Origin of the sequence: Nostocoides sp. F2B08 (assembly GCF_009184895.1) — a bacterium.
Lineage (GTDB): Bacteria > Actinomycetota > Actinomycetes > Actinomycetales > Dermatophilaceae > F2B08.
Window position 1 is genome coordinate 458276 of sequence record NZ_WESE01000001.1, and the last position, 55410, is coordinate 513685.

General features: G+C 69.4%; 61 protein-coding genes and 1 tRNA gene (1 of these 62 running past the window's edge). 12 read left to right on the forward strand and 50 right to left on the reverse strand.

What is annotated here, in order from left to right; genetic code table 11:
* From rplO to rpsJ, 21 genes are all read right to left on the reverse strand, one after another.
* On the reverse strand, positions 1-470 hold the 5' portion of the coding sequence (rplO, locus tag GA707_RS02075) for a 50S ribosomal protein L15 (RefSeq protein ID WP_152176741.1). The gene continues 28 nt to the left of window position 1, outside the view; only the first 470 of its 498 coding nucleotides appear in the window; the start codon lies at positions 468-470; its stop codon lies beyond the left edge, outside the window.
* Between the two features lie 2 nt (positions 471-472).
* Positions 473-655 (reverse strand): 50S ribosomal protein L30, encoded by a 183-nt coding sequence (gene rpmD / locus GA707_RS02080; protein WP_152176742.1) that lies wholly within the window; start codon positions 653-655, stop codon positions 473-475.
* A 1-nt stretch (position 656) separates the two neighbouring features.
* On the reverse strand, positions 657-1319 hold the full coding sequence (gene rpsE, locus GA707_RS02085) for a 30S ribosomal protein S5 (protein WP_152176743.1): 663 nt from the start codon (positions 1317-1319) through the stop codon (positions 657-659).
* 47 nt (positions 1320-1366) lie between these two features.
* A complete protein-coding gene (rplR, locus tag GA707_RS02090; RefSeq protein WP_304650367.1) occupies positions 1367-1741 on the reverse strand; it encodes a 50S ribosomal protein L18 in 375 nt (124 codons plus the stop codon).
* 3 nt (positions 1742-1744) lie between these two features.
* Complete coding sequence (gene rplF, locus GA707_RS02095) at positions 1745-2281, reverse strand: 50S ribosomal protein L6 (RefSeq protein ID WP_152176744.1); 537 nt, start codon at positions 2279-2281, stop codon at positions 1745-1747.
* Positions 2282-2293: 12 nt separating this feature from the next.
* Positions 2294-2692 (reverse strand): 30S ribosomal protein S8, encoded by a 399-nt coding sequence (gene rpsH / locus GA707_RS02100; protein ID WP_152176745.1) that lies wholly within the window; start codon positions 2690-2692, stop codon positions 2294-2296.
* A gap of 129 nt (positions 2693-2821) precedes the next feature.
* A complete protein-coding gene (locus tag GA707_RS02105) occupies positions 2822-3007 on the reverse strand; it encodes a type Z 30S ribosomal protein S14 (RefSeq protein WP_152176746.1) in 186 nt (61 codons plus the stop codon).
* Positions 3008-3011: 4 nt separating this feature from the next.
* A complete protein-coding gene (gene rplE, locus GA707_RS02110) occupies positions 3012-3602 on the reverse strand; it encodes a 50S ribosomal protein L5 (RefSeq protein WP_152176747.1) in 591 nt (196 codons plus the stop codon).
* Positions 3602-3970 carry a 50S ribosomal protein L24 gene (gene rplX / locus GA707_RS02115; protein ID WP_226963469.1) on the reverse strand — a complete coding sequence of 123 codons (369 nt, stop codon included), beginning with the start codon at positions 3968-3970 and terminating at the stop codon, positions 3602-3604. The genes rplE and rplX overlap by 1 nt, the downstream gene beginning before the upstream one ends.
* Before the next feature lie 3 nt (positions 3971-3973).
* Entirely contained in the window at positions 3974-4342 is a 369-nt protein-coding gene (rplN, locus tag GA707_RS02120; RefSeq protein WP_152176748.1) for a 50S ribosomal protein L14, read from the reverse strand.
* Positions 4343-4483: 141 nt separating this feature from the next.
* Positions 4484-4768 (reverse strand): 30S ribosomal protein S17, encoded by a 285-nt coding sequence (gene rpsQ / locus GA707_RS02125; protein WP_152176749.1) that lies wholly within the window; start codon positions 4766-4768, stop codon positions 4484-4486.
* Positions 4769-4788: 20 nt separating this feature from the next.
* Complete coding sequence (gene rpmC / locus GA707_RS21600) at positions 4789-5139, reverse strand: 50S ribosomal protein L29 (RefSeq protein ID WP_152176750.1); 351 nt, start codon at positions 5137-5139, stop codon at positions 4789-4791.
* A complete protein-coding gene (gene rplP, locus GA707_RS02135; protein ID WP_152176751.1) occupies positions 5139-5558 on the reverse strand; it encodes a 50S ribosomal protein L16 in 420 nt (139 codons plus the stop codon). Before rplP ends, rpmC begins: the two co-directional genes overlap by 1 nt.
* Positions 5558-6394: a 30S ribosomal protein S3 gene (rpsC, locus tag GA707_RS02140; protein ID WP_152176752.1), complete on the reverse strand. Its 837-nt coding sequence runs from the start codon at positions 6392-6394 to the stop codon at positions 5558-5560. Before rpsC ends, rplP begins: the two co-directional genes overlap by 1 nt.
* Complete coding sequence (rplV, locus tag GA707_RS02145; RefSeq protein WP_152177047.1) at positions 6394-6780, reverse strand: 50S ribosomal protein L22; 387 nt, start codon at positions 6778-6780, stop codon at positions 6394-6396. The genes rpsC and rplV overlap by 1 nt, the downstream gene beginning before the upstream one ends.
* Before the next feature lie 35 nt (positions 6781-6815).
* Positions 6816-7097, reverse strand: a complete 282-nt coding sequence (gene rpsS, locus GA707_RS02150) for a 30S ribosomal protein S19 (protein WP_026864141.1) — start codon at positions 7095-7097, stop codon at positions 6816-6818.
* A 15-nt stretch (positions 7098-7112) separates the two neighbouring features.
* Entirely contained in the window at positions 7113-7949 is an 837-nt protein-coding gene (gene rplB / locus GA707_RS02155) for a 50S ribosomal protein L2 (protein WP_152176753.1), read from the reverse strand.
* A 27-nt stretch (positions 7950-7976) separates the two neighbouring features.
* Positions 7977-8285: a 50S ribosomal protein L23 gene (gene rplW / locus GA707_RS02160; protein WP_152176754.1), complete on the reverse strand. Its 309-nt coding sequence runs from the start codon at positions 8283-8285 to the stop codon at positions 7977-7979.
* Positions 8282-8965: a 50S ribosomal protein L4 gene (gene rplD / locus GA707_RS02165; RefSeq protein WP_152176755.1), complete on the reverse strand. Its 684-nt coding sequence runs from the start codon at positions 8963-8965 to the stop codon at positions 8282-8284. Before rplD ends, rplW begins: the two co-directional genes overlap by 4 nt.
* Before the next feature lie 6 nt (positions 8966-8971).
* Positions 8972-9631 carry a 50S ribosomal protein L3 gene (gene rplC / locus GA707_RS02170; protein WP_193315121.1) on the reverse strand — a complete coding sequence of 220 codons (660 nt, stop codon included), beginning with the start codon at positions 9629-9631 and terminating at the stop codon, positions 8972-8974.
* Between the two features lie 19 nt (positions 9632-9650).
* A complete protein-coding gene (gene rpsJ, locus GA707_RS02175; RefSeq protein ID WP_012867945.1) occupies positions 9651-9959 on the reverse strand; it encodes a 30S ribosomal protein S10 in 309 nt (102 codons plus the stop codon).
* A gap of 817 nt (positions 9960-10776) precedes the next feature.
* Here rpsJ and GA707_RS02180 point away from each other — a divergent pair.
* From GA707_RS02180 to GA707_RS02210, 7 genes are read left to right on the forward strand one after another with little or no spacing between them, the layout of a single operon-like run.
* Positions 10777-12513: a nitrite/sulfite reductase gene (locus GA707_RS02180; protein WP_152176756.1), complete on the forward strand. Its 1737-nt coding sequence runs from the start codon at positions 10777-10779 to the stop codon at positions 12511-12513.
* The gene (locus GA707_RS02185; protein WP_152176757.1) at positions 12510-13262 is read left to right on the forward strand and encodes a phosphoadenylyl-sulfate reductase; all 753 of its coding nucleotides are present in this window, start codon (positions 12510-12512) and stop codon (positions 13260-13262) included. The genes GA707_RS02180 and GA707_RS02185 overlap by 4 nt, the downstream gene beginning before the upstream one ends.
* Positions 13259-14212, forward strand: coding sequence for a sulfate adenylyltransferase subunit CysD (gene cysD / locus GA707_RS02190; protein ID WP_152176758.1), 954 nt, complete (start codon positions 13259-13261; stop codon positions 14210-14212). Before GA707_RS02185 ends, cysD begins: the two co-directional genes overlap by 4 nt.
* A complete protein-coding gene (locus GA707_RS02195; RefSeq protein ID WP_152176759.1) occupies positions 14212-15561 on the forward strand; it encodes a sulfate adenylyltransferase subunit 1 in 1350 nt (449 codons plus the stop codon). Before cysD ends, GA707_RS02195 begins: the two co-directional genes overlap by 1 nt.
* Entirely contained in the window at positions 15558-16820 is a 1263-nt protein-coding gene (cobA, locus tag GA707_RS02200; RefSeq protein WP_152176760.1) for a uroporphyrinogen-III C-methyltransferase, read from the forward strand. The genes GA707_RS02195 and cobA overlap by 4 nt, the downstream gene beginning before the upstream one ends.
* Positions 16817-17740, forward strand: a complete 924-nt coding sequence (locus GA707_RS02205; RefSeq protein ID WP_152176761.1) for a sulfite exporter TauE/SafE family protein — start codon at positions 16817-16819, stop codon at positions 17738-17740. The genes cobA and GA707_RS02205 overlap by 4 nt, the downstream gene beginning before the upstream one ends.
* The gene (locus GA707_RS02210; protein ID WP_193315122.1) at positions 17737-18450 is read left to right on the forward strand and encodes a sirohydrochlorin chelatase; all 714 of its coding nucleotides are present in this window, start codon (positions 17737-17739) and stop codon (positions 18448-18450) included. The genes GA707_RS02205 and GA707_RS02210 overlap by 4 nt, the downstream gene beginning before the upstream one ends.
* A gap of 21 nt (positions 18451-18471) precedes the next feature.
* Here the strand turns inward: GA707_RS02210 and GA707_RS02215 are convergent, their stop codons facing one another.
* A complete protein-coding gene (locus GA707_RS02215) occupies positions 18472-19362 on the reverse strand; it encodes a phytanoyl-CoA dioxygenase family protein (protein ID WP_152176763.1) in 891 nt (296 codons plus the stop codon).
* A gap of 154 nt (positions 19363-19516) precedes the next feature.
* Between GA707_RS02215 and GA707_RS02220 the strand changes: the two genes are divergently transcribed.
* Both GA707_RS02220 and GA707_RS02225 read left to right on the forward strand, forming a co-directional pair.
* Positions 19517-20002 carry a hypothetical protein gene (locus GA707_RS02220; protein ID WP_226963470.1) on the forward strand — a complete coding sequence of 162 codons (486 nt, stop codon included), beginning with the start codon at positions 19517-19519 and terminating at the stop codon, positions 20000-20002.
* A gap of 10 nt (positions 20003-20012) precedes the next feature.
* Positions 20013-20759: a TIGR03089 family protein gene (locus tag GA707_RS02225; protein WP_152176764.1), complete on the forward strand. Its 747-nt coding sequence runs from the start codon at positions 20013-20015 to the stop codon at positions 20757-20759.
* A 251-nt stretch (positions 20760-21010) separates the two neighbouring features.
* On the opposite strand, the gene tuf is transcribed toward GA707_RS02225, so the two are convergent.
* From tuf to GA707_RS02305, 17 genes are all read right to left on the reverse strand, one after another.
* On the reverse strand, positions 21011-22207 hold the full coding sequence (gene tuf, locus GA707_RS02230; protein WP_152176765.1) for an elongation factor Tu: 1197 nt from the start codon (positions 22205-22207) through the stop codon (positions 21011-21013).
* A 146-nt stretch (positions 22208-22353) separates the two neighbouring features.
* On the reverse strand, positions 22354-24468 hold the full coding sequence (gene fusA / locus GA707_RS02235; protein WP_152176766.1) for an elongation factor G: 2115 nt from the start codon (positions 24466-24468) through the stop codon (positions 22354-22356).
* Positions 24469-24570: 102 nt separating this feature from the next.
* Positions 24571-25041, reverse strand: a complete 471-nt coding sequence (gene rpsG / locus GA707_RS02240) for a 30S ribosomal protein S7 (protein ID WP_152176767.1) — start codon at positions 25039-25041, stop codon at positions 24571-24573.
* Positions 25041-25415, reverse strand: a complete 375-nt coding sequence (gene rpsL, locus GA707_RS02245) for a 30S ribosomal protein S12 (protein ID WP_152177050.1) — start codon at positions 25413-25415, stop codon at positions 25041-25043. The genes rpsG and rpsL overlap by 1 nt, the downstream gene beginning before the upstream one ends.
* A 346-nt stretch (positions 25416-25761) precedes the next feature.
* Positions 25762-26433: a spermidine synthase gene (locus GA707_RS02250; RefSeq protein ID WP_152176768.1), complete on the reverse strand. Its 672-nt coding sequence runs from the start codon at positions 26431-26433 to the stop codon at positions 25762-25764.
* Positions 26418-27032, reverse strand: a complete 615-nt coding sequence (locus GA707_RS02255; protein ID WP_152176769.1) for a hypothetical protein — start codon at positions 27030-27032, stop codon at positions 26418-26420. Before GA707_RS02255 ends, GA707_RS02250 begins: the two co-directional genes overlap by 16 nt.
* 240 nt (positions 27033-27272) lie before the next feature.
* Positions 27273-31163 carry a DNA-directed RNA polymerase subunit beta' gene (locus GA707_RS02260; RefSeq protein WP_152176770.1) on the reverse strand — a complete coding sequence of 1297 codons (3891 nt, stop codon included), beginning with the start codon at positions 31161-31163 and terminating at the stop codon, positions 27273-27275.
* A 67-nt stretch (positions 31164-31230) separates the two neighbouring features.
* A complete protein-coding gene (gene rpoB / locus GA707_RS02265) occupies positions 31231-34758 on the reverse strand; it encodes a DNA-directed RNA polymerase subunit beta (RefSeq protein WP_370459973.1) in 3528 nt (1175 codons plus the stop codon).
* A 407-nt stretch (positions 34759-35165) separates the two neighbouring features.
* A complete protein-coding gene (locus GA707_RS21060) occupies positions 35166-35780 on the reverse strand; it encodes a cytochrome P450 (protein WP_226963471.1) in 615 nt (204 codons plus the stop codon).
* The gene (locus tag GA707_RS21065) at positions 35777-36238 is read right to left on the reverse strand and encodes a cytochrome P450 (RefSeq protein ID WP_226963472.1); all 462 of its coding nucleotides are present in this window, start codon (positions 36236-36238) and stop codon (positions 35777-35779) included. The genes GA707_RS21060 and GA707_RS21065 overlap by 4 nt, the downstream gene beginning before the upstream one ends.
* 287 nt (positions 36239-36525) lie before the next feature.
* Positions 36526-36918 carry a 50S ribosomal protein L7/L12 gene (rplL, locus tag GA707_RS02275; protein ID WP_152176773.1) on the reverse strand — a complete coding sequence of 131 codons (393 nt, stop codon included), beginning with the start codon at positions 36916-36918 and terminating at the stop codon, positions 36526-36528.
* 81 nt (positions 36919-36999) lie between these two features.
* Positions 37000-37641 carry a 50S ribosomal protein L10 gene (gene rplJ / locus GA707_RS02280; protein ID WP_152176774.1) on the reverse strand — a complete coding sequence of 214 codons (642 nt, stop codon included), beginning with the start codon at positions 37639-37641 and terminating at the stop codon, positions 37000-37002.
* Positions 37642-38079: 438 nt separating this feature from the next.
* Positions 38080-38796 carry a 50S ribosomal protein L1 gene (gene rplA / locus GA707_RS02285; protein WP_152176775.1) on the reverse strand — a complete coding sequence of 239 codons (717 nt, stop codon included), beginning with the start codon at positions 38794-38796 and terminating at the stop codon, positions 38080-38082.
* 167 nt (positions 38797-38963) lie between these two features.
* Positions 38964-39395 (reverse strand): 50S ribosomal protein L11, encoded by a 432-nt coding sequence (gene rplK / locus GA707_RS02290; protein ID WP_152176776.1) that lies wholly within the window; start codon positions 39393-39395, stop codon positions 38964-38966.
* A 134-nt stretch (positions 39396-39529) separates the two neighbouring features.
* The gene (gene nusG / locus GA707_RS02295; protein ID WP_152176777.1) at positions 39530-40567 is read right to left on the reverse strand and encodes a transcription termination/antitermination protein NusG; all 1038 of its coding nucleotides are present in this window, start codon (positions 40565-40567) and stop codon (positions 39530-39532) included.
* 78 nt (positions 40568-40645) lie between these two features.
* Positions 40646-40894, reverse strand: coding sequence for a preprotein translocase subunit SecE (secE, locus tag GA707_RS02300; RefSeq protein WP_226963473.1), 249 nt, complete (start codon positions 40892-40894; stop codon positions 40646-40648).
* Positions 40895-40976: 82 nt separating this feature from the next.
* Positions 40977-41049, reverse strand: a tRNA-Trp gene (locus tag GA707_RS02305).
* Positions 41050-41268: 219 nt separating this feature from the next.
* Between GA707_RS02305 and GA707_RS02310 the strand changes: the two genes are divergently transcribed.
* Genes GA707_RS02310 through GA707_RS02320 form a run of 3 tightly spaced genes read left to right on the forward strand, consistent with a single transcriptional unit; the run spans position 41269 to position 44132 of the window.
* Positions 41269-42579: an aminotransferase class I/II-fold pyridoxal phosphate-dependent enzyme gene (locus tag GA707_RS02310; protein ID WP_193315123.1), complete on the forward strand. Its 1311-nt coding sequence runs from the start codon at positions 41269-41271 to the stop codon at positions 42577-42579.
* 9 nt (positions 42580-42588) lie between these two features.
* The gene (locus tag GA707_RS02315) at positions 42589-43071 is read left to right on the forward strand and encodes a hypothetical protein (RefSeq protein ID WP_152176780.1); all 483 of its coding nucleotides are present in this window, start codon (positions 42589-42591) and stop codon (positions 43069-43071) included.
* The gene (locus tag GA707_RS02320) at positions 43068-44132 is read left to right on the forward strand and encodes an adenosine deaminase (protein WP_226963474.1); all 1065 of its coding nucleotides are present in this window, start codon (positions 43068-43070) and stop codon (positions 44130-44132) included. The genes GA707_RS02315 and GA707_RS02320 overlap by 4 nt, the downstream gene beginning before the upstream one ends.
* A gap of 103 nt (positions 44133-44235) precedes the next feature.
* On the opposite strand, the gene GA707_RS02325 is transcribed toward GA707_RS02320, so the two are convergent.
* The 11 genes from GA707_RS02325 to GA707_RS02375 all read right to left on the reverse strand — a co-directional run bounded on the left by GA707_RS02325 (position 44236) and on the right by GA707_RS02375 (position 55250).
* Positions 44236-45369, reverse strand: coding sequence for a UDP-N-acetylmuramate dehydrogenase (locus GA707_RS02325; RefSeq protein ID WP_152176781.1), 1134 nt, complete (start codon positions 45367-45369; stop codon positions 44236-44238).
* Entirely contained in the window at positions 45366-45785 is a 420-nt protein-coding gene (locus tag GA707_RS02330; protein ID WP_152176782.1) for a MaoC/PaaZ C-terminal domain-containing protein, read from the reverse strand. The genes GA707_RS02325 and GA707_RS02330 overlap by 4 nt, the downstream gene beginning before the upstream one ends.
* A gap of 2 nt (positions 45786-45787) precedes the next feature.
* Positions 45788-46234 carry a MaoC family dehydratase N-terminal domain-containing protein gene (locus GA707_RS02335; RefSeq protein WP_152176783.1) on the reverse strand — a complete coding sequence of 149 codons (447 nt, stop codon included), beginning with the start codon at positions 46232-46234 and terminating at the stop codon, positions 45788-45790.
* 118 nt (positions 46235-46352) lie between these two features.
* Positions 46353-49016 (reverse strand): DUF4153 domain-containing protein, encoded by a 2664-nt coding sequence (locus tag GA707_RS02340; protein ID WP_152176784.1) that lies wholly within the window; start codon positions 49014-49016, stop codon positions 46353-46355.
* Positions 49013-49753 carry a response regulator transcription factor gene (locus GA707_RS02345; protein ID WP_152176785.1) on the reverse strand — a complete coding sequence of 247 codons (741 nt, stop codon included), beginning with the start codon at positions 49751-49753 and terminating at the stop codon, positions 49013-49015. The genes GA707_RS02340 and GA707_RS02345 overlap by 4 nt, the downstream gene beginning before the upstream one ends.
* 68 nt (positions 49754-49821) lie before the next feature.
* The gene (locus GA707_RS20680; RefSeq protein WP_193315124.1) at positions 49822-50148 is read right to left on the reverse strand and encodes a DUF202 domain-containing protein; all 327 of its coding nucleotides are present in this window, start codon (positions 50146-50148) and stop codon (positions 49822-49824) included.
* 12 nt (positions 50149-50160) lie between these two features.
* Positions 50161-50595, reverse strand: coding sequence for a YidH family protein (locus GA707_RS02355; RefSeq protein ID WP_370459974.1), 435 nt, complete (start codon positions 50593-50595; stop codon positions 50161-50163).
* A gap of 53 nt (positions 50596-50648) precedes the next feature.
* A complete protein-coding gene (locus GA707_RS02360) occupies positions 50649-51398 on the reverse strand; it encodes an SRPBCC family protein (protein ID WP_152176786.1) in 750 nt (249 codons plus the stop codon).
* A gap of 3 nt (positions 51399-51401) precedes the next feature.
* Positions 51402-52250, reverse strand: coding sequence for a xanthine dehydrogenase family protein subunit M (locus tag GA707_RS02365; RefSeq protein ID WP_152176787.1), 849 nt, complete (start codon positions 52248-52250; stop codon positions 51402-51404).
* A complete protein-coding gene (locus GA707_RS02370; protein WP_152177053.1) occupies positions 52247-54751 on the reverse strand; it encodes a xanthine dehydrogenase family protein molybdopterin-binding subunit in 2505 nt (834 codons plus the stop codon). Before GA707_RS02370 ends, GA707_RS02365 begins: the two co-directional genes overlap by 4 nt.
* Position 54752: 1 nt before the next feature.
* Positions 54753-55250, reverse strand: coding sequence for a (2Fe-2S)-binding protein (locus GA707_RS02375; protein WP_152176788.1), 498 nt, complete (start codon positions 55248-55250; stop codon positions 54753-54755).
* Between the last annotated feature and the right edge of the window lie 160 nt (positions 55251-55410).

Sequence of the window (55410 nt, forward strand, 5' to 3'; positions counted from 1 at the left end):
GCTTCGATCTTGTCCTTCGCGGACGCGGAGACCGCGTCGGCGGTGACGTCGACCTTGACGGTGATCTCACCGGTTCCGAGAACCTTGACCGGGGCGCCCTTGCGGACCGCACCCTTGGCCACGAGATCCTCGACCGTGACCTCGCCACCCTCGGGGTAGAGAGAACCGAGCTTGTCGAGGTTGACGACCTGGTACTCGGTCTTGAACGGGTTCTTGAAGCCCCGCAGCTTCGGCAGCCTCATGTGGATCGGCGTCGAGCCGCCCTCGAAGCTCGGTCGCACCTGGTAGCGGGCCTTCGTGCCCTTGGTGCCGCGACCGGCGGTCTTGCCGCGCTTGCCGCCCTCGCCTCGACCCACCCGGGTCTTGGCGGTCTTGGCGCCGGGAGCCGGCCGGAGGTGGTGCACCTTGAGGGCCGGACCCTCGACGTGCTCCGCCTGCTCGGCCTTCGTGCTCTTTGTGGACTCAGCCATGTTCACTCGACCTCCTCGACCGTGACGAGGTGGGTCACGGTCTTGACCATCCCGCGGATCTCGGGACGGTCCTCCTTGACGACGGTGTCGCCGATGCGCTTCAGACCGAGGCTGCGCAGCGTCTCACGCTGGTTCTGCTTGCCACCGATCTCGGAACGGACCTGGGTCACCTTGAGGCGTGCCATGTCAGACACCCGCCTTATCTGACGCAGCCTTCGCCGCCTCCGCGCGGCCCGCGGCCTGGGCGCGGAGCATCGCCGCGGGGGCGACCTCGTCCAACGGCTTGCCGCGGCGGGCGGCCACGGCCTCCGGACGCTCGAGGTCCTTCAGCGCGGCCACCGTCGCGTGCACGATGTTGATCGCGTTGTCGGAGCCGAGCGACTTGGACAGGACGTCGTGGACGCCGGCGCACTCGAGAACCGCGCGCACCGGGCCGCCGGCGATGACACCGGTACCGGGCGATGCGGGGCGCAGCATGACGACACCGGCAGCGGCCTCACCCTGGACGGGGTGCGGGATGGTGCCCTGGATCCGGGGAACCTTGAAGAACGCCTTCTTGGCCTCCTCGACGCCCTTGGCGATCGCTGCAGGCACCTCCTTGGCCTTGCCGTAGCCGACACCCACGGTGCCGTCGCCGTCACCGACGACGACGAGGGCCGTGAAGCTGAAGCGACGACCACCCTTGACGACCTTCGCGACGCGGTTGATGGTCACGACGCGCTCAAGGTAGGTGTTCTTCTCGGTGTTGTCGCGACGGTTGTCGCGACGGTCGTTGCGGTCGCCGCGGCGGTCCGAACGCTCGCCACGCTCGCCTGCGGCACCCGTGCCTCGACGCTGGGGTCCTGGCATCAGATGTTCCTCATCTCTTGGGTCATGGGGGTCACGGTCGTTCCGTCCTAGAGGGCCAGCCCGGCCTCGCGGGCGCCCTCGGCGATCGCGGCGACCCGGCCGTGGTACTTGTTGCCGGCGCGGTCGAACACGACGGCCTCGACGCCCGCGGACTTGGCCCGCTCGGCGATGAGCTCGCCGACCTTCTTGGCCTTGGCCGTCTTGTCACCGTCGAAGGAGCGCAGGTCCGCCTCCATCGTCGATGCGGACGCGAGGGTCTTGCCCACCGTGTCGTCGACGACCTGGACGAAGATGTGCCGGGTCGAGCGGGACACGACGAGGCGGGGACGCTCGGCGGTGCCGGAGAGACGCTTGCGGACGCGCAGGTGACGTCGGCCGCGTGCCGCGACCTTGCCCTTGGCGCGCTTGACGATCATCGCCATGGCTTACTTACCTGCCTTTCCAACCTTGCGGCGGATGTGTTCGCCCGCGTACCGGATGCCCTTGGCCTTGTACGGGTCGGGCTTGCGGAGCTTGCGGATGTTCGCGGCCACCTCGCCGACGAGTTGCTTGTCGATGCCCTGAACGGAGAACCGGGTCTGGTTCTCCACGGCGAAGGTGATACCCGCCGGGGGCTCCACAGTGATCGGGTGGGAGTACCCGAGGGCGAACTCGAGGTTCGAGCCCCTGGCCTGCACCCGGTAGCCGGTGCCGTGAATCTCGAGCTTCTTCTCGTAGCCCTCGGTGACTCCGAGGACCATGTTGTTGATCAGCGTGCGGGTCAGACCGTGCAGCGAGCGCGAGTCACGCTCGTCGTCCGGTCGGGAGACCTCGATGCCGTTATCTCCCTTGTCCACCGTGATCGGCGCTGCAACCTCGTGGGAGAGCTGACCCTTGGGCCCCTTCACCGTGACGGTCTGGCCGTCGATGGTGACGTCGACACCGGAGGGGATGGAAACGGGCAGTCGTCCGATTCGCGACATGTCGGATCCCCCTTACCAGACGTAGGCGAGGACTTCCCCGCCCACACCCTTTTGGGCCGCCTGCTTGTCCGTGAGGAGGCCAGACGACGTGGAAATGATGGCAACGCCGAGACCACCGAGCACCTTGGGGAGGTTGGTGGACTTGGCGTAGACGCGCAGGCCGGGCTTGGACACCCGGCGCACGCCCGCGATGGAGCGCTCGCGGTTCGGACCGTACTTGAGGTTGATCGTCAAGGTCTTGCCGACCTCGGCGTCGGCCACGGACCAGCCACTGATGTAGCCCTCGGCCTCGAGGATCTCCGCGATGTGCGACTTCAGCTTCGAGTACGGCATGGCCACCTCGTCCTTCTGCGCCGAGTTGGCGTTCCGGACGCGGGTCAGCATGTCCGCGATCGGGTCAGTCATTGTCATTGGGCTTCTCCGCCCCTTCTCACCGTGGTTTCCTCCCCCGCGACTGTCGCGGTTCGGACCTTCGATGTAGATGGATTGATGTCGTACGAGAGGTGTGGGGGCTCGGTTGTCCTGCCCCCGGGGTCTGGGTTACCAGCTGGACTTGGTCACACCCGGGAGCTCACCGCGGTGAGCCATCTCCCGGAGGCAGATCCGGCAGAGGCCGAACTTGCGGTAGACCGAGTGCGGACGGCCGCAGCGCTGGCAGCGGGTGTAGCCACGGACCTTGAACTTAGGGGTCTTCGCCGCCTTGTTCTTCAGCGCGGTCTTCGCCATGGGATCAGTTCTCCTTGAACGGGAAACCGAGCGCCTTCAGCAGCGCACGTCCCTCGTCGTCGTTGGTCGCCGTCGTGACGACGGTGATGTCCATACCCCGCACGCGGTCGATCTTGTCCTGGTCGATCTCGTGGAACACCGACTGCTCGGTGAGACCGAAGGTGTAGTTGCCGCGACCGTCGAACTGCTTCGGGGACAGTCCGCGGAAGTCACGGATGCGCGGCAGTGCGACGCTCACGAGCCGGTCGAGGAACTCCCACATCCGGTCGCCACGCAGTGTCGTGTGGGCGCCGATCGGCATGCCCTCACGGAGCTTGAACTGGGCGATGGACTTGCGGGCCTTGGTGACGAGCGGCTTCTGGCCGGTGATCGCGGTGAGGTCACGGATCGCACCCTCGATGAGCTTGCTGTCGCGAGCCGCCTCGCCGACGCCCATGTTGACGACGACCTTGGTCACGGTCGGCACCTGCATCGGGTTCGAGAAGTCGAACTGCGAGCGAAGCGCGTCCTTGATCTCGTCCTGGTAGCGCGCCTTCAGCCGCGGGGCCGCCTGCGTGGTCTCGGAGACCGTGGTGCTGGTATCTGTCTGGCTCATCAGAGGTCCTTACCGGAGCGGGCACCGACACGGGTGCGGCTCGTCTTGCTGCGACCGTCGCGCTCGACGGTCTCGACCTTGGTCTTGACCCGGGTCGGCTTGTTGTCACTCGGGTCGACGATCGCCACGTTGCTCACGTGGATCGACGCCTCCTGGACGACGAGCCCCCCGGTCCGGGATCCACGCTCGGTGCCCGCCTTGGTGTGGCGGGTGACGCGGTTGACGCCCTCGACGAGGACCCGCTGCGTCTCGGGGTAGACGGCGATGACCTTGCCGGTCTTGGCCTTGTCCTTGCCCGTGAGCACCTGGACGGTGTCGCCCTTCTTGATCTTCATCCTGCCCTTGGTGTGCTTGCTGTGGTTCGCCATGGGTCAGAGCACCTCCGGAGCCAGCGAGATGATCTTCATGAAGCGCTTCTCGCGCAGCTCGCGGCCCACCGGGCCGAAGATGCGCGTTCCGCGCGGGTCGCCGTCACTCTTGAGGATGACCGCGGCGTTCTCGTCGAACTTGATGTACGAGCCATCGGGTCGGCGGCGTTCCTTGACCGTGCGCACGACGACCGCCTTGACGACGTCGCCCTTCTTGACGTTGCCGCCGGGGATGGCGTCCTTGACCGTGGCGACGATGGTGTCACCGATACCCGCGTAGCGGCGGCCGGAGCCTCCGAGCACGCGGATACACAGGAGCTCCTTGGCGCCCGTGTTGTCGGCGACTCGCAGTCGCGACTCTTGCTGGATCACTTGTCTTATCTCCTACTGTCGTGCCGGTTCTCACTCTCGTGAGCCTTGCCGAACGGTTGGTCGCTGGGGCGGGCCCAGCCGGGCGAACCGCGAGCGGAGCGAGCTCTTGGTTCTCGGGGCTTGTCGGGGACTGCCCGACGGTTACTTGGCCTTCTCGAGGATCTCCACCACGCGCCAGCGCTTGGTCGCACTGAGTGGACGGGTCTCCATGATGAGGACGCGGTCACCGACACCGGCGGAGTTCTGCTCGTCGTGCGCCTTGACCTTGTGCGACTTGCGCATGACCTTGCCGTAGAGCGCGTGCTTGACGCGGTCCTCGACCTCGACCACGACGGTTTTGTCCATCTTGTCGCTGACGACATAGCCCTGACGGGTCTTGCGGTAGTTGCGGCTCTCCGCGTCCACACCGACCTGGGTCTCGCTCACGCTGTTCTTCTCCTCAGCCATCACTTGGCCTCCGCCTTCTCAGCCTTCTTCTCGGCCTTGCTCGCGGCCGACTTCTTCTCGGCCTTCTTGTCACTGGCCTTCGCGGAAGACTTCTTCTCGGACGTCTCGGCCTTCACCGGCTGAGCCGGGGCGGACCCGATGCCCAGCTCACGCTCGCGCATCTCGGTGTAGATCCGGGCGATGTCCTTGCGGACCGCGCGGAGCCTGCCGTGGTTGTCGAGCTGACCCGTGGCGGACTGGAACCGGAGGTTGAACAGCTCCTCCTTGGCCTTGCGGAGCTCGTCGACCAGACGGTCGTCGTCCATGCCGCGCAGCTGCTCGGAGGCGAGGTCCTTACTACCAACGGCCATCAGATGTCACCACCTTCACGCTTGACGAAACGGCACTTCATGGGGAGCTTGTGCATCGCGAGCCGCATGGCCTCACGCGCGGTCTCCTCCGGCACGCCGGAGAGCTCGAACATGACGCGCCCGGGCTTGACGTTGGCGACCCACCACTCCGGGGAGCCCTTACCGGAACCCATGCGGGTCTCGGCCGGCTTCTTGGTCAGCGGGCGGTCCGGGTAGATGTTGATCCAGACCTTTCCGCCACGGCGGATGTACCGGGTCATCGCGATACGCGCGGACTCGATCTGCCGGTTGGTCACGTACGCGGGCTCGAGCGCCTGGATGCCGTACTCACCGAAGGCGACCTTCGTGCCGCCCTTGGCAGCGCCGCTGCGGCCGGGGTGGTGCTGCTTGCGGTGCTTGACTCGACGAGGAATCAACATCAGCTGTTCTCTCCCTCAGGGGTTGCTGGCGCCTCGGCGACCGGAGCGGCCGGAGCCGTCTCGGCGGCGGCCGGCGCGACCTCGGCGGGAGCCTCGGAACGCTCGGCGCGGCGGGCGCGGGCCGGACGGTCGGCACCGTCACGGCGCGGCCCACGGGACGGGCGGGGGGATGCGGCCTGCTGGGCGGCGAGCTCGCGCGCCGTGAGGTCGCCCTTGTAGATCCAGACCTTCACGCCGATGCGACCGAAGGTCGTGCGGGCCTCGTAGAAGCCGTAGTCGATGTTCGCGCGCAGCGTGTGCAGCGGGACGCGACCCTCGCGGTAGAACTCGGTGCGGCTCATCTCGGCGCCGCCGAGTCGACCCGAGACCTGGACCCGGATGCCCTTGGCACCGGCGCGGGTGGCGGACTGCATGCCCTTGCGCATGGCCCGACGGAACGAGACACGCGCCGAGAGCTGCTCGGCGATGCCCTGCGCGACGAGCTGGGCGTCGATCTCGGGGTTCTTGACCTCGAGAATGTTCAGCTGGACCTGCTTGCCGGTGAGCTTCTCGAGCTCACCGCGGATACGGTCGGCTTCCGCTCCACGGCGACCGATGACGATGCCGGGGCGGGCGGTGTGGATGTCGACACGGACCCGGTCCCGGGTGCGCTCGATCTCGACGCGGGCGATTCCGGCGCGCTCCATGCCCTCGGACATGAGCTTGCGGATCGCGACGTCCTCCTTGACGTAGTCGCGGTAACGCTGACCCTCATTGGTGGAGTCGGCGAACCAGCGGCTCTTGTGGTCGGTCGTGATGCCGAGTCGGAAGCCGTGCGGGTTGACCTTCTGTCCCATCAGCGGGTGCCTCCGTTCTTCTTCTCGACAGACTTCTTGGGCGCGGTCTGGACGACCACGGTGATGTGGCTGGTGCGCTTGTTGATGCGCGAGGCCCGGCCCTGCGCACGGGGGCGGAACCGCTTCATGGTCGGGCCCTCGTCGACGAACGCCTCCGCCACGACGAGGTCACGCTCGTCGAAAGGGTTGGCGTGCTGGTCGGCGAGGAACCGGGCGTTGGCGATGGCGCTCTGCAGCACCTTCCGGACGGGGTCACTCGCGGACTGCGGCGCGAACTGCAGCGCGGTGACCGCGTCGACCGCGGCCTTGCCGCGGATGAGGTTGACGACGCGACGCGCCTTCATCGGCGTGACGCGCACGTGCCGCGCGACGGCGCGAGCTTCCATGACCTGCTCTTCCTGGGTGACGTTGGGGGTAGCCATCAGCGACGACGTCCCTTCTTGTCGTCCTTGACGTGACCCTTGAAGGTCCGCGTCGGGGCGAACTCGCCGAGCTTGTGACCGACCATCGACTCGGTGACGAACACCGGGACGTGCTTGCGGCCGTCGTGCACGGCGAAGGTGTGGCCGAGCATGTCCGGGCTGATGACCGAACGGCGCGACCAGGTCTTGATGACGTTCTTCGTGCCCGCTTCGTTCTGAGCGTCCACCTTCTTCTGCAGGTGGTCGTCGATGAAGGGGCCCTTCTTCAAACTACGAGGCATGTGTCGAGGCTCCTATCAGCGCTTCTTGCCAGTACGACGGCGGCGAACGATCATCTTGTCGCTGGCCTTGCCGGGGCGGCGGGTGCGGCCCTCCGGCTGTCCCCACGGGCTGACCGGGTTCCGGCCACCGGAGGTCTTGCCCTCACCACCACCGTGGGGGTGGTCGACCGGGTTCATGGCGACACCGCGGACGGTCGGGCGCTTGCCCTTCCACCGCATACGGCCGGCCTTGCCCCAGTTGATGTTGGACTGCTCGGCGTTGCCCACCTCGCCGACCGTGGCGCGGCAGCGCAGGTCGACGTTGCGGATCTCACCGGACGGCATGCGCAGCTGAGCGTACGGACCGTCCTTCGCGACGAGCTGCACGCGCATCCCCGCGGAGCGGGCGATCTTCGCGCCACCGCCGGGGCGGAGCTCGACGGCGTGCACGACCGTACCGGTCGGGATGTTGCGCAGCGGCAGGTTGTTGCCGGGCTTGATGTCGGCGCCGGGGCCGTTCTCGACCATGTCTCCCTGGCGGAGACGGTTCGGCGCGAGGATGTACCGCTTCTCACCGTCGGCGTAGTGGAGCAGCGCGATGCGTGCGGTGCGGTTGGGGTCGTACTCGATGTGAGCGACCTTCGCAGGCACGCCGTCCTTGTCGGCGCGGCGGAAGTCGATGACGCGGTACGCGCGCTTGTGTCCACCCCCGATGTGACGGGTCGTGATGCGACCGCTCGCGTTGCGTCCGCCGCTCTTGGTCAGCGGCCGCACGAGCGACTTCTCCGGCGTGGAGCGAGTCACCTCGACGAAGTCGGCGACAGAGCTGCCGCGGCGACCCGGCGTGGTCGGCTTGTACTTACGGATACCCATGGTTCCCTAATCCCTTCGCAGCAGGCGTCAGACGCCCGCGCTCCCGAAGATGTCGATCGAACCCTCGCGCAGAGTGACGATGGCACGCTTGGTGTCCTTGCGCTTGCCGATCCCGAAGCGGGTCCGGCGTGCCTTGCCCTGGCGGTTCATGGTGTGGACGGAGTCGACCTTGACCTTGAAGATCTGCTCGACGGCGATCTTGATCTCGGTCTTGTTGGCCCGCGGGTCGACGATGAACGTGTACTTGCCCTCGTCGAGCAGACCGTAGGACTTCTCCGAGACGACCGGAGAGATCAGGATGTCGCGCGGGTCCTTGAACGTCGTGAAGGAGCTCACTTGGCGTCCTCGCTCTCGGTGGTCGTCGCGGTGGTGGTCTCGGGGGTCGACCCGGCGGCGGGGCCGCCGGAGACAAACCGGTCGTAGGCGCCCTTGGTGAAGACGATGTCGTCGGCGCACAGGACGTCGTAGGTGTTCAGCTGGTCGACCGCGAGAACGTGGACGTTCTGCAGGTTGCGGACCGACTTCAGACCGACGAGGTCGGCGCGCTCGAGAACGACCAGGAGGTTCTTCCGCTCGGTCAGCGCGGCCAGACCGGCCGCCGCCGCCTTGGCGGACGGGGCGTCACCGGACGTGATCGCCTCGACGACGTGGATCCGGCCGTGGCGCGCCCGGTCCGAGAGGGCGCCGCGCAGCGCGGCCGCCTTCATCTTCTTCGGGGTGCGCTGGCTGTAGTCACGCGGCTGGGGACCGTGGACGGTGCCTCCGCCGGCGAACTGGGGCGCGCGGGTCGAACCCTGGCGAGCGCGACCGGTGCCCTTCTGGCGGTACGGCTTGCGACCACCGCCGCGAACCTCGCCGCGGGTCTTGGTCGAGTGCGTGCCCTGCCGGGCGGCCGCGAGCTGTGCGGTGACGACCTGGTGGATGAGGGGGACGTTGGTCTGGACGTCGAAGATCTCGGCGGGGAGAGTGACGTCGACGACCGTGATCGTCTCCGAGGTCTTGGTGTCAGTTGCCATGGCTTATCAGGCTCCCTTGGCAGCCGTGCGGAGCAGGACGATGCCGCCACGGGGGCCGGGAACGGCACCCTTGACGAGCAGCAGGCCCTTCTCTGCGTCCACGGCGTGGATCGTGAGGTTCTGAGTGGTCTGGCGCACGCCGCCCATCCGGCCGGCCATGCGCATGCCCTTGAAGACGCGGCCCGGGGTGGCGCAGCCACCGATCGAGCCGGGCTTGCGGTGGTTGCGGTGCGCACCGTGGCTGGCGGACACACCGTGGAAGCCGTGGCGCTTCATGACACCGGCGAAGCCCTTGCCCTTGGTCGTGCCGGTCGCGTCGATGCGCTGACCCGGCTCGAACACCTCGGCGGTGAGCTCCTGGCCGGCCTCGTAGTCACCGGCGTCCGCGGTGCGGAGCTCGACGAGGTGACGACGCGGCGTCACGCCGGCCTTCTCGAAGTGACCGCTCAGGGGCTGGGTGACCTTGCGCGGGTCGATCGCGCCGAAACCGATCTGCACGGCGGAGTAGCCGTCGGTGCCCTCGGTGCGGACCTGGGTCACGACACAGGGGCCGGCCTTGATCACGGTGACGGGCACGAGGCGGTTGTCGGCGTCCCACACCTGGGTCATGCCGAGCTTCTCGCCGAGGAGCCCCTTCATCGTGCGGGTGGCGCTGTTCTGAGTCATCGAAGTCATCGTCGTCGCCTCAGAGCTTGATCTCGATGTTGACGTCGGCGGGCAGGTCGAGACGCATCAACGAGTCGACCGCCTTGGGGGTCGGGTCGATGATGTCGATGAGGCGCTTGTGGGTGCGCATCTCGAAGTGCTCGCGGCTGTCCTTGTACTTGTGCGGCGACCGGATGACGCAGAAGACGTTCTTCTCCGTCGGCAGGGGCACCGGGCCGACCACTGTGGCGCCGGCACGGGTCACCGTGTCGACGATCTTGCGCGCCGAGCTGTCGATGACCTCGTGGTCATACGACTTCAAGCGGATGCGGATCTTCTGTCCCGCCATCTCTCGTCTCTCTCTCGCCTTGCCGAATAGGTACTGCTATCTGTCTGGTGGGCGCTGGCCTGCGATGTCACCGACCCCCGAGGTCGGGTGTGTCGCCCGATCCACACGGAGTCACACATCGATCCTGGTCGGGGTGTGACCCTGGGTGGGTCCGTTGTCATCCGGCAGCCGCCGGCCTGCCACTCTCGCCGATGTGTCGCCCCACCGCTCGACCGGCTGGTCGGTTCACGTGGTTCGATTCGTTGTCACCGGGCGAGGGCCGGACGCGCAGAGAGACTCTTCTGAAGAAGGGCAGTCCCTTGCGCGCCGAAGCCAGAGCAAGCAACCCGACTAGTCTGCCAGAGCCCGCGCTGACGGCCAAATCGCCCGGGTCGGCGCCGCGACCGAGGCCACCGCCACGGCCTGCCACGAGGGACCGCATCAGATCGTGTCAGATCGCGAGACGCTTCGTGGGTAAGGTTGCGTTATCCGACCGATAACGCTCAATAATGTCGCCATGGACACCAGCGGCCGCACCCTCGTCCGGCGCCCCGAAGTCGACCTCCAGCGCGTGAGCAGCGCGCTCATGTGTCGCTGCCGCTGACCTACCCGGCACGCGCCGCCCCTCCCCCGCCCGGCTCGGAGCCATCTCCGTCCGCCCGCCACCGTTCGACGGGACCACGCGCGTCCTCGGAGTGCGGACCCGAGCACCGCTCGTCCCCGCCTCTCGCTGCGACGTACGCACCGCATACCGCCTCGTCGAACCGCTCGACCACGTGCACCTCGACCGGTGACCGTGCGCCCCCGTCACGTCCGCCCTCATCTGGGAGAGATCTTCATGACCATCGAGGCACCCGCCACCCGCCCCGCGCCCCGGGTGCGCCCGTCCCGCTCGAGCCGGCCCCAGGGCCAGTGGGCCGTCGACGGCCGAGAGCCGCTCAACGACAACGAGCGGTTCAAGGCGGCCGACAACGGCCTCAACGTGCGCCGCCGCATCGAGGAGGTGTATGCGGTGGCCGGCTTCGACGCGATCCCCACCGAGGACCTCCACGGGCGGTTCCGCTGGTGGGGGCTCTACACCCAGCGCCGCCCCGGCATCGACGGGGGGCGGACCGCCCAGCTCGAGCCGCACGAGCTCGAGGACCGGTACTTCATGCTTCGGGTCCGGATCGACGGCGGGGCGGTGACGACGGACCAGCTGCGCACCATCGCCGGCATCTCCACCGAGTTCGCGCGGGACACCGCGGACATCAGCGATCGGCAGAACATCCAGTACCACTGGATCGGCATCGAGGACGTGCCGGAGATCTGGCGCCGCCTCGAGGCCGTCGGACTCTCGACCACGGAGGCCTGCGGGGACACCCCGCGCGTCGTCCTCGGCAGCCCGCTCGCGGGGATCGCCGCCGACGAGATCCTCGACCCGACGCCCGTCATCGAGGAGATCCAGAGACGCTTCATCGGCGACCCCGACCTCGCGAACCTCCCCCGCAAGTTCAAGAGCGCAGTGACAGGGCATCCGAGTCTCGACGTCGTCCACGAGATCAACGACCTGTCGCTCGTCGGTGTCGTCCACCCGGAGCTCGGGCCCGGATACGACCTCTGGGTCGGTGGTGGGCTCTCGACCGCCCCCCGGCTTGCGGAGCGGCTCGGTGCCTTCGTTCCCCCGGAACGAGCGGCGGACGTGTGGCACGCCGTCGTGCGGCTGTACCGCGACTACGGCTTCCGGCGGCTGCGGGCAAAGGCCCGTCTGAAGTTCCTCCTCGCGGAGTGGGGCCCGGAGCGGTTCCGCGAGGTCCTGGAGCTGGAGTACCTCGACTCGCCCTTGCCCGACGGGCCGGCGCCCGCCCAACCGACGGGACCGGGGGACCACGTCGGGGTACACCGGCAGCGCGACGGACGCCTCTACGTCGGCCTCGCGCCGACCGTGGGCCGGGTCAGCGGAACCCGACTGGCCGCCCTCGCCGACCTGGCCGAGGCCGCCGGCTCGCGCCGCGTCCGGTTCACGCCGCACCAGAAGGTCGTCGTGCTCGACGTCCGTCAGAACGCCGTGGACGCCCTCCTCGAAGGATCGTCCGCCCTGGGCCTGACCGCGACGCCGTCGGTCTTCCGCCGCTCGACCATGGCGTGCACGGGCATCGAGTTCTGCAAGCTCGCGATCGTCGAGACGAAGGCGACTGCGGCTCGGGCGGTTGCCGAGCTCGAGGACCGCCTGAGCGACCTCGAGCCGTTGCTGGAGCGTCCGATCAGCCTGCACGTCAACGGCTGCCCGAACTCGTGCGCCCGGATCCAGGTCGCCGACATCGGCCTCAAGGGGCAGATCGTCACAACGGACGACGGCCAGCAAGTCCCCGGGTTCCAGGTGCACCTCGGCGGCGGGCTCGCCGGCTCAGGCGCCGGCGACGGGGGTGGTGACGGCGAGGCGGGCCTCGGCCGGACCGTTCGCGGTCTGAAGGTCACGGCCGAGGAGCTCGTGCCCTATGTCGAGCGGGTGGTCCGCCGTTTCGCCGCCGACCGCCGGCCCGCTGAGACCTTCGCCACCTGGGCCCACCGGGTCGACGACGAGGTGCTGACATGACCACGCAGGCCGTCGCGGACGCCCGCGCCGAGGCCGAGCAGGCGGCACACGAGTATGCGCGGGCCGGCGCCGAGGAGGTGCTCACCTGGGCGGCGCACCGGTTCGGGCGGGACCTGGCGGTGGCCGCCAGCATGGCCGACACGGTCCTGCCGCACCTGGTCTCGAGAGTCGTCCCCGATGTCGATGTCGTCTTCCTCGACACCGGGTACCACTTCCCCGAGACCCTCGCGACACGGGATGAGGCCGCCCGCGTCCTCGACATCACGGTGCGGGACATCCGCCCCGAGCTGACCGTCGCCGAGCAGGATGCGCGGTTCGGCCACGACCTGTTCGCCCGAGACCCGGGGGCGTGCTGCCGGATGCGAAAGGTCGAGCCGCTCCGGCGCGCCCTCTCCGGGTACTCGGCGTGGGTCACGGGCGTGCGCCGCGACGAGGCCCCGACCCGGGCCGCCACCCCCATCGTCGAGTGGGACGAGACCTTCGGGCTCGTCAAGGTCAACCCCCTCGTCGCGTGGACGGCGGACGACGTGACCGCCTACGCCTCCCGGCACGACCTGCCCACCAACCCCCTGCTCGAGCGAGGCTACCCCTCGATCGGCTGCGCCCCGTGCACCCGCCCGGTCGCCCCCGGCCAGGATCCCCGCTCCGGGCGCTGGAGCGGGTTCGCCAAGACCGAGTGCGGGCTGCACCCCGCAACGATCCCAGCCACCACCACCCCGGCCGCCACCTCGGACGAGGAGACCCGATGAGCCAGACCCTCGCCTACGACCCGTCGACCGATGCCCACGACCACGGTGCCACGGGAGGCGGACCCGACCTGCTCGACCTGCTCGAGAGCGAGGCGATCCTCGTCATCCGCGAGGTCGTCGCCGAGCTGGAGCGACCCGTCATCCTGTTCAGCGGCGGCAAGGACTCGGTGGTCTTGCTGCACCTGACGGCCAAGGCGCTGTGGCCGGGGCGCGTGACGGTTCCGGTGCTGCACGTCGACACCGGTCACAACTTCCCCGAGGTGCTCGCGTTCCGCGACGCAACGGTGGCCCGGTTCGGGCTGACCCTGCACGTCGCCCGCGTCCAGGACTACCTCGACGACGGTCGGCTGCGCGAGCGCACCGACGGCACCCGCAATCCGCTGCAGACCGTGCCGCTGCTCGACGCCATCACCGAGCATCGCTTCGACGGGGTGTTCGGCGGCGGTCGACGCGACGAGGACAAGGCGCGGGCGAAGGAGCGCATCGTCTCGCTGCGGGACGCGTTCGGGCAGTGGGACCCCAAGAACCAGCGGCCCGAGCTGTGGCGCGCCGTCAACACCCGGCACCGGCCCGGCGAGCACGTGCGGGTCTTTCCGCTGTCGAACTGGACCGAGCTCGACGTGTGGCGGTACATCGAGCGCGAGGGCATCGAGCTGCCGGACCTCTACTACGCCCATGAGCGTGAGGTGTTCGAGCGCGACGGCATGCTCCTCTCCCCCGGGCCATGGAGCCGGCCCCGGGCGGGCGAGGAGGTCCGGGTCGAGCAGGTCCGCTATCGAACCGTCGGCGACATGTCGTGCACCGGCGCGGTGCGCTCCACCGCGCGCACCGTCGGCGAGGTCGTCACCGAGGTCGCGGCGAGCACCGTGACCGAGCGGGGCGCGACCCGGGCCGACGACCGGATCTCCGAGGCAGCCATGGAGGACCGCAAGAAGGAGGGGTACTTCTGATGAGCACACCCACACTGCTCCGCCTCGCGACCGCGGGGTCGGTCGACGACGGCAAGTCCACACTCGTCGGCCGGCTGCTGCACGACACCAAGTCGGTGCTCGCCGACCAGCTCGCGGCCATCACCGACGCGAGCCGCCGACGCGGCTGGACCGGTGAGCTGGCCGACCTGGCCCTGCTGACCGACGGCCTGCGCGCCGAGCGTGAGCAGGGCATCACGATCGACGTCGCCTACCGCTACTTCGCGACGGCTCGGCGCTCGTTCGTGCTCGCCGACTGCCCCGGCCACGTGCAGTACACCCGCAACACGGTCACCGGTGCGAGCACCGCCGACGTCGTGCTCGTCCTCGTCGACGCCCGCCACGGCGTCGTCGAGCAGACCCGCCGCCACCTCGCCGTCGTGGGTCTCCTCCGAGTGCCGCACGTCGTCGTGGTCGTGAACAAGGTGGACCTCGTCGCCGACCCGGCCACCGCATACGACCGGACCGTCCTCGACATCGAGGACCTGCGGCGCACCCTCGACATCGACTCCGTCTCCGTCGTCCCGATCAGCGCCCTGCACGGCGACAATGTGGTCGAGCCGGGCCCGCACACGGACTGGTACGCCGGACCGACCCTGCTCGAGGTGCTCGAAACCCTGCCGGCGCACCGGTCCGGCGGGCCCGCACGCTTTCCGGTGCAGCTCGTCATCCGGCCACAGCACGGGGCGGTGGCGGCAGAGCACGTGGACTACCGCGGATACGCGGGGCACGTCTCGTCAGGCACCGTCCGGGTCGGCGACGAGGTCGTCGTGAGCTCCTCCGGCGTGCGGACGACGGTCGTCGGCATCGACCGGGGACCGGAGCCGCTCGACCAGGCGACTGCGCCGCTGTCGGTCACCCTGCGCCTCGCCGACGCCGTCGACGTCTCGCGCGGCGACGTCCTCGCGGCGGCCGACGAGCCGCCCACCCCGGTCAGGTCGGTCGAGGCCGTGCTCTGCTGGCTCTCGGAGCGGCCGCTGGTGCCGGGCGCACGGGTCCTCGTGGCGCACGGGACGCGCACGGTGCGCGCCGTGGTCTCAGACGTCGCAGAACGGCTCGACATCGGTCGGCTCGCGGTCGAGCCGGCTTCAGGAGCCGGACTCAACGACCTTGTCTCGGTGACACTCACCCTGGCCGAACCGCTCCCGCTCGAGCCCTACGCCCGGTCCCGCCACGGCGGATCCCTCCTCGTCGTGGACCCGCACGACGGCTGGACGCTGGCCGCCGGCATGGCGTATGCGACGCTCCCCGGCGCCGGCGCGTCGCCCGGGTCGCTGGGTGGGTCGGACCGGTTCGATGCAGCGGCGCCGCTCGCTGGGGAGCACCGATGAACGGCCCCGTCACCCTCCTCGGCCTGCGGCTGCGCGGCCGCCGGGTCGTCGCCGTCGGCGGCGGTCGGGTCACCGCCCGGCGGGTACGCGACCTGCTGGCGGACGGCGCGCTGGTGACCGTCGTCGCGCCGGTGGTGGACGAGGAGCTGCTCGCACTGGCGTCCGAGTCCCCTGCCGGTCGACTCACCCTGCTCACGCGGGAGTACTCCGGTCCGGCGGACCTCGAGGGCGCCTGGCTCGTGCACACCGCCACCGGCCACCCGGAGGTCGATCGCCGGGTCGGCATAGATGCCGAGGCGGCTCGGATCTGGTGCGTCGACGCGAGCGATGCCGACCGTGCCAGCGCTCATGTCCCGGCCCGCGGGGAGCTCCCGCTCGGAGATGCGACCCTGCGGGTCGCCGTCCACGGCGGCGGTGACCCCCGCCGGGCCGCGGTCGCCCGAACGGCGGCGGTCGAGCACCTCTCGTCCGGCATCGTCGACCTCCGGTCCCGCCGGGACCGGACCGGGTGGGTCGCCCTCGTCGGCGCCGGGCCCGGCGACGACGGGTTGCTGACCCGGCGGGCGGCGGCGCTGCTCGCGAGCGCCGACGTCGTCGTCACCGACCGCCTCGTCCCGACCTCGACCCTGGCCCTCCTCCCCCCGGGGGTGCGGGTGGTCGACGTGGGGAAGCAGCCGAACCACCATCCGGTCCCTCAGGACGAGATCAACGAGATCCTCGTCCGCGAGGCCGGCGCTGGGCGGGGCGTCGTCCGTTTCAAGGGTGGCGACCCCTATGTCCTCGGACGGGGCGGCGAGGAGCGCCTCGCCTGCGAGGCCGCCGGGATCCCGGTCGAGGTGGTGCCGGGGATCTCGTCGGCGATCGCCGTCCCGGCGGCGGCAGGCATCCCGGTCACGCACCGCGGCCTGGCCCGCGGCTTCACCGTCGTGACCGGCCACGAGGACCTCATGCGGCTGCCCCTCGGCGGTGACCACACCGTGGTCATCCTCATGGGGGTGGCCACGTTGCAGCGCAACGTCGAGTTCCTGCTCACCGGACGCGAGGAATCGACGCCGGTCGCCATCGTGGAGCGGGGGTGCACGCCGACTCAGCGGGTGACGCTGGGCACGCTCGAGGACATCGTCGAGCGCGCGGAGTCGGCCGAGGTCGTCAACCCGGCGGTGATCGTCGTCGGGGACGTCGTGCGCCTGGCGCACGACTGGCCACGGGAGGCGCCCGCGCCCGCGCTGGATGGAGCACTGGCCGGGGCGGGTCGGTGAGAGCGCTCATCCTCGTGGCCCTCGCGGGAGCGGGTGCACAGCTGGTCGACGGATCACTCGGGATGGGCTACGGCGTGACGTCCGCGTCACTGCTGTTGGCGCTCGGCACGGCACCGGCACTGGCCAGCGCGTCGGTCAACGTGGCCCAGCTCGGGACGACCCTGATCTCGGGTGCGAGCCACGCGAGGTTCGGGAACGTCGACTGGGCGGTCGTCCGCCGTCTGGCAGTGCCGGGCGGAATGGGGGCTCTGGCCGGTGCCGGCTTCCTCTCGAGCCTGTCCACCGCGGCGGCCCGGCCGCTCATGGCGGTCCTACTCGTCATCCTCGGCCTCGGGATCATCGCGCGGTTCGTGCTCGGCCGCGAGCCCGGTGCGGGGCGACTGGCGCGGTTCACCTCCCGTCGGATCTTCCTCGGCCCGCTCGGACTCGTCGGCGGCTTCGTCAACGCCACCGGGGGCGGGGGGTGGGGACCGGTCGTGACGTCGACACTGATCAGCACCTCTCCCCTCCCGCCTCGGCGGGTCATCGGCTCGGTGTCGGCCGCGGAGTTCGTCGTCACAGTATGTGCGAGCGTCGGCTTCCTCGTCGGTCTCGGCCTGGCCGGCATCGACCTGCGCCTCGTCGGGGCCCTCATGGCCGGTGGTGTCGTCGCGGCCCCTGTCGCCGCACGGCTGGCCGGACTGCTGCCCGCACCCGTTCTCGGCATCTGCGTCGGCGGCCTGATCCTCGCGCTCAACGCGGGCACGGTTCTGGCCCTCCTGGGGCTGGGGGGAATCGCAGCCACGGTCGTCGAGGGAGTCCTCACCGCCGCCTGGCTCGCGCTGCTCACCCGGGCCGTGGTCAGGGGGCGCACGGACCGCCCGAGCGATCGCCCGGAGGTCTCCCGCGACGACGACGAGATTCTCGAGGTGGGTCGGTGAGGCCACTCGTCGTGGCCGCTCACGGAACGGTGAGCGAAGCAGGGCGCGCGGTCATCGAGGACTGCGCTCGACGGGCGGCCGATCTCGTCGGGGCTCCCTGGCGCGTCGGCTACGTCGACGTGTGTGCGCCCGCCCTCGCGGACGTTCTGTCCGAGGCGGACGACTCCGTCGTCGTGCCGTTGTTCCTCACCTCCGGCTACCACGTGCGCTACGACGTCCCGGCTGCTGTCGCGCGCGCCCGAAGTGCCGTCGTCACCCCCGCACTGGGAGCCGGTCGCGCCGTGGTCGAGGCCCTCGGCGCACGAGTCCGCGAGGCGCTAGGTGCCCCGGGGCACGTGGGTGACCACATCGACGCGCTCGTGCTCGCCTCTGCGGGGTCGTCACTGGCGAGCGCCCGCGCGGAGGTCGACGAGGTGGCAGCGATGCTCGCCGAGACGGAACGCGTCCCGGTCTCCACCGCATACCTGTCCGGCCCGGGCACGGACCTGACCGCAGCCTGTGCCGCCCACCGGGAGGCCGGCCGAAGCCGTCTCGCCGTCGCGACCCATCTGCTCGCTCCGGGAGTGTTCCTCGACCGGGCCCGACGGGTCGCGGCCGACTGCGACGTCCTCGGCGTCGGCGCCGAGCTCGGGACCCACCCGGCCGTGAGCACTCTCGTTGCGGCGCGCTACACCGCAGCGCGGCTCACCCAGGCCGCCACGAGGACCTGACCAGCCGGCACCGGGTCGAGGTCAGCGGAGGTAGGGGATGGAGCGGTCGAGCAGGCCGCGCTCCTTGAGCTCCTTGCGCAGCGGGATCTCGTCATCGATCCAGCCGTCCTGGCGGATCCCCCAGAACGAGGCATGGTCCGGGCCATAGCCGAGCAGCTGCTGCTGCAGCGGCGTCAGCGAGGCGAACCAGTCGCTGTCCTGGTCCGCGACCGCCTCATCCAGCGGCCGGATCCAGCGGTAGGTGTAGCCGATGAACATCAGCTTGCGGACCCGCTCACTCTTGTTCATCGACCGGGAGTGCCACAGCCGCCGGTCGAAGATGAACGCATCCCCCGGCTCCAACAGCACCTCCATCGCACCCTCGGGCTCGACGATCGGGTCCCCCGGCTTCTCCGGACGACCCGCGAGCGTGTTGCTCAGGTGGCTGCCCGGGATGACCTTGGTGTTGCCGTACCCCGGCTCGGACAGGTCCGTCAGGGCATAACAGATCTTCGTCATGAACATCGGCCGCACATCCATGTCGATGTCCGAGTTCTGCCGGTACCCGTCCTGGTGCCAGTTCCAGAACGGCGGCTCGTCCTTCGGGGGGTTGACGTCGATGTGGTTGTGATGGGTGTAGATGTTCCAGCCCATGGTCCCCCAGATGTACGGGAACGTCGTCGGCCAGCTCAGCAGCTCCACGAACCGCGGGTCCCGGTTCAACCAGCCCATGACATGGATCGACCGGTCCGGACGCAACCGACCAGCCGCCTGCTCCTCGGCGTAGATCCGGTCCACGGCCTCCTCGAAGTACGCCCGGTCCGCCTCAGCGAGGGCGTTCTTGATGACGACGAAGCCGTCCCGCGCGTACTGCTCACGGATGGCGGGATCGAGCGGTTCGTAACCGGTCACATCGGTGGCGAAAGTGGTCATTCTGGTCCTGTCTCTCCTGTCCAGGCCGGGTGCGGCCTCGCTTATTCTTACCGACTGCACAGGGATTGCGGTGCAGCCACACCGGTGGCCACGATGGGGTGGATCGACGTGGGCAGGTCCGGATACCCCTATGGGTATGCGGTAGCCTGACCTCGTGACGCGATCTCACCTGTTCGTCCTCCGCGGTTGGAGCCCGCGGCGATGGCTCGTCGCGGCCTTGGCAGCCCTGGGGACCGTGCTGCTGATCGGACTGCCGACGGTGCTCATCCCCAACCCCGTCTTCGGGCGCGAGATACCGATGACGTGGTGGGCCTGGCCGACCCTGCTCGTCGCAGCGGCGCTCAGCGGCCTGCTGACGGCGACCTACGTCCGACAACCGAACCTGAGCGGGCTCGAGGAGGACGACGGCACGAAGAGCGGCATGGTGGGCGGTGTGCTCACCTTCTTCGCGGTCGGGTGCCCCGTCTGCAACAAGGTCGTCCTGGTGGCCCTCGGATCTGCCGGTGCGATGCAGTGGTTCGCTCCCCTCCAACCCGTGTTGGCTGTCGCGGCGGTGGCCGCGCTGGCCTGGGCGCTGCACGTGCGGCTCCGCGGCGAGCGCGCCTGCGCCCTGACGCCGGCGGTGTCGACCGCCCCGTAGGCTGGCGCGGGTGACCCGACCCGACGCTCTCCTCGCCCAGCTCCAGCGATCCGACGCCGCCCGACCGAGGATCACGTGCTACGACGACACTGACGGCCCGACCAACGGGGAGCGGATCGAACTGTCCGCCCGCGTGCTCTCCAACTGGGTCGCCAAGGCGGCGAACGCGCTGCAGGAGGACTACGACATCGAACCCGGGTCGGTCGTGCTGCTGGCGCTTCCGCCGCACTGGCGCACCGCATACTGGGCTCTTGCCGTGTGGTCGGTCGGGGGCTGTGTCGCGCTGGATGCGGACCAGCCGGCCGACGTCTGCGTGAGTGACGACCGCGCAGTGCTCGCCGACTTCGTCGACCGGTCCGGCGCCGGCGCCGGCGCAGTCCTTGTGACCCTGGCGGCGCTGGCCCGTCACGCGGATGAGCGCGTTGGCGACGGAGTCATGGACGAGGCGGCCCAGCTCTCGACCTACGCCGATCAGTTCGACGCGTGGGCCGAGGCAGATGACGACGACCCGGCCCTCGTCCTCGACGGTGACCCGGTCGGCTACGCGGCCCTGTCGTCGTGGGCGGGCCAGTCGGAGCTCCGTCAGACGGAGGGCGCGCCACGGGTGCACCTGTCGACGTACGACACCGCGCTGTTCCTGCGGGTTCTCGTCTCCGCCTGGGAGGCCGACGGCTCGCTTGTGCTCAGCAGGGGTGAGCCCGATGTCGAGACCGTGGCTGCGCGGCTCGTCAGCGAGGGCGTCACCCACACCCTGTGACGCCGCGGTACTGACCTCGTTAACGGCACGTGCGGCAGAGCGTCGAGCCACGACAGATGGTTTCGTCCACGCTCCACGGCGTGAAACGTGTCGAGAACCATCCCTCGTCGGTGTTCGAGGCGCCAAGGCGGGAGGCGACACGACTCCACTCCAGCTGGCCTGACCTCCCCACCGCGTCCCACGCACACGACAGGGCCCCACCCGCCGAAGCGGATGGGGCCCTGTGCTGTTGCGACTGGCGTCGCGTCAGATCACTTGGTGATCTTGGTGACGCGGCCGGCGCCGACGGTGCGGCCACCCTCGCGGATCGCGAAGCGGAGGCCGTCCTCCATGGCGATCGGCTGGATGAGCTCGACGCGCATCTCGGTGTTGTCGCCGGGCATGACCATCTCGGTGCCCTCGGGCAGGTGCACGACACCGGTGACGTCCGTGGTCCGGAAGTAGAACTGCGGACGGTAGTTGTCGTAGAACGGCGTGTGCCGGCCACCCTCGTCCTTGGAGAGGATGTAGACGTTGGCCTCGAACTCGGTGTGCGGCGTGATCGAGCCGGGCTTGACGACGACCTGGCCGCGCTCGACGTCCTCACGCTTGGTGCCACGGAGGAGCAGACCGACGTTCTCACCCGCGCGACCCTCGTCGAGGAGCTTGCGGAACATCTCGATGCCGGTGACGGTGGTCTTGGCGGGCGGACCCTCGTGGATGCCGACGATCTCGACCTCCTCGTTGACCTTGAGGACACCGCGCTCGATACGGCCGGTGACGACGGTGCCACGACCGGTGATCGTGAAGACGTCCTCGACGGGCATGAGGAACGGCTTGTCGATGTCGCGCTCAGGCTCGGGGATGTAGGTGTCGACGGCCTCCATGAGGTCGAGGACGGTCTGGCCCCACTCGGCGTCGCCCTCGAGGGCCTTGAGCGCCGAGACCTTGACGACCGGCAGGTCGTCACCGGGGAACTCGTAGTCGGAGAGGAGCTCACGGACCTCCATCTCGACGAGCTCCATGATCTCCTCGTCGTCGACCATGTCGGCCTTGTTCAGCGCGACGACGATGTAGGGCACACCGACCTGGCGGGCGAGGAGGACGTGCTCCTTCGTCTGCGGCATCGGACCGTCGGTCGCCGCGACGACGAGGATGGCGCCGTCCATCTGGGCCGCACCGGTGATCATGTTCTTCACGTAGTCGGCGTGACCGGGGCAGTCGACGTGCGCGTAGTGACGCGACTCGGTCTGGTACTCGATGTGCGCGATCGAGATCGTGATACCGCGCTGCTTCTCCTCCGGAGCCTTGTCGATGTCGTCGAACGCGAACACCGGGTTCAGGTCGGGGTACTTGTCGTGCAGGACCTTGGAGATCGCAGCCGTCAGCGTCGTCTTACCGTGGTCGATGTGACCGATGGTGCCGATGTTGACGTGCGGCTTGGTCCGCTCGAACTTTGCCTTCGCCACTTGTGTGTCCTCCTCAGGACTTCTTGGTTAACGCCTGACGACCGGGCGGACGTCGCGTCGATTACAGGGTGATGGCCGGCCGCCCTGCGCGAGGCGTCGGGCGGCCAACCGGTGTTTTGTCTAGAGACCAGCGACCAGTCTAGCGGTCACTCGCCCCGAGTCTTCTTGATGATCTCCTCGGCGACGGCCTTGGGAACCTCGGCGTACGAGTCGAACTCCATCGAGTAGTTCGCCCGGCCCTGCGTCTTGGACCGCAGGTCGCCGACGTAGCCGAACATCTCCGACAGGGGGACCAGTCCGCGGACGATCTTGGCGCCGCTGATGTCCTCCATCGCCTGGATGTGACCACGGCGCGAGTTGATGTCGCCGATGACGTCACCCATGTACTCCTCGGGTGTGCGCACCTCGACGAGCATCATCGGCTCGAGCAGGACGGGGTCCGCCTTGCGGATCGCCTCCTTGAAGGCCATCGAACCGGCGATCTTGAACGCCATCTCGGACGAGTCGACGTCGTGGTAGGCGCCGTCGAGCAGGGTCGCCTTGACCCCGACCATCGGGTACCCGGCCAGGACGCCGTACTGCATGGCGTCCTGGATGCCGGCGTCCACGGAGGGGATGTACTCCTTGGGCACGCGGCCGCCGGTGACCTTGTTCTCGAACTCGTAGAGCTCGCCCTCGGCCGCCGTCAGGGGCTCGAAGCTCACCTGGACCTTGGCGAACTGCCCGGAGCCACCGGTCTGCTTCTTGTGCGTGTAGTCGTACTTCTCCACCACACGGCGAATCGTCTCGCGGTAGGCCACCTGCGGCTTGCCCACGTTCGCCTCGACCTTGAACTCGCGCCGCATGCGGTCGACGAGGATGTCGAGGTGCAGCTCGCCCATGCCGGCGATGATCGTCTGGCCGGTGTCCTCGTCGAGGTGGACCTGGAACGTCGGGTCCTCCTCGGCGAGCTTCTGGATGGCCGTTCCCAGCTTCTCCTGGTCACCCTTGGTCTTGGGCTCGATGGCCACCTGGATGACGGGCTCGGGGAAGGTCATCGACTCGAGGACGATCTGCGCGTTGGGGTCGCACAGGGTGTCACCCGTGGTCGTGGTCTTCAGGCCGATCGCGGCGTAGATGTGTCCCGCGAGGGCCTCGTCGACCGGGTTTTCCTTGTTGGCGTGCATCTGGAAGAGCTTGCCGACGCGCTCCTTCTTCCCCTTCGTGGAGTTGTACACCTGCGAGCCCGCAGCGATGCGGCCGGAGTACACGCGGATGAAGGTGAGGGTGCCGAAGAAGGGGTGGGTCGCGACCTTGAAGGCCAACGCGGCGAACGGCTCCTCCGTGCTCGGCTTGCGCGAGAGGTGCTCGGCCTCGTGCCCGGGCGTGTGACCGGAGACGGCGGGGACGTCGAGCGGGTTGGGCAGGTAGTCGACGACGGCGTCGAGCATCGGCTGGACACCGCGGTTCTTGAAGGCCGAGCCGCAGATGACCGGGTAGACGGTCGAGGAGATGGTGAGCTTGCGGATCCCCGCCTTGAGCTCCTCGATGGTGAGCTCCTCACCCTCGAGGTACTTCTCCATGAGGGCGTCGTCGGCCTCGGCGACCGTCTCGACCAGCTCCTGGCGGTACTGCTCGGCCTTCTCCTGCAGGTCCGCCGGAATGTCCTGGACCTCGTACTTGGCGCCCATGGTGACGTCGCCCTTGGCGTCGCCCTCCCAGACCAGCGCCTTCATCTGCAGCAGGTCGACGACCCCGATGAAGTCGCTCTCTATGCCGATCGGCAGCTGGAGGACGAGCGGGGTGGCGCCGAGACGATCCTTGATGGTCTGGACCGTGAAATAGAAGTCCGCCCCGAGCTTGTCCATCTTGTTGACGAAGCAGATCCGCGGCACGTCGTACTTGTCGGCCTGACGCCACACGGTCTCGGACTGGGGCTCGACGCCCTCCTTGCCGTCGAAGACCGCGACCGCACCGTCGAGGACGCGCAGCGAGCGCTCCACCTCGACGGTGAAGTCGACGTGACCCGGGGTGTCGATGATGTTGATCTGGTTGTTGTTCCAGAAGCAGGTCACGGCCGCGGAGGTGATGGTGATCCCCCGCTCCTTCTCCTGCTCCATCCAGTCGGTGGTCGACGCGCCGTCGTGGGTCTCCCCCATCTTGCGGTTGACACCGGTGTAGAAGAGGACACGTTCGGTCGTCGTCGTCTTGCCGGCGTCGATGTGCGCCATGATCCCGATGTTGCGGACCTTGGTCAGGTCGGTCAGGACATCCTGTGCCACGTTCGTTCTCTCAGTTCGTATGCGGTCGCGAAGATCGCGAGTGGGTCGCGGTGCGGTGGTCGCGGCGGTGGGCGGCCGGTCGGGCCGCCCACCGCCCGCGACTCACCAGCGGTAGTGCGCGAAGGCCTTGTTGGACTCGGCCATCTTGTGGGTGTCCTCGCGGCGCTTGACGGCTGCGCCCAGACCGTTGGAGGCGTCGAGGATCTCGTTCATGAGGCGCTCGGTCATCGTCTTCTCGCGACGCTGGCGCGCGTAGCCGACGAGCCAGCGCAGCGACAGCGTGGTCGCGCGGCCGGGCTTGACCTCGACGGGCACCTGGTAGGTGGCACCGCCGACGCGGCGGGACTTGACCTCCAGGGTCGGGCGCACGTTGTCGAGCGCGCGCTTGAGGGTCTGCACGGGGTCGGTGCCGGTCTTCTCGCGGCAGCCCTCGAGGGCGCCGTAGACGATGCCCTCGGCGATGGACTTCTTGCCGTCGAGCAGGATCTTGTTCACGAGCTGGGTGACCAGCGTGGACTGGTAGACCGGGTCGACGACCAGGGGGCGCTTGGGAGCGGGGCCCTTACGAGGCATTACTTCTTCTCCTTCTTCGCGCCGTATCGGGAACGCGCCTGCTGACGGTTCTTCACGCCCTGGGTGTCGAGCGTGCCGCGGATGATCTTGTAGCGAACGCCGGGCAGGTCCTTCACACGGCCGCCACGGACGAGCACGATCGAGTGCTCCTGGAGGTTGTGGCCGACGCCGGGGATGTAGGCCGTGACCTCGATGCCGCTCGACAGCCGCACACGGGCGACCTTGCGGAGGGCGGAGTTCGGCTTCTTGGGGGTGGTGGTGTAGACGCGCGTGCACACGCCGCGGCGCTGCGGGGAGCCCTTGAGGGCAGGAGTCTTGACCTTGGTGGTCTTGTCCTGCCGGCCCTTGCGCACCAGCTGGTTGATCGTAGGCAACCTGGGTTCTCCATACTTGTCGTCGTGTCCTGCCCCGCCGTCCTCGGCTGACAGGTCCTTGGTCATGGCCCTCACGCATTCGACGCCTCGTCGGCGTCCGGTCGCTCGGGTGCTCCTCCCTGCATTCCCCGCCACGCGGTCACCGATGGTGTGTTGATCGGGGACCGAGCGTGGGGCGCCCGGCAGAAGGTGGTCGGATGAGCGTGAGACTCACCCTTCGGCCGCGCGAACCCCGAGGGGGTCCGAGGCGTGCCGCAGCGCCTGGTCCTAGCCAGACACATCGATCAACTTTACTCGGGTATGCGGTGAGGGGCCAAATCCGTCCGCTGCGGCTTCCCGTCGGTCATCAAGGGGTCAGGACATAGATCGCGTAGTCGAATTCGCGGCCTTCGCGATGCACCCGCCGAACGATCTCCCTGGCCGTGCCACGGTCCGACCGCCTCAGCTCGGCGAGCAGGTCGGGGGCGCGATGGGAGGACCAGATGGCGAGGACCCCGCCCGGCGCGAGAGCGGCGGCCGCCGAGCGGAGGCCGGCCCTCGCATACAGGTCGGTGTTCTCCGGTCGGACGAGGAAGCCGGGACCGTTGTCGACGTCGAGCAGCACCACGTCCCAGCCCCCCGCCGTGGCGCCCAGGACGCTGCCCACATCGGCGACCTCGACGGTCAGCCGCTCGTCCGCGAGCCCGGGAGCCGGCAGCAGTCCTTCGCCGGCCCACAGGGCCAGGGGTGCGGCGATCTCGGCGACCCTGACATGCCGGACCCGCGGGTCGGCCAGCACGGCCGCCGCGGTGAAGCCCAGACCCAGCCCGCCGACGAGCACCCGCTCGGGACGAGGGTGCAGGGAGAGCGCGATGTCGGCGAGGTCGACCTCGGTGGAGACGTCCACGGTGTCCATGACGAAGACGCCGCCGACGATGAGCTCGGTCACCTCGCCGCGCCTGCGGAGCACCACCTCCCCGGCGACCGAGTCGGCACGCCCGACGGTCTCGACGACGTCCGTGCTCACAGCCCGGAGCACTGGCCCTCCTTGTCGCCGCCCACCGTGTTGCCCGAACCGGTCGGTGCAGGAGCGTTGGCCTCGCACTGCAGGTTGCCGTCGATCACGTTGTTGCGGAACTCCTGCGCCCCGGTGTTCGACGTGGACTGGAGGTCGCCGTCGATCGTCACGCCGGCGACGGTGGCGGACCCGCCGTTGTCGAGCTGGACGTTGCCCTCGACCTCACCCCCGGTCACCGAGACCAGCGCATGCCCGGTGCCCTGGATGTTGCCGTCGACGGTCGTCCCCTCCGTCACGAGCGTCGCACCGTCGCCCACGAGGATGTTGCCGTCGACGACCACCGCGCCGATGCACGTGGCGCCGTCCACGACGAGGTCACCCGCGACGTCGGCGCCGATGGTCTCGGCGCAGTCCGTCGCGCCGGTGTCGGTCGGCGCCGGAGTCTCCTCCGTGGACGGTGCCGTCCCCTCGGTCGTGGAAGCCGTTCCGTCGCTCGCGGGCGCGTTGGTCAGGGTCACCGGTGACGTCACTCCCTGGCCCGGGGTGACCTCGTCGCCGCTGCAGCCGCTCAGCACCAGGGCGGCGACAGCGGCGACGGACAGCGCGGTGCGGCGGACCATGAGCGGCTCCTTCGGCTGGATCCGGGTTCGGCACCCGGGTGCATCCCCCAACAGTGCGTCACAACGGGGCACCGACTCAAGCCGAACACGGCCAGGTGAGAAGGTTGTCATCCACCACGATGGCCGGGACACGCACGAGGGGCGGTATGCGCGGGAGTCTCCCGCGCATACCGCCCCTCGGTGCGGCTCAGGTCCTCAGAACCTGTCGACTCGGAACCGATCGAGTCAGAACCGATCGAGTCAGAACCGATCGAGTCCCAGCTCGGTGTCGTCGAGGCGAATCGCCTCGCCGGTGCCGGTGCCGAACATCCCGTAGTCGTACTGGTCGTACGTCGGCAGGGTGTACATCGCGGCCTTGGCCTCCTCGGTCGGCTCGACCGCGACGTTGCGATAGCGGGACAGGCCCGTACCGGCCGGGATGAGCTTGCCGAGGATGACGTTCTCCTTCAGGCCGAGGAGCGGGTCGGACCTGGCGCCCATCGCAGCCTCGGTGAGGACCCGGGTGGTCTCCTGGAAGGAGGCCGCCGACAGCCACGACTCGGTCGCGAGTGAGGCCTTGGTGATGCCCATGAGCTCGGGACGGCCGCTGGCCGGACGACCGCTCTCGGCGACGACCTTGCGGTTCTGCTCGAGGAAGCGACCACGCTCGGCGAGCTCGCCGGGCAGTAGGTCGGTGTCGCCCGACTCGATGATCGTGATCCGGCGCAGCATCTGGCGGACGATGACCTCGATGTGCTTGTCGTGGATCGACACACCCTGCTGGCGGTACACGTCCTGGACCTCGTCGACGAGGTGCTTCTGCACCTCACGCGGGCCGAGGATGCGCAGCACCTGCTTGGGGTCGATGGCACCCTGGGTCAGCTGGGTGCCGACCTCGACGTGCTCGCCGTCCTGGACCAGCAGACGCGCACGCTTGCTGACCGGGTAGGCGTGCTCGTCGGTGCCGTCGTCCGGGGTGAGCAGGATCCGGCGGGACTTGTCGGTCTCCTCGACGGTGACCCGCCCGGTCGCCTCGGCGATCGGCGAGACGCCCTTGGGCGTACGGGCCTCGAAGAGCTCGACGACACGCGGCAGACCCTGGGTGATGTCGTCACCGGCCACACCACCGGTGTGGAAGGTCCGCATCGTCAGCTGGGTGCCGGGCTCACCGATCGACTGGGCGGCGATGATGCCGACCGCCTCACCGATGTCGACGAGCTTGCCGGTCGCCAGCGAGCGGCCGTAGCACTTGGCGCACGTTCCGACCTTGCTCTCACAGGTGAGGACCGAGCGGACCTTGACCTCGTCGACGCCGGCGGCGAAGAGCGCGCCGATGACGACGTCACCGAGGTCGATGCCGGCCTCGGCCAGAGTCTCGCCCTCGTGGACCACGTCCTCGGAGAGGGTGCGTGCGTACACGCTCGTCTCGACGTCGTCGTGCAGGCTGCGGGTGCCGGTGCGCTCGTTGACCTGCGCGATCGGCATCGGCAGACCGCGGTCCGTGCCGCAGTCGTCCTCGCGGATGATGACGTCCTGCGACACGTCGACCAGACGACGCGTGAGGTAGCCGGAGTCGGCGGTCCGCAGCGCGGTGTCCGCCAGACCCTTTCGGGAGCCGTGCGTCGAGATGAAGAACTCCAGGACGGACAGACCCTCGCGGAAGTTGGACCGGATCGGCCGCGGGATGATGTCACCACGCGGGTTCGACACCAGACCACGCATACCGGCGATCTGGCGCAGCTGCATCCAGTTGCCTCGCGCGCCCGAGGACACCATCCGGTAGATGGTGTTCGTTCGCGGGATGTTGGCCTCCATCTCCTTGGCGACCTCGTTGGTCGCCTGGGTCCAGATCTCGATGAGCTCCTGACGGCGCTCGTCGTCGGTGATCAGACCGCGCTCGTACTGGGTCTGGACCTTCTCCGCCTTGTCCTCGTAGGCCTCGAGGATCTCGATCTTGCGAGGCGGCGTGACGACGTCCGAGATCGCGACCGTGGTACCCGAGCGGGTGGCCCAGTAGTAGCCGTGATCCTTGAGAGCGTCGAGCGACGCGGCCACCGCCACCTTGGTGTAGCGCTCGGCCAGGTCGTTGACGATCCCCGACAGACGCTTCTTGTCCGCCGCGTCGTTGACGTAGGGGTAGTCCGCCGGCAGCGTCGTGTTGAAGATCGCCCGACCGAGAGTCGTCTCCAGGAGGACGTTGTTGGCGAAGCCCTCGTCGTCGAGCTCAACCCCTTCGGGAAGCGCCGCGCTGGAGGCCGGGACCATCCGCTCGATCCGGATCCGGACCTTGGAGCCGATCTCGATCTCACGGGCGTCGAAGGCCATCTGCGCCTCGGCGATCGAGCCGAACGCGCGACCCTCGCCGCGGCCGTCCTCCACCTCGGAGGTGAGGTGGAACAGTCCGATGATCATGTCCTGGGTCGGCATGGTCACCGGACGGCCGTCGGCCGGCTTGAGGATGTTGTTGCTCGACAGCATCAGGATCCGGGCCTCTGCCTGGGCCTCCGCCGACAGCGGGACGTGGACCGCCATCTGGTCACCGTCGAAGTCGGCGTTGAACGCCGTGCACACGAGCGGGTGGATCTGGATGGCCTTGCCCTCGACCAGCTGCGGCTCGAAGGCCTGGATACCGAGTCGGTGCAGCGTGGGAGCGCGGTTCAGCAGGACCGGGTGCTCGGTGATGACCTCCTCGAGCACGTCCCAGACGACCGGGCGAGCCCGCTCCACCATGCGCTTGGCGCTCTTGATGTTCTGGGCGTGGTCGAGGTCGACGAGCCGCTTCATGACGAACGGCTTGAAGAGCTCGAGCGCCATCTGCTTGGGCAGGCCGCACTGGTGCAGCTTCAGCTGCGGGCCGACGACGATGACCGAACGGCCGGAGTAGTCGACGCGCTTGCCGAGGAGGTTCTGGCGGAAGCGTCCCTGCTTGCCCTTGAGCATGTCGGAGAGCGACTTCAGCGGGCGGTTGCCCGGCCCGGTGACCGGACGACCGCGGCGGCCGTTGTCGAACAGGTTGTCGACCGCCTCCTGCAGCATGCGCTTCTCGTTGTTGACGATGATCTCGGGCGCGCCGAGGTCGAGCAGCCGCTTGAGCCGGTTGTTGCGGTTGATCACCCGGCGGTAGAGGTCGTTCAGGTCGGAGGTCGCGAAACGGCCACCGTCGAGCTGGACCATGGGGCGCAGGTCCGGCGGGATGACCGGGACCGCGTCCAGGACCATGCCGGACGGGTTGTTGGTGGTCTGCTGGAAGGCGGTGACCACCTTGAGCCGCTTCAGGGCACGCGTCTTGCGCTGACCCTTGCCGGTCGCGATGACCTCGCGCAGCAGCTCGGCCTCGGCCTCGAGGTCGAAGGTCTCCAGACGCTTCTGGATCGCCGCCGCGCCCATGCCGCCCTCGAAGTACAGCCCGAAGCGGTCCCGCATCTCGCGGTAGAGCATCTCGTCGCCCTCGAGGTCCTGGACCTTGAGGTTCTTGAACCGGTCCCAGACCTGCGTCAGCCGCTCGACCTGGGCCTCCGCGCGCTTGCGGATCTGGTTCATCTCGCGCTCGGCGCTGTCGCGGACCTTGCGCTTGGCGTCGGACTTGGCGCCCTCGGCCTCGAGTGCGGCGATGTCGGACTCGAGCTTCTTGGCGCGCGCCTCGACGTCTGCGTCGCGACGGTTCTCGAGCTCCTTCTTCTCGACCTCGATCTGGGCCTCGAGCGAGGGCAGGTCGGCGTGCCGCTGCTCCTCGTCGACGCTCGTGATCATGTAGGCGGCGAAGTAGATGACCTTCTCGAGGTCCTTCGGCGCCAGGTCGAGCAGGTACCCGAGGCGACTCGGGACGCCCTTGAAGTACCAGATGTGGGTCACGGGGGCGGCCAGCTCGATGTGACCCATCCGCTCGCGACGCACTCCGGCGCGGGTCACCTCGACGCCGCAACGCTCACAGATGATGCCCTTGAAGCGGACCCGCTTGTACTTGCCGCAGTTGCACTCCCAGTCCCGGGTGGGACCGAAGATCTTCTCGCAGAAGAGACCGTCCTTCTCGGGCTTGAGCGTCCGGTAGTTGATGGTCTCGGGCTTCTTGACCTCGCCATGGCTCCAGGCGCGGATATCGTCCGCGGTCGCAAGGCCGATGCGCAGCTCGTCGAAGAAGTTGACGTCCAGCACTTGGTGCTTCCTTCTCTCGTCGTGAATCAGTCAGGTGGTCTCGGTGGTGAGTGAGGGAGGGCGGACCCTAGACCTCTTCGACGGAGCTCGGCTCGCGACGGGACAGGTCGATACCGAGCTCCTCCGCGGCACGGAAGACGTCCTCCTCGGCGTCACGCATCTCGATCGCTGAACCGTCGCTGGAAAGGACCTCGACGTTGAGACACAGGGACTGCATCTCCTTGATGAGGACCTTGAACGACTCGGGGATGCCGGGCTCGGGGATGTTGTCGCCCTTGACGATCGCCTCGTAGACCTTGACCCGGCCGGTGACGTCGTCGGACTTGATCGTCAACAGCTCCTGGAGGGCGTAGGCGGCTCCGTATGCCTCGAGCGCCCACACCTCCATCTCGCCGAAGCGCTGGCCACCGAACTGGGCCTTACCGCCGAGCGGCTGCTGGGTGATCATCGAGTACGGGCCCGTGCTGCGCGCGTGGATCTTGTCGTCCACGAGGTGGTGCAGCTTGAGGATGTACATGTAGCCGACCGAGATCGGGTCCGGGAACGGCTCGCCGGAGCGACCGTCGAACATCCGGGCCTTGCCCGAGCCGTCGATGAGCCGCTGGCCGTCACGGGTCCGGCTGGTCGACTCGAGGAGACCGACGATCTCCTCCTCGCGTGCACCGTCGAAGACGGGGGACGCGACACGGCTGCCGGGGGCCGCCTCGCGGGCGTCCTCGGGGATCAGGCTCGCCCAGTCCGGGTTGCCCTCGATCTTCCAGCCCTGCGCCGCGGCCCAGCCGAGGTGCAGCTCGAGGATCTGACCGATGTTCATCCGGCCCGGGACACCGAGCGGGTTGAGCACGACGTCGACCGGGGTGCCGTCCTCGAGGAACGGCATGTCCTCGACTGGAACGATCTTGGAGATGACGCCCTTGTTGCCGTGCCGGCCGGCGAGCTTGTCGCCGTCGGTGATCTTGCGCTTGTTGGCGACGTAGACACGCACCAGCTGGTTGACGCCGGGGGCGAGCTCGTCGCCCTCGTCCTTGTCGAACACCTTGACCCCGATGACGGTGCCGGTCTCGCCGTGGGGAACCTTCAGGGAGGTGTCGCGGACCTCGCGGGCCTTCTCACCGAAGATCGCGCGGAGCAGGCGCTCCTCGGGCGTCAGCTCGGTCTCACCCTTGGGCGTGACCTTGCCGACGAGCAGGTCACCGTCGCGGACCTCGGCGCCGATGCGGATGATGCCGCGCTCGTCGAGGTCGGCCAGGACCTCCTCGGAGACATTCGGGATGTCCCGGGTGATCTCCTCCGGACCCAGCTTGGTGTCGCGCGCGTCGACCTCGTGCTCCTCGATGTGGATCGACGAGAGCACGTCGTCCTGCACGAGCCGCTGAGAGAGGATGATCGCGTCCTCGAAGTTGTAGCCCTCCCAGGGCATGAACGCGACGAGCAGGTTGCGACCGAGGGCGATCTCGCCGCCGTCGGTGGCGGGCCCGTCGGCGATGAGCTGACCCTGCTCGACCCGGTCGCCCTCGGCGACCACGACGCGCTGGTTGTAGGAGTTGCCCTGGTTGGACCGGGTGAACTTGTTGATCCGGTAGGTCCGGGTCGTGCCGTCGTCGGCGGCGACGGTCACGAGGTCGGCGGAGACCTCGGTGACCACCCCGGCCTTCTCGGCCGTCACGACGTCACCGCTGTCCATCGCCACGCGGTACTCCATCCCGGTGCCGACGAGCGGCGCCTCGGAGCGCACGAGCGGAACGGCCTGACGCTGCATGTTCGAGCCCATGAGGGCGCGGTTGGCATCGTCGTGCTCGAGGAAGGGGATGAGCGCCGTGGCCGCGGACACCATCTGGCGCGCGGAGACGTCGATGTAGTCGACCTCCTCGCGCGGGATGTACTCGACCTCGCCGCCCTTGACTCGCACGAGCACCCGCTCGTGGGCGAAGCCGCGGCCGTCATCAGTGAGGGTGGCGTTGGCCTGGGCGATGACGTGCTCGTCCTCCTCGTCGGCGGACAGGTAGACGACCTCGTCGGAGATGACGCCCTGCTCGACCTTGCGGTACGGCGTCTCGATGAACCCGAACGGGTTGATCCGGCCGTAGGACGCGAGGGACCCGATGAGACCGATGTTCGGCCCCTCAGGGGTCTCGATCGGGCACATCCGGCCGTAGTGGGACGGGTGGACGTCACGGACCTCCATGCCGGCGCGGTCGCGGGAGAGACCACCGGGGCCGAGCGCGGAGAGGCGGCGCTTGTGCGTCAGTCCGGCCAGCGGGTTGTTCTGGTCCATGAACTGGGACAGCTGGCTGGTGCCGAAGAACTCCTTGATGGAGGCGACGACCGGGCGGATGTTGATGAGCGTCTGCGGCGTGATGGCCTCGACGTCCTGGGTGGTCATCCGCTCGCGGACGACCCGCTCCATCCGCGACAGGCCGGTGCGGACCTGGTTCTGGATCAGCTCGCCGACGTTGCGCAGCCGGCGGTTGCCGAAGTGGTCGATGTCGTCGACCTCGACGCGGATCTCGACGTCCTCACCGTCCCGGACACCAGGCATGGCGGTGTCGTTGTTGTGCAGCGCGCACAGGTAGCGGATCGTCGCGACGATGTCGTCGATCGAGAGGACCGACTCGCTGAGCGGCACGTCGAGACCGAGCTTCTTGTCGATCTTGTACCGGCCGACCTTGGCCAGGTCGTAGCGCTTGCCGTTGAAGTACAGGTTGTCCAGCAGGTTGCGCGCGGCCTCCGTCGTGGGCGGCTCGCCCGGGCGCAGCTTGCGGTACAGGTCGAGCAACGCGGCGTCCTGGTCGGCGAGGGTGTCCTTCTCGAGGGTGAGCTCGATGGACTCGTAGGTCGCACCCGAGGCGTCCACGAAGGTCGAGCGGATCTCGGACTCGCTGAGACCGAGAGCCTTCAGGAGGGTGGTCACCGGCTGCTTGCGCTTGCGGTCGACGCGGACGCCCACCATGTCGCGCTTGTCGATCTCGAACTCGAGCCATGCGCCACGGCTGGGGATGACCTTGGCCGTGTAGACGTCCTTGTCGGACGTCTTGTCGATGGCGCGCTCGAAGTACACGCCCGGGCTGCGGACGAGCTGGGAGACGACGACGCGCTCGGTGCCGTTGATGATGAATGTGCCGCGCTCGGTCATGAGCGGGAAGTCGCCCATGAAGACGGTCTGGCTCTTGATCTCACCAGTCGTCGTGTTCATGAACTCGGCGGTCACGAAGAGGGGGGCGGAGTATGTCTGGTCGCGCTCCTTGCACTCGTCGATCGAGTACTTGACCTCCTCGAAGCGGTGGTCGCGGAAGCTCAGCGACATGGATCCGGTGAAGTCCTCGATCGGCGAGATCTCGTCGAAGATCTCCTCGAGGCCGGACCGCTCGGGGATGTCGGAGCGCCCTTCGGCCGTCGCCGCGGCGACACGCTGCTGCCAGCGCTCGTTGCCGAGGAGCCAGTCGAAGCTCTCGGTCTGGAGGGCGAGGAGGTCAGGGACCTCGAGTGGTTCGCGGATCTTCGCGAAGGAGAGCCGGCCGGAGGCCGTGCGGGCGGACGTCACGATGTTGGACGTACCGGTGGACTTACCAGTGGACGCGGTGCGCGAGGCAGCCAAGATTGGTCCTTCCTCAAGGCCGAAGAACGTCGTTGAGAGTCGTTGCGAGAACGAATGGAGTTCTGCTCCGCCCCTCACCCCTGCAGCACGCAGCGGCGCTCACAGCAGCGGATGTTCGCGCGCAGAAACGACCTGCGATGACGACATGCACTGAGGAGCTCACAACGGCGGGAGAAGGGCATGGGCGGCGCAAGGGTCCACCCTACCGCAGGAAGGCATGGGAATCAACCGGTGTCAAGCCTCCGGCTCGATCCGGTCGCCTCCGGCTCGCGACCCGCAAGGCCGCAGTGTTCTCCGGAGTCCCTCACCGAACGGGGCCGGCTCGGGCTGAAGCGTCGCCATGAGAATGACCAATCCGCGGCTATCCGTCAAGTAGGTGACACCGCGACACCGGGCGCCGGCCAGTCTCAGAGTGGGCGCGAAAGCCTCGCGGCGGACGGCTGGGTCACCGGCGAGACGACGATCTCGTGGAACCCACGCAGGACGAAGGTCGATCGCCGAAGGGCCCGCCGTAGCTCAAGGCGGGGCCAGGCCCTGAACAGTTCCAGGCTCGCGATCTGGAGCTCGAGGCGGGCCAGCGGAGCACCGAGACAGAAATGGATCCCGAGACCGAATGCCATGTGGTTGTTCGGATCTCGCGTGGGAATGAAGGTGTCGGGGTCGTCGAAGACCGCAGGGTCCCGATTGGCGGCGCCGAGCAGGGCCGCTATTCGCTGCCCCGGCTCCAGGCGCACCCCCTCGACCTCGACGGCGGCCGTAACGGTCCGCTCGAAGAGGTGCAGAGGGCTGTCGTGGCGGAGCATCTCCTCGACCACCGGGGCGGGATCGAGGGTGGACAGGTCGCGCTCACCCACCGGACCGGTCAGGATCGAGTGCAGACCGTTGCCGAAGCCGTTGACGCTCGCCTCGTGACCCGCGTTGAGCAGCAGCACGGCCGTGGCGACGAGCTCGTGCTCCGAGAGCCGGTCCGAGCCGGTCCGAGCCGTCCCGAGCCTGGACGAGGTGGGTGAGCAGGTCGTCACCGGGGTGGCGCGCCCGGTGGGCGGCGACCTCCTCGACGAGGTCGGCGAACCCGGCGCAGGCCTGCTGCGCCTCGAGCTCCTGCTCGCGTGTGCGGTCGACCCACCAGCTCCTCGATCCGCGGCGCGAGCCGGGCGACGTGCCCGCGACCGAACGCGCCGGCCACGAGGCGCCGCAGTCGGGTGTGCTTGGGCGGTTCGCAGTCGAGGATCGAGTCGGCGTGCAGCCAGTTGAAGGTCTCCCACTCCTCGACCGGCTCGCGCGGGGCGTAGACCCGACCGAGCCGCCGGTCGCGCAGGACGGCGCTGCACGCAGCGTGCGAGGTAGCGACGTACGTGCCCAGCCCGCTGTGCCATGCGACGGGGGCGCGGGACCGGGCCTCGGCGAGCGCCGCACACGGACTGCGGACGAAATCCGGGTCACCGAGGTCGAACAGCTCGGCCGCGTCGAAGGGCTCCATGTCCGCATTGTTCTGCACGAGGAGGTATGCGCGGGTCGCCGACCGTCAGGCCCTGACATGGCCTCCTCCACTCGTGCGGCAACCCGCTGCCGGTGGGCCCTCCGTCGACCGACGAGCGGGTGCCGCGGTGTCGTTCGCCGTTTCGGTCCTGTGTGGGGGAAGTGGCGCGCGCCGGAGCCGCCCGGGAGCCGCCCGGACAGACGACGGCGGGGTGGATCCGGATGGATCCACCCCGCTGGGCGTGCTCGCGTTCGCGAGCGTGAGTCAGTCCCCGTGAGGGGACGAGATCACTTGAGCTCGACGGTGGCGCCGGCGCCCTCGAGGGCCTCCTTGGCCTTGTCGGCAGCGGCCTTGTCGACCTTCTCGAGAACGGGCTTGGGAGCACCGTCGACGAGGTCCTTGGCCTCCTTCAGGCCGAGGGAGGTCAGCGCGCGGACCTCCTTGATGACCTGGATCTTCTTGTCGCCGGCAGCGGTGAGGACGACGTCGAACTCGTCCTTCTCCTCCTCCGCGGCGCCGGCGTCGCCGCCGCCCGCGGGGGCGCCCGCGGCCGCGACGGCGACCGGAGCGGCAGCGGTGACGTTGAAGGTCTCCTCGAACTGCTTGACGAACTCGGAGAGCTCGATGAGGGTCATCTCCTTGAAGGCCTCGAGGAGCTCGTCGGTGGACAGCTTCGCCATGATCGGCGTCCTTTCTTTCGTGTGCCGTGAGTGGCTGTTCGTTGTGATCGGGTGATCGGGTCCCGCTGGAGCGGGATCAGGTCACTCGGTGTCGCCACCCTCGGCGACGTCTGCGGTCTCCGCTGCGGGGGTGTCTGCAGTGGGAGCTGCCTCGGCCGTGGCCTCGGCGGGTGCCTCCTCGGCACCGGCGGTCTGGACGGGGCCCTCGGCCTCGACCTTCGCGCGCAGCGCATCGACCACGCGAGCCGTCTGGGACAGCGGCGCGGCGAAGAGGTAGACGGCCTTGCTCAGCGACGCGTTCATGGCGCCGGCCAGCTTGGCCAGAAGGACCTCGCGGGACTCGAGGTCCGCAAGCTTGGTGACCTCCTCGGGAGAAAGGGCCTTGCCGTCGACGACGGCGCCCTTGATCACGAGGAGAGGATTCGCCTTGGAGAAGTCACGCAGGCCCTTGGCCGCCTCGACCGGGTCACCATCGACGAAGGCGATGGCGCTCGGGCCGACGAGCTGACCGTCGAAGGCGGTCACTCCCGCCTCCTTGGCCGCGAGCTGGGTCAGCGTGTTCTTGACCACGGCGAAGGTGGCGTTGCCACGGAGGGCGCCGCGCAGCTCGGAGAGCTGCTTGACGGTGAGCCCACGGTATTCCGTGAGAACGGCCGCGTTCGAGCTCGAGAACTTCTCCTTGAGCTCGGCGATGGCAGTAGCCTTGTCGGTCTTACGTGCCACGTGGCCTCCCTTCTTCTGTGCATCGACCGTGGTCGTGCATCCACTGCTGGAGGTCCCACACGAGAAGAGCCCCGGCGCAGGGCACGGGGCTCGCGACGCGTGAACACGTCGAACTGTCGTGGCCTGCGCTGGTCGCCCTCTGCTGAGAGGCCTTCGAGCCGTGAACGGCTAACCGGCGGTCTTCGGTCGTCGGTCAGGATACGGGCTCGGAGTGGCGGCGGCCAAATCGCGGTGGGACGGACCTGGTCAACCGGGCCGTCCGCCGCCGACCGGGCCGTTGCCGGGCGTTTGGGCCGCTACAGCGCACCGAACACGGTGCACCGCGCCGGTCGAGGCAATGCGCACCGGGTCCCGGCGAGTGCTCAGGTGCCACCCGAGACGGCGACGGCGCCACCCGAGATGCTCGGATCGCGCCGTCGACGTGCTACGTGGCCTGGATCAGGCGTCCGCGGTCTCCTCCAGGAGGTTGCGGGTGCGCGAGGCGTCCAGCGGGATGCCGGGACCCATGGTCGTCGACATGGTCGCCTTGGTGATGTAGCGGCCCTTCGACGAGGACGGCTTGAGCCGGAGGATCTCCTCGAGGGCCACGGCGTAGTTCTCCACGAGGGCCTTCTCGTCGAAGGATGCCTTGCCGATGATGAAGTGGAGGTTCGCGTGCTTGTCGACGCGGAACTCGATCTTGCCGCCCTTGATGTCGGACACCGCCTTGGCCGTGTCCATCGTGACGGTGCCGGTCTTCGGGTTCGGCATCAGGCCACGCGGGCCGAGTACCTTGCCGAGGCGTCCGACCTTGCCCATGAGGTCGGGCGTGGCGACCACGGCGTCGAAGTCGAGCCAGCCGCCGGCGACCTTCTCGAGCAGGTCGTCGCTGCCGACGTAGTCCGCTCCGGCCTCACGCGCCGCCTCGGCCTTGTCGCCGTTGGCGAAGACGAGGACGCGGGCGGTCTTGCCCGTGCCGTGCGGCAGGTTGACCGTGCCGCGCACCATCTGGTCGGCCTTGCGCGGGTCGACGCCGAGGCGCATCGCGACCTCGACCGTCTCGTCGTACTTGGCCTTCGCGGCCTTCTTGGCCAGGCGCACCGCGTCGAGCGGGGCGTAGGCGTGCGTGGCGTCGATCTGCTCGGCGGCCGCGCGGTAGTTCTTGCTGCGCTTCATGTCGATCTCCTCGTACTTGAAAGGGATTGTGGTGCGGGCCAAGCGCCGGCCCTCCCACGTGCTCCTGTGTTGCCAGGGAGCGCTGTTCTCTATGGTCGCTCATCCTCGGACTCCGCTGCGACCGGGTGCCGCGTTCCTCGGCCCCCAACCTCCGCATACGTCCTTCGTCAGAGCTCCGTGTCAATACCCATCGAGCGAGCCGTGCCGGCAATGATGCGCGCCGCCATCTCCTCGTCGTTGGCGTTGAGGTCCTCCATCTTCATCCGGGCGATCTCGAGGACCTGGTCCCGGCTCAGCTTGGCGACCTTCGTCTTGTGCGGCTCACCGGAGCCCTTGGCGACACCGGCGGCCTTCTTGATGAGCTCGGCGGCCGGCGGGGTCTTCGTGATGAAGGTGAACGAGCGGTCCTCGTAGACCGTGATCTCGACCGGGATGACGTTGCCGCGCTGGCTCTCCGTCGCAGCGTTGTACGCCTTGACGAACTCCATGATGTTGACGCCGTGCTGACCGAGGGCGGGGCCGACGGGGGGCGCCGGCGTGGCGGCACCGGCCTGGATCTGCAGCTTGATGAAGCCTGCGACCTTCTTCTTGGGGGGCATTGTGCTGGTGTTCCTTTTCTGGTTGTGGGCCGACGCCGAGGGGCGATGACCCGGTTGCCGTTCGCCGGTGAAGATCACGCGGCTTTTCAGTTGTGCTGTCCTTCGGGCGTGCGCGGGGGCGGAGCCCCGCGGGGTCAGATCTTGGCGACCTGGTTGAAGGACAGCTCGACCGGGGTCTCCCGGCCGAAGATCGAGACGAGGACCTTGAGCTTCTGGGTGTCGGTGTTGATCTCGGAGATCGTGGCCGCAAGGGTCTCGAACGGACCCTCCATGACGGTGACCGACTCGCCGACCTGGAAGTCGACGACGGTCTCGTCCGTGCTGCGGCCGCCACCGGCCCGCGCCCCGGCACCGGCCGCGGCGGCATCGGCGGCGCTCTCGAGGTCCTTGGGCTTGAGCATGCTGTAGACCTCGTCGAAGGACAGCGGCACCGGCTGGTGCGCGTTGCCGATGAAGCCGGTCACGCCAGGGGTGTGGCGGACCGCGCCCCACGAGGTGTCCGTCAGGTCCATCCGCACGAGCACGTAGCCGGTGTAGCGGACCCGCTTGACGACCTTCTTCTGGCCGTTCTTGATCTCGGTGACCTCCTCCATGGGGACCTGCACCTCGAAGATGTAGTCCTCCATGTTGAGGGAGATGATGCGGTTCTCGAGGTTGGCCTTGACCCGGTTCTCGTAGCCCGCGTAGGTGTGGATGACGTACCACTCACCGAACTTCGCGGCGAGGTCGTCCTTGAAGGCCTGCACGGGGTCGACGGCCTCGAGGACGTCGCCGTCCTCGTCGCTCGCACTCTGGAACTCGACGGCTGCCGGCTGCTCGGCGTCGCCTCCGACCTCGCGCTTTTCGTCGACCTCGCGCTTTTCGTCGACCTCCGACGCCGTCGGCAGGTCGGGGGTGCCGAGACCGGCGTTCGCGCTGTCCGGACCGGCGGCGAAGGCGTCCGCGTCATGCGCCGCCAGCTCGGCGGCGGCAGCGTCGGTGTCCACGGCCGTGGCCGTGTCCTCCGCGTCGTCCTCCTCGCCGTCCTCCCCCGTGTCGTCCACAGCGTCCGGGCCCACCGGGTCGGCGTCCACAGGGGCTGCGGCAGCGCTCTCGGCGTCCGTCGCCGTGGCGTCGTCCGTACTCACCGGGGCCTCATCGGCCTCGGTGGTCTCGGTCCATTCGTTCGACATGCGTCGACGACCTTCCTTCTCACATCAGATGTCTTGTGGCGGCCTCGGCCCGATCCCGCGCGGGACGGCCGGCCCGGCTCAGTCCTGGCCGAAGACCAGGGCAACGACACGACTGAAGACCCAGTCCATGCCGAAGATGAGGAACATCATCACCGTGACGAAGACGATGACGACGATCGTGTAGTTCCACAGCTCCGAGCGCGTCGGCCGGACGACCTTGCGCAGCTCATCGATGATCTGGCTGATGAACAGCCCGAGGCGTGCGAAGAGACCCTGCTTGCCCTTGTCGGGGTCCCGCTGGCGGGAGTCGCTCTCACGCGCACTCACGTCGGTCACAGTTCACGTCGATTCGTCGGGGTGGATACGGTCGAAGACACACTCGTCTGTAGAACTACTCGTAGCAACTACGCAGGGCAGGAGGGACTCGAACCCCCAACCGCCGGTTTTGGAGACCGGTGCTCTACCAATTGAGCCACTGCCCTACGACGCGGCCGGGTGGGGCGGGCCTCGCCGTGGCGGTCGACGTCCGTGTCGCTGTCCGGGCAGGCCGAAGAGTCTGGCGGAAGTCAACCGATCAACCAGCATACGGCAGAGCCGCAGGCGATGCGAAACAGCGGCCGGCATCGACAGGTGCACACGCCGGACGACCGTATGCGCGACTCGCCTGTGTGCCGCAGGTCACCATCTGGAACGATGACGGCGTGAGCACACCATCCTCCGCCGCCGACCACACCCCCCTCGCCGAGTACTCGCGCGAGGACCTCGGGACGTTCCTCGACGAGCAGCGCACCGCATACGAGGAGCTCAAGGGGGCGGGTCTGAAACTGGACCTGACGCGGGGCAAGCCGAGCACGGAGCAGCTCGACCTCGCCGCCGGACTGCTCGACCTGCCGACCACGCCGACGAGCCCGAGCGGTGTGGACACTCGCAACTACGGGGGCCTCGAGGGGCTGGGCGAGCTGCGGGCGATCTTCGCCGAGCTGCTCGGCGTCGACCTCGACCAGATCGTCGCGGGAGGCAACTCGAGTCTGACGATGATGCACGACGTGCTCGTCGGGCTGCGCCTGCACGGTGGGGTGACCAGCGAGCGGCCGTGGGTCCGGGAGGAGCAGGTCACCTTCATCTGCCCCGTCCCCGGCTACGACCGGCACTACACGATGCTCGCCCACCACGGCATCGACATGGTCACCGTCCCGATGCTCGACGACGGCCCCGACGTCGCAGCCTGCCGCGAGCTCGTCAAGGACCCGAGTGTCAAGGGCATGTGGATCGTGCCGACCTACGCCAACCCGGCCGGGTCGGTCGTGACCCAGGAGGTCGCCGCCGAGCTCGCCTCGATGCCGGCCGCGGCACCCGACTTCACGATCTTCTGGGACAACGCGTACGCCCTGCACCACCTGACCGAGGACGAGACCAAGAGCGCCGACATTCTCTCGCTCTGCGCCGCCGCGGGGCATCCGCACCGGGCCGTCATGTTCGCCTCGACGTCCAAGATCACCTTCGCCGGCGCAGGGGTCGCCTTCCTCGCCTCCTCGACCGAGAACGTGCGCTGGTACCTCTCGCACCAGCAGTTCGCCTCGATCGGGCCCGACAAGGTCAACCACCTCCGCCATCTCGAGTTCTTCGGCGACGCCGACGGCGTGCGCGCCCACATGGCGAGGCACCGGGCCAGCCTGGCGCCGAAGTTCGCCGCCGTCCAGGAGGCGCTGTCCGGGCTCGAGGGCCTCGGCATCGCCGAGTGGACCCGCCCCACCGGCGGCTACTTCGTCAGCCTCGACGTCGTGCCGGGAACGGCGACGCGCGTCGTCGAGCTGGCCAAGGAGGCCGGAATCGCGCTGACCCCGGCCGGTGCGTCCTTCCCCTACGGCGAGGACCCGGACGACACCAACATCCGCCTCGCACCCAGCTTCCCGCCCCTGGCCGAGGTCCGCACCGCGATGACGGGGGTGGCGACGTGTGTGGCCCTCGCCGCCGCGGAGAAGCTGGCCCGCGACGCCGGTACCTCGGACTAGGGTGAAAACATGTCAGAGCAGAACGAGGACATCACGACCGATCTCGGCAGCTATAGCGTCGACGACGAGGACCAGCTGCAGCCCGAGGAGACCCTCGAGGAGTTCGAGAGCGACGGCGAGGCCGTCGACCCGTTGGACCGCGGCTTCAGCCCGCCGGACCACGACCGCAGCGGCACGCTGTGGGGGACCACCGCATACGAGCAGGCGCACGAGGAGACGATCGACCAGCGCATCGCGCAGGAGGTCCCCGACCCGGACACCGCGTACGGCGCACCGGAGAACGAGAGCGGCCTCGACACCGTCCGGGTCGGCGGCGACGACCCGGACGCGATCGACCCCGAGGACGACTGGTACGGCGAGCCAGAGCTGGCCGAGGACGAGGTGGGCGACGCCGAGGACTCCGAGGAGGACGAGCCCGACTCCGACGGGCCCGACCAGGGTCGCCCGATCACCCCGGCCGAGGAGTCGGCCATGCGTGTCGTCGAGGAGTGACCGCACCCTCCCCTGAGGCCGGCCGTCCGCTGGTGTCCCTGCCCAAGGCGCATCTGCACCTGCACTTCACCGGTTCGGCGCGGGTCGAGACGATCCGGGACATGGCCGACAAGCACGGCCTGCGGCTGCCCGACTCCCTGCGCACCGGCTATCCCCCTGTGCTGAGCGCCGGCAAGGACGAGCGCGGGTGGTTCAGGTTCCAGCGGTTGTACGACGCGGCCCGGCACTGCGTGCGCGACGAGGAGGACATGCGCCGCATCGTGCGCGAGGCAGCCCTGGACGACGGGGCCGAAGGTTCGCGGTGGCTCGAGCTGCAGGTCGATCCCACGTCGTACGCGCCCTTCCTCGGCGGCATCACCCCGACCCTCGAGATCGTCCTCGACGAGGCCCGCGCGGTCTCGTCGACCGCAGCGCGCACCGGTGCCGCACCGGTCGCGATCGTCGTGGCGGCCTCTCGCATCCGGCACCCACTCGACGCCCGCACCCTCGCGCGCCTCGCCGCACGGTATGCGGGTTCCGGCCCCGGGACCGTCGTCGGCTTCGGCCTGTCGAACGACGAGCGACGTGGGGTGACCGAGGAGTTCGCGCCGGCGTTCGCGATCGCCGAGCGCGCCGGTCTGGCGCTCGTACCTCATGCCGGCGAGCTTCTCGGCCCCGCGGCGGTCGAGACCACCCTCGCCGCCATCGGCCCGGACCGGCTCGGTCACGGGGTGCGCTCGGTCGAGGACCCCCGGGTGCTCGACCTCGTCGCCGGCAGCGGCGTCGCCCTGGAGGTGTGCCCCGGGAGCAACATCGCGATGGGCGTCTATGACGCCGCGGGGGATGTGCCGCTGCGTCGCATCGTCGAGGCGGGCGTCGACGTGGCGCTCGGGGCCGACGACCCGCTGCTGTTCGACTCGCGGCTGCTCGACCAGTACACCCTGGCCCGGCGCGAGCTCGGCTTCGGTGACGCGGAGCTGGCGGAGCTGGCGCGGGGCTCGATCCGGGCGAGTCGGGCACCATCGGACCTGCGCGCCGCGGCTCTCGCCGACGTCGACGCGTGGCTGGCTGCACCGGCCTGATCACCCCATCCACCCACCACGACAGATGGTTCCGGACACGTCCCCGGGCCGGAAGCGTGCTCACGACCATCCCTCGTCGGAGCACGGAGGGCGTGTCGGGGCGCTACAGCTCGAGTCCGACGAGCACCGGCTCGTTGACGAGACGCACCCCGAACGTGCGCTCCACCCCGTCCCGGATGTGGCGCGCGAGCGCGACGACGTCGGACGACGAGGCGGTGCCGCGGTTCGTCACGGCGAGGGTGTGCTTGGTCGACAGCGACGCCGGTGCGGGGATGGAGGAGCCGGGCAGCTCATACCCCTTGGCGAAGCCGGCCTTGTCGATGAGCCACGCCGCAGAAGTCTTGACGTTGCCGTGCGGGTCGGCGAACCGGGGCGGTCGGACATCCGGGCCGAGGACGGTATGCGCGCGTCGCTCGAGCTCCTCGAACTCCCCGACCGTGAGGATCGGGTTGGTGAAGAACGACCCGCAGCTCCACGTGTCGTGGTCGGTCTCGTCGAGGACCATCCCGCGCTGACGCCGCTGGACCAGCACGGCCTCGCGCGCCTCTGCCAGCGGGACGCGCGCTCCGAGGTCGACGCCGAGCTGGCGGGCGAGGTCGGCGTAGCCGATCGGCCGGGAGAGGTCGGCGAGCTCGAGCTGGAAGACGACCTCGAGGACGACGTAGCGGCTCATGCCACGGTGCTGGGTGCCCTTGAAGATCGAGTGGCGGTAGGTGAAGCCGCAGTCGAGGTTGCTGAAGGTGCGGATCTGCTGCTCGACGCGGTCCCAGACCCGGACCTGGGCCACGGTCTGGGCGACCTCCTGGCCGTAGGCGCCGACGTTCTGGATCGGGGTGGCGCCGGTCGACCCGGGGATCCCGGAGAGCGCCTCGACGCCCGCCCACCCCTCCGCGACGGCTCGCTCGACGAGGGCCTCCCAGTTCGTCCCGGCCTCGACTCGAACCGTGGCGCCTCCACAGCTGTCCGCCGACTCGACGCGCACGCCCTCGGTGCGCACGTGGACGACCGTGCCGGGGAAGCCCTCGTCGCCGAGGACGACGTTGGATCCGCCGGCGAGGACGAGCAAGGGCTCGTCGGCATCGTCGACCTCGCGCACGGCGTCGACGAGGTCGTAGGTGCTCTCGACGGTGACCAGCCGCGCGGCCGGGCCCCCCACCCGCATCGTCGTCAGCGGGGCGATCGGTGCGTTCTCGACGACCGTCGTGTGGACCGGCGCTGCCTGCGTCTCCTCCGTCATGGGTCCAGCCGCACCACGGCGGTGCACCGACCGAGGACCTTGGTGCCCTCCGCCGAGACCGAGACGTCGACCGTGGCCCGGCCGTCGTCGTCGATGCTCTTGACGACGCCCCTCACCTCGACCTCGGCCCCATCACGGGGCACGACGACCATGGCGGTGAAGCGGGTGCGGAACTGCTCCACGCGCCCGGCGTCGCCGGCCCACGCGGCCACGACACTCGACGCGGCGCCCATGGTCCACATGCCGTGCGCGATGACGTCGGGCAGGCCGACCCCTTTGGCGAACTCCTCGTCCTGGTGGATCGGGTTCCGGTCCAGTGAGGCGTCCGCATACGCGACGAGGGCCTCACGGGTGACGGGTACGGCCAGCGGTCCGATCGTGTCGCCGACGCCGACGTCGGTGCGGCTGAGCGCCATGGTCAGTCCCCTCCCCGCACGACGATGGTCGAGACCGCGGTGCACACCGGCTCGGTGTCCGCATCGGTGAGCTCGGTGGTGACGGTGATCATCGCGTGGCCCCCCGCCTCACGGATCGACGTGACCGTCGTCGTGCCGGTGATCTCGTCGCCGGCGACGATCGGCCGGTGGTGGGTGAAGGCCTGCTCGCCGTGGACGACCCGGCTGAAGTCGATGCCGGCGTCCGGGTCGCCGACGTAGGCGGCCTGCGCCTGCTGCTCGAAGCGCACCGCCATCGTCGGCGGCGCGACGACGTCGCGGTAGCCCCTGGCCCGTGCTGCGACGGCATCGGTATGGATGGGGTCGCTCGCGCCGACCGCGGCGGCGAACTGCGCGATGAGGTCGGCGTCGACCGGGAACGGGCCTGCCGGCGCCATCGTGCGCCCGGCGAAGTCGGTGTTGACGGACATGGAGTCAACTGTATGCGCGGGAGACTCTCCCCCACCGCGCGCGACCCGCCGCTCCCGGACAAGGCTGCATCCACCCACCGCGGCCCGAGCCGCCGGCGGAGCGTGTGCCGATCGGCCCTCAGGAGCCGACGAGCTGGACGTCGCCGTCGTAGAAGCGCGTGCACGACTCCGGGTCAGCCGGAGGTGGCACCGAATCCCGCGCATCGGCGGCGCGCTCCCGGCCGAGGTTGAGCTCGAGCCAGTCGTCCTCGTCCTGGGCGGCGACGAGGGCCGGGTCGGCATACGGCTCGACATGGATCACGCAGGCCTTGATGTCCGCGGGAAGGCTCGAGTCCGCGATGACCGGGACGGCGTCGTCCGAGAGGGTCGCGAGGTAGGCGGCGTCGATCCGGCCGCTGCTCTCGAACCGCTCGATGTTGTGCTCCGCGACCCACGCGTCGGGGTTGAGCACACCGAGTCCGATCATCAGCACCGCGGCGGTGAGCACGGCGGCGCGGCCCACCCAGCGGGTCGAGAGCCGCACGAGCGAGACGAGGACCATGACGACGATCAGACCCAGCCACAGCTCGAAGCCGTCGACGAACAGCCGGAGGCTGGTGAACCCGAACGCCTCCTGGTACAGGTGCATGCGCCACATCGCGGCGGCCACGACACCGAGCGTGAGAATCCCCAGCGTCCCCAGTATGACGCGCAGCCAGATGCGGTCCTGAGGTGTGTGCGTGGCGGCCTTGCGGAGGGTGACCGCGACCACGGCGAGCATGAGCATCGTGGCGATGGTCAGCTGAGCGAAGCCCTGGTGCACGTAGTCCGCGTAGGACAGGCCGGTCGTCTCCCGCACGTAGTCGTGTCCTCGGATCGTCGCACTCGCCTGGGCGACGTGGAAGCCGGAGAAGAGGGCTACGACCAGGCCCACCGGCACCGCCCACTCCCAGCGACGCACCGAGCGCCGCGCCGGGGCCATCACGTCGTCCACGCGGGGCGGGTTGAGAGCGAGGTAGCTGCCGGCGAGCGTGATCCCGGCGACCATGACGAACACGAAGGCGCGCGCGATGATGCTGTCCCAGCGCAGGTCCGGCACGACCGCATTGGCCCACGACCCGAAGATCGCGTCGGCCGAGGCGAACAGGCCCCCGAAGAGCACGAGCGCCACGAGTGATAGGGCGACGGTCCGCAGGATCGGCCACAGCAGTCCGTGCCGGCTCGTCGCAGAGATCGTCGACCCGAGGAGAGGCAGTCCCCGGACCGCGGAGAGCGGCCATGCGGCGACGGCGGCCACGATGCCGGAGACCTTCGTCGCCCGGGTCAGCACGGTCGCGGCGACGACGCCGCCCAGCAGCACCGAGACGACCGCGAGCCACTCGGCGGCGCGAAGCACGGTGGCCAGGCCGAGACCGACGGCGAGGACCGCGCCCACCGTCGTGAGCCGCGTGGTCCGGTATGCGCTGGCCGCCCACACGAGCAGGCCGCCTGCGAGGAGGACCGCGAAGGCGATCAGACCGAGGGCACGCTCGACGGCGAGAAGCGCGGCCACGGCGCCGACGGCGAGCGACCCGAGGAGCAGTACCGGCTGCGGACGGGACTCCCGCTCGGGCCACAGGGTCGAGACCACGGTCCCGGCAGGCGCGGTGAGGGATGCCCGCGGCGCAGCGGGGCCGGTCGGCGCGGAGGGCGCTGGTGACGTCATTGGGAGCTCCGATGTGGAGTCGGCGGAGGGGGACGGATGAGTCGACGGGCGTTGGTCGACAGCGGCCATGGAGGGCGACGGCTGGGGTCGTGCTCCGGCCGCTCGCGGATCGACGGGCAGGCTGACCCGGACCCGGGCGCCGCCGGTGTGGGGGACGATCGCGACGGACCCCCCGTGCAGGTCGCAGATCCAGCGGGCGATGGCCAGGCCCAGCCCGGTTCCGCCACCGTGCTCCCCGCCCGTGCTGTAGCGCTCGAAGATGCGATCGGCGACCCCGGGGTCGATCCCCGGCCCCTGGTCGACGACGTCGAGGTGCCACCTCGCGCGGTCACTCGAGTGGGTCGCATGCACGCTCACGGCACCCCCCTGCGGTGAGTGGCGGGCCGCGTTGTCCAGGAGGTTCGTGAGCACCTGGGTGAGCCGGGCCCGGTCACCCAGCACGCGCATACCGTCCTGGACGTCGATCTCGAAGCGGACGTCCCGATCGGTGAGGTCGGCCTCCCGCACGGCGCCGGCGACGAGGTCCGCGACCTCGATGTCGACCACGTCGAGGCGGATCGTGCCGCTCTCGAGGCGGGAGAGGTCGAGGAGGTCCTCGACGAGGGAGCTGAGCCGCTCGGCCTGGGCCAGTGCGGCGTTGAGGGTCGTCGCACTCGGCGGGGTGACGCCGTCGACGAGGTTCTCGAGGACGGCGCGCTGGGCCGCCAGAGGCGTGCGGAGCTCGTGCGAGACGGTCGAGATGAGCTCGCGCCGCTGCTGGTCGGTGGCGGCGAGGTCGCGGGCCATGGTCGTGAACGCCCGGGCCAGGACGCCGACCTCGTCCGAGCTCGTCGTCGTCACCGGCCGCCCGTAGTCCCCGGAGGCCATCGCGGTGGCGGCCTCGGTCATCTCGCGCAGCGGCGCGGTCATGCCCCGCGCGAGCCACGCCGTGACACCGAGGGCCGCCCCGAGGGTCACAGGCACCGTGATCCACACCGGCACGCCGGCCCGGTCGCCGATGAGCGCGAGCACGGCGGTCACGAGCACGCTCGCGCCGACGAGCACGGCGAGCTTGGACCTGATCGATGTCAGCTGGTCGAGCGGACGGTCGCGGTTCATGCCTGATCCCCCGAGACCGGTTCGGGCCCGAACGCGTAGCCGACGCCGTGGACGGTCCGCACCCGCTCCGATCCGATCTTCGCCCGCACGGACCGGATGTGGCTGTCCAGGGTCCGGCTGCCGAGGTCGTCGCTCCACCCCCACACCTCGCGCAGCAGGTCCTCGCGCCGCCGGACCACTCCCGGCTCGCGAATGAGCGCGTCGAGCAGGTCGAACTCCGTGGGCGTCAGGTGCACGGGTGTGCCGTCGACCGTGACCGCCCGGGTCGAGGGGTCGAGGCTGACGCCTGCGTGGGTATGCGCGACCCGGCCGCCGCGGGCGAGCTCGGCTGCGCGCTCGACGCGTCTGAGCAGGGCCCGGACGCGCGCGACGACCTCACGCATCCGGAAGGGCTTGGTCAGGTAGTCGTCGGCTCCGACGCCCAGCCCGACGAGGATGTCCGTCTCGTCGTCACGCGCCGTCACCATGAGGACCGGGACCGGTCGCTCGGCCTGGATCCGTCGGCACACCTCGAGCCCGTCGAAGCCCGGGAGCATGATGTCGAGGACGACCAGGTCGGGGTGGCCGGCGGTGCAGGCCTCGACGGCCCCGGGGCCGTCGAAGGCGCACGTCACGTCGAACCCCTCGGCCCGCAGCCGGTCGGCCAGCGCGGCATTGATCGTGGCGTCGTCCTCGACCACGAGGATGTGTGCAGCCGGGGTCGACGACCCACCTGTCTCCCCGCCGGTTCCTGTCATACCCCCGAGGCTATGAGCAGCGGGCTGTAGGCCGCCGCAGGAACATGTGCAGATCCTGTGCAGACCGCTCAGCGCACGAGCTGGGCCACGACCCCGGCGATCTCGCCGACGCAGAGCCCTGCGGCGATGAGAGCGACCACGAGGGGGAGCCGCCCGTCGGGCAGGAGTGAGTCGAAGTACGGGTCCTCCGGGTGCGCCACCCCGCGCCGGCGACTGAGGACGACCCCGACCCAGAGCAGTCCCGCCCCGATGAGCAGCGTCGGCACGAGGGTCGACGCGCCGACGGATGTGAAGGTCAGCCTGGAGATGACGAGGGTGGCGATCGCGAGGGCCAGGGTCGTCCGGCGCCAGGCCAGCACCGTGCGCTCGACCTGGAGCCCTGGATCCCGTGCCATCTCCGGCCCGGTTCAGGCCGCGACCGAGGCGACGACGAACGCGACGGCGACCACGCAGAGCAGCGCGACGAGCGGGAGCAGGGTGCGGTTGCGCGGCATCGGGGAGTCGGTCCGCATGGCCCGCTCGGTCCCCGCCCAGCCCCGCCACGCCTGCACCGCGCTGAGCAGACCGGCCAGGGCGAGCGCGATGGCGATGGTGTGCTGGGCGGTCTGCGGCATGGGCAGGTCGAGCGCATCCACCGCCGCGGCGCCGGCGAGCAGGGCGAGCGTGGTGCGGATCCAGGCGAGGAAGGTGCGCTCGTTGGCGAGCGAGAACCGCGGGTCCGGCTCCTCCCCGACCCCGTAGACGGAGTTGGGGAAACGACCCGCCGAGCGGCGACTTCCCATCCCGGCCCGGTCCGGCACGGACGGGTCCGTCGTGTGCTCGACAGGGGGCTCAGCGCTCACCCGCCCATCGTAGGCAGGGCGAGCGCCTCATTCTCCGTCGACTCGCGGCCTCGTCAGCGCCGCCGTCCGAACAGCCACCCGAGGACGAACGCGAGCAGGGCGACGCCGGCGTAGGGCGCATACGACCGGGCGATGACCGGGAGCACCGTCGCCCCGAGGTCGATCGCGTCGTCCTGGACGGGCGCGGCATGTCGGGCCGCCGGCGGCGCGGTGGCCGGCGCCGATGCCGATGCCGATGCAGCCGACGCGGGGCGGGCGCCGTCGTCCGGCTCCGCCTCGCCGGTCACCTGTGCCGGTGAGGGCACCACCTCCTCGGCCGGCGCGCCGGCGGCAGCGGTGGCGGGTTCCTCTGCGGCCCCGCCCTCGGCGAACTGGCCCTCGATGCAGGCGATGAACTGCTGAAGCAGCTTGTCGGAGACGTCCTGCATGACGCCCCGGCCGAACTGGGCCGGCTTGCCGGTGACCTGGAGCTCGGTCTTCACGTCGATCCGGGTGCCCTCGGCGCTCGGCGCGAGCTGCATGGTCACTGTCGCACCGGCGGTGCCGTTGCCGCGCTTGTCCTTGCCCTTGGCCTCGAGGACCGCTCGATGGGCGGCGTCATCGCGTTCGAGGAACTGCCCCGCACCGGCGTACTGGAGGGCGATCGGGCCGAGCTTGACCTTGACGGTGCCCGAGAACGACTCCTCGGTGGCCTCGGTGACCGTGGCCCCCGGGAAGCAGCTGCCGACCCGCTCGAGGTCGAGGAAGGTCGCCCAGGCCGTCTCGATGTCGGTGGGCACGGTGAAGTCGTGCGTCAGCTCCATGCGTCAGGCTCCCAGCGCTCGGTCGACGGCTCGCCGGGTGAGCACCCGGGCGAGATGGGCTCGGTAGTCCGAGGCGCCGTTGAGGTCGCTCGGCGGGGTCGTGCCATCGGCCGCCTTGGCAGCGGCCGCGGCGATCGCCTCGCCGGAGGCACCCGCGAGCGCCGCCTCCGCGGCCGACGCGCGCAGCGGGGTCGAGCCCATGTTCGTCAGGCCGATCTTGGCCTGCTCGACGGTGCCTCCGGATCCCTTGACGACGGCCGCGACGCCGACGATCGACCACTGGTGCGAGACTCGGACGAACTTCTCGTATGCACCGCCCCAGCCCGTGTGTTTCGGGATCCGGATGGCGGTGAGCAGCTCACCGTCGCCGACGGCGGTCTCGAACAGGTCGGTGAAGAACTCGGTCGCCGGCACCCGACGCTCGCCCCCCATGCCGGTCACGACGAGCTCGGCGTCGAGGGCGAGGACGGGCGCGCCGAGATCACCGGCCGGGTCGGCGTGGGCGAGGGCACCGCCCAGAGTCCCGCGATGCCGGATCTGCGGGTCGGCCACGGTCGAGGCCGCCTCGGCGAGTACAGCTGCGTGGTCGCGGATCAACGGATCGTGGGCGACCTCGTGGTGGGTCGTCATCGCGCCGACGACGATGTGGTCGCCGTCCTCGCACACACCGCGCAGGTTGGCGATCCGCGACAGGTCAATGACCCGCTCGGGAGCGTTGAGCCGCATCCGGAGCACCGGGAGCAGGGACTGGCCCCCGGCCAGCACCTTGCCCTCGTCGCCCGCCTCGGCCAGGGCGGCGAGGGCGTCCTCGACCGACTCGGGTGCGACGTAGTCGAAGGCTACGGGGATCATGCGTTCTCTCCTGCCGTCGTCGAGGCGGTGGGTGGCTCGGGTGACCCGGCGCCGGGGTCCTGGTTCAGGCCTCCGGCGGCGAAGTGCTCCTGGGCCTGCTCCGGCACCGACCCGCCGGACGACTCGCCGGCTGACTGGATGGCCCGCCAGACCCGCTCCGGGGTGCAGGGCATCTGGATGTCGTCGATCCCGAGGTGACGAATGGCGTCGACCACGGCGTTGACCACTGCGGGGGTCGAGGCGATCGTCCCGGCCTCGCCGACACCCTTGGTGCCGAGGGTGTTGGTCGTCGACGGCGAGGACGTGTGGTCGGTGACGAAGCTGATCGTGTCGGCCGACGTCGGCAGGGTGTAGTCGACGAACGAGCCGGAGACGAGGGTGCCCTGGTCGTCGAAGACCGCCTCCTCCCACAGCGCCTGGGCGATGCCCTGAACCAGTCCGCCATGGACCTGGCCCTCGACGATGAGTGGGTTGATGATCGTCCCGATGTCGTCGACGCAGACGTACTTGCGCATCGTCGTCGCCCCGGTCTCGGTGTCGACCTCCATGGCGCACAGGTGGGTCCCGTGCGGGAACGAGAAGGCGACCGGGTCGTAGGTCGCGTCGGCGTCCAGGTTGGGCTCCACCCCCTCGGGGAAGTTGTGGCACGTGAAGGCCGCGAGGGCGAGGTCGGTCAGACCCATGCCCTGGTCCGTGCCCTTGACGGTGAACCGGCCCGACTCGAACTCGATGTCGTCGACGCTCGCCTCGAGCAGGTGCGCCGCGATCGGCCGGGCCTTCTCGATGACCTTGTCGGCGGCCCGCACGATCGCCTCACCGCCGACGACGAGGGACCGGGAGCCGTAGGTGTCCAGACCCTTGGGCGCCACCTGGGTGTCGCCGTGCAGGACCTCGACGTTCTCGAACGGCACGCCGAGGCGGTCGGCGACGATCTGGCTCCACGCCGTCTCGTGCCCCTGGCCGTGCGGCGTCGCGCCCGAGACGACCTCGACCGTACCCGTGGCCAGCATCCGGATGCTCGCGCTCTCCCAGCCGCCGGCGCCGTAGCTGAGCGAGCCGAGGACTCGGGACGGCGCAAGACCGCACATCTCGGTGAACGTCGAGACGCCGATGCCGAGCTGGACCGGGTCACCGGACTCGCGGCGTCGACGCTGCTCCTCACGCAGCTCGTCGTAGCCGAACAGCTCGAGCGCCTTGGCGGTCGCCGCCTCGTAGTTGCCCGAGTCGTAGGTCATGCCGGCGACGGTGGTGAACGGGAACTCCTCGTGCGTGATCCAGTTCTTCTCGCGGATCGCGATGGGGTCTGCGCCGACCTCGGCGGCGAGCTCGTCCATCATCCGCTCGATCGCGAAGGTCGCCTCGGGCCGTCCGGCCCCCCGGTACGCGTCCACCCAGGTCTTGTTCGTGAGCACCGTCTGGCAGTTGAACTGGTAGGCCGGGAACTTGTAGATGGAGTTGAACATCCACGCCCCGAGCACCGGCACGCCGCCACCGACGATGGCGACATAGGCACCGAGGTCGGCGAGCAGCTCGACCTTCAGGCCGGTGACCGTTCCGTCCTTCTCGGCGGAGAGGGTGAGCTTCTGCCACTGGTCGCGACCGTGGTGGCACGAGATCATCGTCTCGGAGCGGGTCTCGGTGTACTTGCACGGCTTGCCCAGCCGGCGCGCGACGGCGAACGTCGCGAACTCCTCCGGCGTGGTCTGGAGCTTGCCGCCGAAACCGCCGCCCACGTCGGGGGCGATGACGCGGATCTTGGACTCCGGCACCCCGGTCGTCGCGGCGAGCGCGAAGCGCAGGATGTGCGGCACCTGGGTCGAGGACCACACGACCAGCTGCTCGCCGGTGGGGTCGACGACCGTGGATCGCGGCTCCATGAAGGCGGGGATGAGTCGCTGCTGGCGGTACTCGCGCTCGATGACGATGCCGCTCTCGCGGGCCTTGGCGATGGCCTCGTCGACGTCACCGCCGCTGCCCTGCTCGGCGGAGTCGAGGCGCCAGAGCGCCGACTTGTTCGTCCCGAGATCGGGGTGGGCGAGAACCGCGTCGGCCGCCGCCTCCTTGAGGTCGAGAACGGCGGGCAGCTCCGCCCACTCGACGTCGACGAGCTCGGCGGCGTCGCGGGCGGCCGCGGCAGAGCGCGCGACGACGACGGCGACGATCTCACCGGCGCACGCGACCCGCTCGACAGCGACCGGCAGGTGGGTCGGCGTGAGCTGGTCGGGGGTGATCGGCCAGGCGTTGATGTTCACACCCTGGTCGTCGGCGAGGTCCTTGCCGGTGAACACGGCGACGACACCCTCGGCATCCTGGGCAGCCGTGGTGTCGATCGCGCCGATGTTCGCATGGGCGAACGGGCTGCGCACCATGGCGAGGTGCAGCATGCCGGGCAGCTGGATGTTGTCGGTCCACTTCGTGCGACCGGTGATGAGGCGCTGGTCCTCCTTGCGGACGCGGGCGGTGCCGACCTCGGTGGTGGGGCGGTCGTCGACGGCGGTCATGTCACTCACCCGCCTGACTGCTCGAGGCGGCCTGACCCGCCATCACACCCGCGGCCTGCTGCACGGCCCTGACGATGTTCTGGTAGCCGGTACAGCGGCAGAGGTTGCCCTCCATACCCTCGCGGATCTCCTCCTCGGAGGCGTCCGGGTTCTCGCCGACGAGGTCGATCGCCTGCATGATCATGCCGGGCGTGCAGTACCCGCACTGCAGCGCGTGGCACTCGTGGAACGCCTGCTGCATGGGGTGCAGGCCGCCGTCGGTCGCGATCCCCTCGATCGTCGTCACCTCACGGCCGTCGGCCTGGACGGCGAGCATGTTGCAGCTCTTCACGCTGCGGCCGTCGACGTGGACGGTGCACGCACCGCAGTTGCTCGTGTCGCATCCGACGACGGTGCCGACCTTCCCGAGCGTCTCGCGCAGGTAGTGGACCAACAAGGTCCGCGGTTCGACGTCGTCGGAGTACCTGACTCCATCGACTTTGACGGAGATTCGCGTCATTTGGCCCTCCAGCCACGCTGCTGTGTTCGGTCCCTCCTGATCTTTGTCGTGATCCACATCACCTGGCAAGGGTCGGGTCAGGATTGGGTATGCGTCACGCGGCCCGAACCGCCCCCGCGCCTTTCCGCAGAGGCAAGTGTTGTCCCGCGAGGGACGGCTC

Excerpts from the sequence above, each read along its gene's own strand:
- GA707_RS02185 (WP_152176757.1), top strand. The coding sequence starts at position 12,510 with ATGACCACGCAGGCCGTCGCGGACGCCCGCGCCGAGGCCGAGCAGGCG.
- rpsE (WP_152176743.1), bottom strand. The coding sequence starts at position 1,319 with ATGCCAGGACCCCAGCGTCGAGGCACGGGTGCCGCAGGCGAGCGTGGC.
- rplD (WP_152176755.1), bottom strand. The coding sequence starts at position 8,965 with ATGGCAACTGACACCAAGACCTCGGAGACGATCACGGTCGTCGACGTC.
- GA707_RS02315 (WP_152176780.1), top strand. The coding sequence starts at position 42,589 with ATGTCAGAGCAGAACGAGGACATCACGACCGATCTCGGCAGCTATAGC.
- GA707_RS02195 (WP_152176759.1), top strand. The coding sequence starts at position 14,212 with ATGAGCACACCCACACTGCTCCGCCTCGCGACCGCGGGGTCGGTCGAC.
- rpmC (WP_152176750.1), bottom strand. The coding sequence starts at position 5,139 with ATGGCCGTTGGTAGTAAGGACCTCGCCTCCGAGCAGCTGCGCGGCATG.
- GA707_RS02255 (WP_152176769.1), bottom strand. The coding sequence starts at position 27,032 with ATGGTCCGCCGCACCGCGCTGTCCGTCGCCGCTGTCGCCGCCCTGGTG.
- GA707_RS21065 (WP_226963472.1), bottom strand. The coding sequence starts at position 36,238 with ATGGAGCCCTTCGACGCGGCCGAGCTGTTCGACCTCGGTGACCCGGAT.
- cysD (WP_152176758.1), top strand. The coding sequence starts at position 13,259 with ATGAGCCAGACCCTCGCCTACGACCCGTCGACCGATGCCCACGACCAC.
- rplK (WP_152176776.1), bottom strand. The coding sequence starts at position 39,395 with ATGCCCCCCAAGAAGAAGGTCGCAGGCTTCATCAAGCTGCAGATCCAG.
- rpsS (WP_026864141.1), bottom strand. The coding sequence starts at position 7,097 with ATGCCTCGTAGTTTGAAGAAGGGCCCCTTCATCGACGACCACCTGCAG.
- GA707_RS02330 (WP_152176782.1), bottom strand. The coding sequence starts at position 45,785 with ATGGCGCTCAGCCGCACCGACGTCGGCGTCGGCGACACGATCGGACCG.
- GA707_RS02335 (WP_152176783.1), bottom strand. The coding sequence starts at position 46,234 with ATGTCCGTCAACACCGACTTCGCCGGGCGCACGATGGCGCCGGCAGGC.
- rplC (WP_193315121.1), bottom strand. The coding sequence starts at position 9,631 with ATGACTCAGAACAGCGCCACCCGCACGATGAAGGGGCTCCTCGGCGAG.
- GA707_RS02180 (WP_152176756.1), top strand. The coding sequence starts at position 10,777 with ATGACCATCGAGGCACCCGCCACCCGCCCCGCGCCCCGGGTGCGCCCG.
- GA707_RS02215 (WP_152176763.1), bottom strand. The coding sequence starts at position 19,362 with ATGACCACTTTCGCCACCGATGTGACCGGTTACGAACCGCTCGATCCC.
- rplL (WP_152176773.1), bottom strand. The coding sequence starts at position 36,918 with ATGGCGAAGCTGTCCACCGACGAGCTCCTCGAGGCCTTCAAGGAGATG.
- rplP (WP_152176751.1), bottom strand. The coding sequence starts at position 5,558 with ATGTTGATTCCTCGTCGAGTCAAGCACCGCAAGCAGCACCACCCCGGC.
- nusG (WP_152176777.1), bottom strand. The coding sequence starts at position 40,567 with ATGTCGAACGAATGGACCGAGACCACCGAGGCCGATGAGGCCCCGGTG.
- cobA (WP_152176760.1), top strand. The coding sequence starts at position 15,558 with ATGAACGGCCCCGTCACCCTCCTCGGCCTGCGGCTGCGCGGCCGCCGG.
- rplR (WP_304650367.1), bottom strand. The coding sequence starts at position 1,741 with ATGGCGATGATCGTCAAGCGCGCCAAGGGCAAGGTCGCGGCACGCGGC.
- rplB (WP_152176753.1), bottom strand. The coding sequence starts at position 7,949 with ATGGGTATCCGTAAGTACAAGCCGACCACGCCGGGTCGCCGCGGCAGC.
- rpsG (WP_152176767.1), bottom strand. The coding sequence starts at position 25,041 with ATGCCTCGTAAGGGCCCCGCTCCCAAGCGCCCCCTGGTCGTCGACCCG.
- rpsH (WP_152176745.1), bottom strand. The coding sequence starts at position 2,692 with ATGACAATGACTGACCCGATCGCGGACATGCTGACCCGCGTCCGGAAC.
- rpmD (WP_152176742.1), bottom strand. The coding sequence starts at position 655 with ATGGCACGCCTCAAGGTGACCCAGGTCCGTTCCGAGATCGGTGGCAAG.
- rpsJ (WP_012867945.1), bottom strand. The coding sequence starts at position 9,959 with ATGGCGGGACAGAAGATCCGCATCCGCTTGAAGTCGTATGACCACGAG.
- rpsC (WP_152176752.1), bottom strand. The coding sequence starts at position 6,394 with ATGGGACAGAAGGTCAACCCGCACGGCTTCCGACTCGGCATCACGACC.
- GA707_RS02105 (WP_152176746.1), bottom strand. The coding sequence starts at position 3,007 with ATGGCGAAGACCGCGCTGAAGAACAAGGCGGCGAAGACCCCTAAGTTC.
- rplF (WP_152176744.1), bottom strand. The coding sequence starts at position 2,281 with ATGTCGCGAATCGGACGACTGCCCGTTTCCATCCCCTCCGGTGTCGAC.
- GA707_RS02370 (WP_152177053.1), bottom strand. The coding sequence starts at position 54,751 with ATGACCGCCGTCGACGACCGCCCCACCACCGAGGTCGGCACCGCCCGC.
- GA707_RS02345 (WP_152176785.1), bottom strand. The coding sequence starts at position 49,753 with ATGACAGGAACCGGCGGGGAGACAGGTGGGTCGTCGACCCCGGCTGCA.
- GA707_RS02340 (WP_152176784.1), bottom strand. The coding sequence starts at position 49,016 with ATGAACCGCGACCGTCCGCTCGACCAGCTGACATCGATCAGGTCCAAG.
- GA707_RS20680 (WP_193315124.1), bottom strand. The coding sequence starts at position 50,148 with ATGGCACGGGATCCAGGGCTCCAGGTCGAGCGCACGGTGCTGGCCTGG.
- rplX (WP_226963469.1), bottom strand. The coding sequence starts at position 3,970 with ATGGCGAACCACAGCAAGCACACCAAGGGCAGGATGAAGATCAAGAAG.
- GA707_RS02365 (WP_152176787.1), bottom strand. The coding sequence starts at position 52,250 with ATGATCCCCGTAGCCTTCGACTACGTCGCACCCGAGTCGGTCGAGGAC.
- GA707_RS02360 (WP_152176786.1), bottom strand. The coding sequence starts at position 51,398 with ATGGAGCTGACGCACGACTTCACCGTGCCCACCGACATCGAGACGGCC.
- GA707_RS02375 (WP_152176788.1), bottom strand. The coding sequence starts at position 55,250 with ATGACGCGAATCTCCGTCAAAGTCGATGGAGTCAGGTACTCCGACGAC.
- GA707_RS02325 (WP_152176781.1), bottom strand. The coding sequence starts at position 45,369 with ATGACGGAGGAGACGCAGGCAGCGCCGGTCCACACGACGGTCGTCGAG.
- rplV (WP_152177047.1), bottom strand. The coding sequence starts at position 6,780 with ATGGAAGCTCGCGCCGTCGCGCGGCACGTGCGCGTCACGCCGATGAAG.
- rplE (WP_152176747.1), bottom strand. The coding sequence starts at position 3,602 with ATGAGCCAGACAGATACCAGCACCACGGTCTCCGAGACCACGCAGGCG.
- rplA (WP_152176775.1), bottom strand. The coding sequence starts at position 38,796 with ATGAAGCGCAGCAAGAACTACCGCGCGGCCGCCGAGCAGATCGACGCC.